Source organism: Streptomyces sp. NPDC047853 (genome assembly GCF_043204535.1).
In the GTDB taxonomy this organism is placed as follows: Bacteria; Actinomycetota; Actinomycetes; order Streptomycetales; family Streptomycetaceae; genus Streptomyces.
The window spans coordinates 497,828-553,377 of sequence record NZ_JBIDCI010000002.1; the positions used below are offsets into that span (position 1 = coordinate 497,828).

Genomic DNA, 55,550 nt, shown 5'->3' on the forward strand with positions numbered 1-55,550 from the left:
TGCCCCAAGCCGCCCAAAATACTGGCGAGGCCGTTGGCGGAGGAGAGGGTGTCGGGATGGTCCTCGCCTAGTATTCGGCGGCGGCGGGCGAGGGTATCTTCCTGTATCTGGCGTGCCTCTGCATGCCGCCCCAAGCCGCTTAGGGTGCTGGCGAGATTTCCAGTGGAGGTGAGGGTGTCGGGATGGTCTTCGCCTAGGACGCGGCGATGACGGGCGAGGGTATCTTCCTGCATCTGGCGTGCCTCTGCATGTTGCCCCAAGCTGCTCAAGATGCTGGCGAGATTTCCGGTGGAGGTGAGGGTGTCGGGATGGTCTTCACCTAGGACACGGCGGCGACGGGCGAGAACATCCTCTTGCATCTGGCGCGCCTCTGCGTACTTCCCCAAGCCGCTCAGGGTATTAGCAAGGTTGCCAGCGGATTGGAGGGTGTCGGGATGGTCTTCGCCCAGGACGCGGCGGCGACGGGCGAGAGCATCCTCTTGCATCTGGCGCGCCTCTGCGTACTTCCCCAAGTCGCCCAGAGTATTGGCTAGATTGTTGGCGGATTGGAGGGTGTCGGGATGGTCTTCGCCCAGAACGTGGCGACGACGGGCGAAGGTATTCTCAATGAGAGAGTGGGCTTCGGCGTAATCACCGAGACTGGCGCTGGCGTGCCCCAAATGCTGGGCGCAGGTGAGGACGTCGGGATGATCAAGCCCCACATCAATGCTCCATGTCTGATGCAGTGCCGTGCTGAGGGCATGGGCGGCGCGCGGTTGACCGCTACAGAGGAGGAAGTAGATGATCTTTAGGAGTGTAGGGCGTAGTTCGGGTCTGTCGATAACTGCAGTGGAGACGTGGGGGGTAGTGAAGTGGGCGGTGAGGGAAGCCCACGAAGGCCAGGCGGTCGGAGATTGCGGATCGCCTGGTTCGACTGCTGCGAGGACAGCATTAACGTCGCCACGGATTGCTGCGACCAGCGCAGGGCTGGTCTGGGTGCGAAGGATGGCCTGGGTCAGGCGGTGAATCTGGAAGGCGTTGACGTCAATGCGGGCCAATCCGAAGCGGCTAAGAGGCTGGAGGGCATTGCGCAGCCACATCGGGTCGTCCGGGTCGCTGGGAATGGTGGCCAGTCGGGGGCGGGCTATCTCCAGCCAGGCAGTGGGAATGGGTTCAGGGCCGAGGAACGATCCGAGACGGAGCAACGCGGTGGCATCGGGATGGCCGTCGTCCACTAGGCGGGAAACGGCGATGTTGACTGTCGCGGCCAGTGGTGCGGGGTAGTCGCGCACGTCGCTCTCCTGCAGGAGACGTGCGGTGTTGGTGGTCAGAAGTTGACGATAGCGGTCCAGGGTCATGCCGCTGCGCAGGACTCCTGCAGCTTGGGCGAGCGCAAGCGGTAGGTCGCCGAGGTCTTGCGCCAGGAGGTCGGCCTGATCGGTGGTGACTCCGGGGGTCCGAGCCTGAAAGTAGGCTAGGGAGTCGGCGCGGGTGAACACGTCCAGGTCGCTCTGGTGAGCGATCCCGTGCCAGTCCGGGTCGCGCGAGGTGATGAGAACGTGGCCTGGGCCCTCGGGGAGCCATGGCTCGATCTGATCGGGTTGTTCGGCGTTGTCGAGGATGAGAAGCCAGTTGCACTGCGTCCGCAGATGCTGGAGAAGAGCACGTGCGTTGGCCTCGGTGCCGGCGTCGGATTTGGCGATGCCGAGGCGGTCGGCGAGTTCGGTGTAGCGGACGGGCAACTGGTCAGCCTGCTCGGCATCAACCCACCAGACGAGGTCGTACTGGCTGGCGAAGCGGTGGGCATATTCCAAGGCAAGCTGGGTTTTTCCAATGCCGCCCATGCCGTGCAGTGCCTGAACCACTGCCTGGCGTCCGTGGAGCAGCCCGGCACGAAGCTGGACCATTTCAGAGTCGCGGCCGAAGAAGTCTGGGTTACGGCGGCGGACGTTCCACACTTTGGGCAGACCGACACTGCTCGGTAGCCGGGGCCGCTGTGAGTCAGATTCTGCATCCGACTCAGCCAAGGCAGCGCTAGGGAAGGCGACCGGGCCATCAGGGGGGACTGGTCCATGGACGGCTTCGACCAGAGTGGCAGTAGCGGCGGTTTCGTCCAGCCCGTGGAGATCCGTGCGCAACCTGCCGGCCAGGAGAGCCGGAATGTCGTCCTCGGCGAGGGGTTCGATCGTCACTGGAATGAGCCGTCCGCGCATGGCTACGGTCGACGACCATTCCTCCTGAGTCCATCGCCCAGCGGCGAAGTAGCTCTTGGAGAATAGGGCCACCACTCCATCGGCCCTGGTGAGAGCGACGTTCATTTTCTGGACGAAGTCATCTCCGGTGCGCCAGTCCCACCGGTCCAGCTCAACCTGGTGTCCGGCTTGCTTGAGCTGCCAGCCCACCCACTCCGCCCAGACCCGATCCGGGCCCGCGTAGCTGACGAAGAACCGTTGCGCGGTGTCGGTCACCGTTGACCCCCAAGTCCCCTGGTGATTGGCACGTGGACCACAGGTCATGATCTCGCGTCTAGCCCCGGAGTGAGAGGAGAACGCTTACACGATGTATCGATTGGTGGGAGAACGTACGGTCGGGGCTTGAGGATTCTTGTCGTGGTCGAGTCTCTGGATGTTTCCGCCCGGCAGACGGTAGAACCTGACCTGTGACCGTCTTCCACTGCGCCGGATGCGGGGCCGCGCTCACCGGTGAGCTGCTGGCGCTGCCGTTCGTGCCGGAGGTGGATGACCCCGATCGCGGCCGGGACCCGGACACGGGCCGGGCTCGCTCCACCGTTCCCTGTGGGTACTACGCCATCGACCCCGACCCTTGGGGTGCGCCATGGGTTCCTGTCGGTGAGTCCCGCCGTGGCGTCGGCGGCGCGGGGCGCGAGTTGCTGCGCACCGACACCGGCATCACGGAGTCCGTCGGCCGGCGGAACAGCGTCGTCGTCCACCCGGACGATGTCCTGCCACGCCTCGAACCCTTCACGCTCGGGGCCAACTGGCAGGGGTGCTGCGGCCCCACCGGCGCGCACGGCCCCAACTTGGCCTGTGTCTGCGGTTCTCGCCTGGCGACCTGGGCCGCCGACTGCATGGGACCGAATGAACTCCACCTCGACCCGGTCCGCGTCCATGCCTGGGATCGAGGGGGTCGGGCGGGCGGGCGGTGACGGACGGGCACGTAGCGGGCACGACGATGCCGATGAACCGGGCCCCTGGAGGTGCCCGTGCCCGCTGTGACCCGGTGCTCCTACTCGGTGGAAACTGAGTACGTCGGCTCTGGTCGGTCCCGGGCGGGTGGCGGAGCGTCGGGGGCATGGAACAACGACCGGTGAAGACCGTCCACCAGCTGCTGTCGGCCCTCGTGGTGGTCGCGGCGACCTCGGCTCTGTGGGCCGTATGGCTGGGGTGGGACCAGGAGCGGGACGTGCACGCCGACGGCACGACGACCGGGCCGTACGAGGCGTGGCAGGTGATCGGGCTCGTGCTGACCCTGCTGGGGCCGGTGTGCTGGGCGGTATGGCGGGGGTACGCCGTCGGTGCGGTGCTCGGTGTCACCGTCGGGCTGACGGCCTGCGCCTACCGCGACTGGTCGGACGACGGCAGTGGGCTCTTCGTCATCGGGGTGGGGATGGTCATGGTGGGCGGCTTCGTGGTCAGCGCCGGGCTCGCCGCCGTGATCGTCTCCCTGAGGCGAGGGAGCGGGACTGTGACAGGGCTGTGACCGGAAGTGTGGCTTCCGCCACGGTCGTCGAGAGGCGGGGCTGGTGGGCTGGGGCGATGCGGACCCCCCAGCTCCGAGTGCCGGTCGCGGCCTGCGGTGCTCTCCTCGCCAGTCTCCTGATCGGTGCCTGCGGTACCCAGACCGCCACGTCCGGCGACGGAGGCGCGGGCGGCGCGGGCAGGGAGGGCGGATCGGAGAGCCGGTGCGGGGCGCAGGCGTCCGGTGCGGCCGGGCCGGAGGACGACGGGGTGCGGATCCTCGGCGCGGTCGAGCGGGGCGACGGCGCGCAGGGGGAGGCCGGTGCCCCGCCCGACGGCGGGGAGAGCCGGCGACCCGGGGTGTCCGTGACGGCGGACAGCCTTCCGGGGCTGCCGGAGGCGAGCGCGTCCCCGTGCGTGGTCGCGTACTCGGTGACCAACCGGGGGGCCGAAGCCTTCACCTACACGATCACCTTCTCCCTGGTGGACGACCAGGGCAGGGCGATGTCCGACGCCACGGAGACGGTGGCGTCCGTGGCCGCGGGGCGGACCGTGCGGCGCACGCTCGAGAACGTCGGAAGCCTGGGTGATCAGCGCCTCGACGCCGCACACGTGCGCGTCCTCGACGTGAAGCGGGTGCCCGCCGACGAGGCGCCGGCGGCCGCCGGGTCCTGCCCGCCGTCCGGGCTGCGGCTCACGGCGGACGAGGGCGACGCCGCCATGGGGCTGCGGGTGGTGGGGCTGCACCTGGAGAACTGCGGCGCCCGCCCGTACTCCGTCGAGGGGTATCCGGTGCTCCAGCTGCTCGACGAGGAGCTGGCACCGGTCGAGGGGATCGAGATCCTGCGCGGCACCGGGGGCATCCCCATGGCGGGCGGGGATGAGCCGGTCCGGCCGGTGACGCTGCGGCCGGGCGAGTCGGCCGCGGCGAGCATGGCGTGGCGCAACACCACCCAGGCCGGCGAGGCGGTGACCGTGCCGTACGTCAGGGTGCGGGCCGCGTCCGGGTCGGACCCCGTCGTGGTCGCGCCGGGGCTCGACCTCGGCACCACGGGCGAACTCGGCGTCGGTCCGTGGCGGAAGGACGAGACCGCCGCCGTGCCGGACCGGCCTCGCAGTTCGCAGTCCGTGCCGGACCGGCCTCAGAGTTCGTAGTCACGGGCCAGGCCGGCCCAGTCGACCTCCCGCAGGGCGGGCTCCGTGTCCCGCGCCGACGGGACGCGTGAGGTGGGCTGGAACCAGACGACGGTCAGCGCGGAGCGGTGCAGGAACGGGTCGTTGGCCGGATCGAGGGCCGCGGAGGAGAAGCGTCCCACGCAGGCCACGCGCGGCAGCACCTCCACCGGGCCGAGGGCACCCGCGTACTGGTCCGGGTACTCGCGCGGGGGCGGCACCAGATGCACCGGAGTGGTCGGGGACATCCGCTCGGCGGTGTGCACCAGTTCCCTGATGCGCAGGTCGTTGACGGGGCCGCACGGGTAGCCCTCCAGCAGGCCGCCGTACGTCGACGTGAGGTGCAGCTCGGCCAGGTCGACGCTGCGGCCGGAGGACAGGACGACCCGGGTCAGTGACAGGGCCGGCACTCGGGGACGGTCGTGCATCAAGGGCTTTCGGGTTCGTGCCGAGAGGGCTGGGGGGAAGGGGAGGGGGCGTCGGACGTCCCTGGGTGGGGGCTCCGTGCGTCGGGTCAGGGGTGGTGGCCCGTCATGCGGGCGGCGGACGCGATCGTCGCGCGGGCCTCGCGTTCGGTGAGGCCGGTGTCGAGGGCCGCCTCGACCAGCGGAGCGACGAGCGCCGGGCCGATGCCGTCCTCGTAGGCGCGGCAGGCGGCCCAGAAGAGGCGGGTGTTGCGCTGGCCCTCGTGGGCGGCGAGGACGAACTGGACGAGGCCCTGGCCGTGCTCCTCGGTCCGGGCCGGGGACGGCCGGGGCGTACGGGGCGGTGGCAGCAGGAGGCGCAGGAGGGCGGGCGGGCAGGCCGCGGGGGCGAGGTGGGCCGTGCCGGGCGCGGCGGTGTACGTACCGTGCCGGGTGCGGGAGCCGGGGCCGACCAGGTAGCCGCCGGCGCCGCGGATGTCGATGCCGGTGGCCAGGCGCCCGGCCGAGTTGGGCACGACGGCGTCGGGCGGGCCGCTCAGCCACAGGTGGCGGCCTCCGCTGGGGGTCAGGACGACGACCGTCGGCGGGATCGTGAACAGGTGGCGCAGGGCGAGTTCGCGCAGGGCGGCCGAGGAGTCCGTCTGCGACTTGGTGTCCAGGTCGACGCCGATGAGGTGGTACGGGGGCAGGCCGCAGGCGATGCCGTAGCCCGTGGCCCAGGGGGCGGTGGCGAAGAGTTCGCGGATGCGGGCCGGGTCGGTGGTGGCGTCGTGCACTCCGTGACCGGGGCGGCCGCACTCGCCGTGGCAGGGGGCCGGGGCCGGGTCGTCGCGGTGGGGCGAGCGCAGGGCCGGGAGCTTCGTCCGGGACAGGGGGATGACGGCCAGCCCGCGTTCGGCGGCTGACAGGGCGTGGGCGAGGGCCAGGGTCGTGGCCTGCCGGTCTGGGGTGGCCATGGCTCTATGTTCGTACGTACGTTCGAAAAAGGGAAGGGCGGCCGCGCGCGACGCGCCGGGGAGGTGCCGGGGGCGGAGAAAGTGGCGGAACGCTTCACCTCTTGTGGCGCTTGGGGTGGACCTGTCCGTGCTGCCCCGGGCTGGTACGGAAGGGACGCAAAGGGGTTTATCGACTTGTCATCACGCTTGAGGGCGAATCGGGGCTTCGGGGGTGGTTCGCCGGGGGACGGTGGGCAACTCTGATCACGCGACGTCGTGCACAGCGTCGAGGCGGTCGGCCAACTGCCTCGGCTCAAGCTCCGGTTGGAATCCGCTTCACGCAACTTCACGCAGGTCCAGGCAGCTTCACGTACTTCTCGCGTGCTCGGCCTCAGCCGACACGCACTTGTTCTGGAGGAACAACATGGCAAGCATCCGTACCGCTCGCGTCGTCGCCGCCGTCGCCGCCCTCCCGCTCGCCGCCGCGCTCTTCGGCGGGGTGGCGACGGCGGACAACGGCGCACTCGCGAACGACGGATCGAACGCGACCGCCGCGGAGGCCTTCGCGGGCATCCTCGGCAGCGGTGTCGGCGGGGACAACAACGGCAACTCGTCCACCACGCAGCAGCAGGCGGTCGGCTCGGGGGCCTCGAACCAGAGCAACACCGCCCAGGTCGACGGCTCCGCCTTCACCGCGATCAACCAGGGCAACGAGAACGTGGCCGTCAGCTTCACCCCGCTGTGGTGGTGATCTGAGGGGTCGGCGCGGGTGCGCTCCCGCGCCGGCCCCTCGCTCTTCGGACGGGTGTGCTTCATGGGGTCGCAAGACGCCTGGGCGGCGGTACTCCGGTATCGCCGCCCAGGCGTTTTCGCGCGCGTCCGGCGAGCCCCCAGGGGTGAACCCGCAGTACGTCTCCTCCTCTCGTCCACCTACAGGAGGTGCAGCCGGCACCACCCCTACAACCTGAGGCGGACTCTGCTTCGGGACCTGCGGCCGATCCGCCGGGCATCCCTCGCTCATAGCGTTGAGTCATGACCACACTCGTCTGCACCAGCGCTTCCGACGCCGCCACGGCCCAGGCTCCGGCCAAGGCCCCGGCCAGGGGCTCGGCCAAGGGCTCGGCCATGGCCACAGCCCTGGCGGCAGCGAGGACGCAGACCTTCGCGTACCCGTCGTTCTCCTCGTACGTGAAGGCCCGCCAGCCGGTGCTGCTGCGTACCGCCCGGTCGCTGACCGCGAACCCGAGCGATGCGGAGGACCTGCTGCAGACCGCGCTCACCAAGACGTACGTGGCCTGGGACCGCATCGAGGACCACCGCGCCCTGGACGGCTACGTGCGCAGGGCGCTGCTGAACACCCGGACCTCGCAGTGGCGCAAGCGCAAGGTCGACGAGTTCGCCTGCGACGAGCTGCCCGAGCCGGAGCCCGCCCCCGGGAGCGACGACCCGGCGGAGCGGCAGGCCCTGCGCGACGCGATGTGGCGGGCGATCATGAAGCTGCCGGCCCGGCAGCGGGCGATGGTCGTCCTCAGGTACTACGAGGACCTCAGCGAGGTCCAGACGGCCGAAGTGCTCGGAGTTTCCGTGGGCACGGTGAAGTCGGCGGTGTCCCGGGCGCTCGGCAAGCTCCGCGACGACCCTGAGCTGGGGATTGTCCGGTCCTAGGAGGGTCCGGGGAGGGTCCGGGGAGGGCCCTGGGAGGGTCCTGGGAGGTCCGCCCGGCCGCTCCGTCGGGCTGCGCCCGTTGATCGATCACCCGGGAGTAGTGACATACCGCGCGGTATGTGCGCAGAATCAGCGCAACCCTTGCCGCCGCACAGGCAATGTCGCCCCGGGAGGACACCGTGCTGAGCACGATGCAGGACGTACCGCTGCTGATTTCGAGAATCCTCACCCACGGGTCGACGATCCACGGCAGCTCACAGGTGACCACCTGGACAGGTGAGGGCGAGCCGCACCGCCGCTCCTTCGCCGAGATCGGAACCCGGGCCGCCCGGCTGGCCCACGCGCTGCGCGAGGACCTGGCCGTCCAGGACGACGAACGGGTGGCGACGCTCGCCTGGAACAACGCGGAGCACGTCGAGGCGTATTTCGCGATCCCCTCCATGGGCGCGGTCCTCCACACCCTCAACCTCCGCCTCCCGCCGGAGCAGCTGGCCTGGATCGTGAACCACGCCGCCGACCGCGTGGTGATCGCCAACGGTTCGCTGCTGCCCCTGCTCGCCCCGCTGCTGCCGCACCTGAAGACGGTCGAGCACGTCGTCGTCACCGGCCCCGGCGACCGCTCCCTGCTGGAGGGGGCGTCCGTGCGGGTGCACGAGTACGAGGACCTGCTCGCCGGGAAGCCGGACAGCTACGACTGGCCCGAGCTGGACGAGCGTGCCGCGGCCGCCATGTGCTACACCTCCGGCACCACCGGCGACCCCAAGGGCGTGGTCTACAGCCACCGTTCCATCTACCTGCACTCGATGCAGGTCAACATGGCGCAGTCGATGGGGCTGACCGACGAGGACACCTCGCTGGTGGTCGTCCCGCAGTTCCACGTCAACGCCTGGGGACTGCCGCACGCCACCTTCATGACCGGCGTGAACATGCTGATGCCGGACCGTTTCCTCCAGCCCGCGCCGCTCGCCGAGATGATCGAGAGCGAGAAGCCGACGCACGCCGCCGCCGTCCCCACCATCTGGCAGGGACTGCTCGCCGAGCTGACCGCGAAGCCCCGGGACGTCTCCTCCCTCACGCAGGTCACCATCGGCGGCTCCGCCTGTCCGCCGTCGCTCATGGAGGCCTTCGACGCGCTCGGCATGCGGGTCTGCCACGCCTGGGGGATGACGGAGACCTCGCCGCTGGGCACGGTCGCCCGGCCGCCGGCCCACGCGGTCGGCACGTCGGAGGAGTTCGCCTACCGCCTCACCCAGGGCCGCTTCCCGGCCGGTGTCGAGGCCCGCCTCACCGGCCCCGGCGGCGAGCGCCTGCCCTGGGACGGCGAGTCCGCCGGTGAGCTGGAGGTCCGCGGCAACTGGATCGCGGGCGCCTACTACAACGGCCCCGGCGCCGAGCCGCTGCGCCCCGCCGACAAGTTCAGCGAGGACGGCTGGCTGAAGACGGGCGACGTCGGCACCATCTCCGCCGACGGCTACCTCACCCTCACCGACCGCGCCAAGGACGTCATCAAGTCCGGCGGCGAGTGGATCTCCTCGGTGGAGCTGGAGAACGCCCTGATGTCCCACCCGGACGTCGCCGAGGCCGCCGTGGTCGCCGTCCCCGACGACAAGTGGGGCGAGCGTCCGCTGGCCACGGTCGTCCTCAAGGAGGGCGCGAGCGTCGGCTTCGAGGAGCTGCGCACCTTCCTCGCCGAGGACGGCAAGATCGCCAAGTGGCAGCTGCCCGAGCGCTGGACGGTCATCGAGGCGGTGCCGAAGACGAGCGTCGGCAAGTTCGACAAGAAGGTGCTGCGCCGGCAGTACGCCGACGGGGGTCTGGACGTCACCCGGCTCTGACCGGTCCCGACGCGTGCCGGGCGGGTCGCCCCGCCCGGCACGCGCGGACGCTCACCGCCTCGGTACGGCGGACGCCGCCCACCCCAGCACCAGCCAGGCCCCCGCCACCGCGCAGACCCCCGGCCAGCCCCAGTGGCCGAACGCGGGTCCCGCGAGCGCCGAGGCCAGGGCGCCGCCCGCGAAGCCGGCGACGACGTACGCCGTGTTCGCGGTGGCCGGGGTGGAGGTGGTGGTCAGGGCGAGGGTCTGGTTGGCGACGTGGGAGGCGACCAGGGCGGCGTGCACCAGGACCGCCGCCGCGCACAGGGCCGCCATCACCTGCCCGCCCAGCCAGAACAGCGGCACCGACAGGGCGGCGAGCAGATACGCGGACCGTACGACCTTGGCGGCACCGAACCGGTCGACGAAGCCGCCCGCGAGAGGCGCGACGACACTGGCCGCGAGCCCGAACAGGCCGAACAGCCCGGCCGCCGCGGTGGTCATGCCGTACCCGTCGTCCCCGGCCAGGAGCAGCGCGAGCGAGGTCCACAGGGCGCTCCAGGCGCCGTACATCCCGGCCTGGCGCACGCACGCCCGCCACAGGTCCGGCGAATGGCGCAGCACCCCGGGCAACGCGGTGAGCCCCGAGAGCAGCGGGCCCCGGCGGCGCCGCCGCTCCGCGGGCAGTGCGTACGCCGTCGCCAGGCCCAGCACCACGGTGAGCGCGGCCGCGCCCACGAACACCACGCGCCAGCCGAAGGCCTGCCCGACCAGCCCGCCCAGCACCCGGGCGGCCACCACGCCGGTGAACAGGCCCGCGATGACGGCCGCGACGTGCCGGGCCCGGCGGTCGGCGGGGGCGCGCTCGGCGACCAGCGGGACCAGGAGCTGCGGCACGACGGTCGCGGCGGAGGCGACCAGGACGGCACCGGCGAGCACGCCGGTGGAGCCCGAGGCGGCGCCGGCGACCAGCGCGGCCGCGGCGAGCAGCGAGAGGACGGCGACCAGCCGCCGCCGGTTCACGCTGTCCCCGAGCGGGGCGAAGAGGAGCAGCCCGGCCGCGTACCCGAACTGCGCGACCGACGCGAGCCAGGCCACCGCCGACGGAGTGGAACGGAAGTCCTCGGCGATGAGCGGCAGCAGGGGCGCCGCGAGGTAGATGTTGGCCGCCGTGACGGCGGTGCACAGGGCGATCAGGGGGAGGAGGAGGCGGGAGGCGGCGGCGGGCCCTCCCCGGAGGGCGCCGTGGGCGTCGGTCTCCGACGTGGTCCGGGTGGCTGCTGACGGTGACGACATGGGCGGAGCGACTCCTTCGAGCGCACGCTAACAACTAACTGGTTGGTTGGAATCAACCACGAGAGTCTCGTCTTCCTTCCCGGTCCTGTCAACCAAACGGTTGGTTACCTCCACCGCCCCGCTACCCTGACTCCATGGGAGCAAGAGACCCCGAGGCGACCAAGGCCCGGATCTTCGAAGCCGCGGTCGCCGAGTTCGCCCGCCATGGCATCGCCGGCGCCCGCATCGACCGCATCGCCGCCGAGGCCAGGGCCAACAAGCAGCTCATCTACGCCTACTACGGCAACAAGAACGAGCTGTTCGCGTCCGTCCTGGAGAAGAAGATGCTCGACCTCGCGATCTCCGTCCCGGTCGACCCGGACGACGTCGAGGGCTGGGTGGACCGCCTCATGGACTACCACGCCGCCCACCCGGAGCTGCTCCGCCTCCTCTTCTGGGAGGGCATGGAGTACGGCACCGCCGAGCTGCCCCACGAGGCCGAACGCCAGGAGCACTACGCCCGCAAGGTCGCCGCCGTACGGGACGGCCAGGCGCGCGGCGTGGTCACCGACGCCATCCCGGCTCCCGACCTGCTCTTCCTGCTGGTCGCGATGGCCAACTGGGCCTCGGTCGTGCCGCAGATGAAACGGGTCCTGGTCGGCGGCGAGGACACGGACGCCGACCGCCTGCGCGCCTCGATCAAGAAGGCGGCCCGCAGGATCGTCGAGGGATAGCGGGGGAGCCCGGTCAGCCCGGTCAGCCCGGTCAGCCGGGGGAACCGGGGGAACCGGGGACGCACGTTCCCCGGGCTCACCCGGCTCCCGACGTCAGTTGGTGCCGATCCGCGAGAGCAGTTCGACGATCCGGGACTGCACCTCGCCACTGGTGGAACGCTCCGCCAGGAACAGCACCGTCTCGCCCGAGGCCAGCCGCGGCAGGTCGGCCGGGTCGACGGCGGCCGTGTAGACGACGAGCGGGGTGCGGTTGAGCTGCCCGTTGGCGCGCAGCCAGTCGATGATCCCGGCGTGGCCCCCCTGGTGCCGCTCGACCTGCATCAGGTCCATCACGACCAGGTTCGGCCGGAACTGCCCCGCCAACGCCACCGCGTCGGCGTCGCTCGCCGCCCGCGCCACCTGCATCCCGCGCCGCTCCAGCGTCGCGGTCAGCGCCAGCGCGATCTCCGCGTGCTCCTCGATCAGCAGGACGCGCGGCGGGTGCTGCTCGCTGTCCCGCGGCGCGAGCGCCTTGAGCAGGACGGCCGGATCGGCGCCGTAGGCGGCGTCGCGCGAGGCCTGGCCGAGGCCGGCCGTGACCAGCACCGGCACCTCGGCCGCCACCGCCGCCTGCCGCAGCGACTGGAGCGCGGTGCGGGTGATCGGCCCGGTCAGCGGGTCCACGAACAGCGCGGCGGGGAACGCCGCGATCTGCGCGTCGACCTCCTCGCGCGAGTGCACGATGACCGGCCGGTAGCCGCGGTCGCTGAGCGCCTGCTGGGTGGAGACGTCCGGCGCGGGCCACACGAGCAGCCGGCGCGGGTTGTCCAGCGGCTCCGGCGGCAGCTCGTCGTCCATCGGCTGCGGACGTGGCGGGTCGGCCACCTCCACGGCACCGCCGGGCCCGTCCAGCGGCTCGGGTCCCTCGGCGGCGTTCTTGTCCGGCGCCCCTATGGCGTACGACCGTCCGACGCCCTCCGTGCCCGGGGCGCGCCGGGGCTGGCCCCCGGCCAGGGGCGGCTGTTCCGCCCCCGGCGTCGCGGGCTGGGGCTGGGGCTGCTGCGGTGCCGCGGGCTGCGCGGCGGTGGGCGGCTGTTCGGGCGACGGGTGCGGGCGGACCGTGGCCGGGTCGGGCGGCGTACCCAGCTTGCGGCGCCGGCCCGACCCGCTCGGCTGCTGCGGGGCGGGGGTGGCCGTCGGCTGCTGCACCTGGACCGCCTGCCGGTTGAACGGCACGCCCTGGCCCAGCGTCCGCACGCTGATCGACCGTCCCTGGGTCGAGTTCGGGTCGACGGGCGCGGACGCCTCCGCGGGCAGCGGTTGCGCCGCGCGGGGAGCGGGGGCGTTCTCGGGCGGCAGCGGGGTGCCCCGGCTCGGCGTGGTGACGGGGGCGGTCCGCGGGGGCGCCGGGACCTGCGGTGCGGCAGGGGCCGCTCCGGTCGTGCCGGGGGTGGCCGCGGGTGCGGGGCCGGGGGCACCGTCGGGCGGGACGGGGACGCCGGCGGGCTGCGCGGGGGCCCCGGTGGGCGGTAGCGGGGCGCCGTGGGGCGGTACGGGGGCTCCGGCTCCCGAGGCGTCCGCCGCACCGGGCCACGGCTGCGCGCCGGCGGGGTGCGGAGCGGCGGCGGCCCCGGTCGGCCGCGGCGCCTCGTCGTGGGCGGCGGCCGGCGAGGACACCGGCCCGGGTGCGGCCTGCCCGGGTACGCCCTGGGCCGGTACCTGGGCCGGTACCTGGCCCGATACCTGTGCCGGGACCTCGGCCGGCACCTGTGCCGGTACGCCGTGACCGGCGGCGGTGTTCCGCGGCGGCACCGGGGCCCCGGGCACGGGCGCGCCCGGCGCCGGCCCGGACTCCGCGTCCTGCGGGGCGCCGGCCCCGGCCCGGCGGCGGCGTCCCGTGGGTGCCTCGGTCGGGTGCGGCTGCGGCGGGGTGTGGTCGTCGGCCTGGTGGTGCGGCACGGCGTCGTGCCGGCCCTCGTCGAGCGGGACGTCGGCGGGAACGGCCGGACCGGTCACCGGGGCCGGACCGGGCTCGGAAACCTGACCCGGCGTCACCGCGGCGGGCGCCCCGGCCGACCCGGCCGGCTCGTCGGACGGCCGGTCCGCGTCGGCGGGCGGCAGGGCGAAGACCTGACGCGGCGCCGCCTCCTGTGCGGCGGCCCGCTCGTTGGCGGAGGCCAGGGCACGGCGCCGACGTCCGGTCGGCCGTTCCCCGTCGGCCGCGTCGGCGGGGTCGGCCGCCCCGGCCTGCGCGGGCAGGGCCGGAGGCAGCGCGTGCTGCTCACCGCCGTCCCGCCGGGCGCGCCGGCCGCCGGGCGCGGGGACGCCCTGCGGCGGTACGGTCCCGCCGAGTCCGGTGTTGGAGGCCGCGGCCCCACCGCCGTGCTCGCCGGCCATGACGACGGCGCCCTCGGACACTCCGGCGAGCGCCGCCGGGTGCGGGCCCTCGCCGGCCGCGTCCGCGTTCTCCGCGGGACGCCCGCGCCGGCGCCCGGTCCCGCCGGACCCCTCGCCCGGCGCCGCCTGCGCGGGGACCGGCAGCGGGGCCGGTGTCCGGATCTGCTCCCCGGCGGCCTGCTCCTGATCCTGCGCGGCACGCCTCCTGCGCCGTCCGGTCGGTACGGAGTCCCCGTCGGGGCCGGTCGGACCGGCGTCGGCACCCTCGCCCGCCGCACCGTCGGTGCCGCTCTCCAGGAACGCGTCGACCGAAGCCCGCCGGGCGCGCCGCCGTCCGGCGCCGGACGCCTGCTCCTGGACGGCCAGGGCGCTGCCCGCCTCGGCGGCACCGGCGGCTGCCGCCTCCGCGTGGACCGGTGCCGCCGCGTCGGCGACGACGGCCCCCGCCCCACCGCCGATCGGCACCTCCAGCACGTAGGCGCTGCCGCTCATGCCCGGCACCTGGTGCGTCTGCAGCACGCCGCCGTGCGCCCGCACGATCCCGCGCACGATCGGCTCGTGCACCGGGTCTCCCCCGGCGTACGGTCCGCGCACCTCGATGCGTACGCCCTCGCCGCGCTGCGCCGCCGCGACCACGACGGTGTTGTCGAGGTAGCCGCCGGTCGCCGACACGGGCGAGTTGCCGGTGGCGTCGACGCCCGCGACGTCCGCGACGAGATGGGCCAGCGCGACGGCCAGCAGCCGCGGATCGACCTCCGCCTCGATGGGCGGCGCGTGCACGGCGAACTGCACGCGTCCCGGCCCGATCAGCTCGACGGCTCCGTCGACACCGGCGGCGACGACGGCGTCGAGCATCACCTTGGTGCGGGCGACGTTCTCGTTGCCGACGTCGAGACGCTGGTAGCCGAGGACGTTGTCGATGAGGGTGGTGATGCGCGAGTAGCCGGCCGACAGGTGGTGCAGCACCTGGTTGGCCTCGGGCCACAACTGCCCGGCGTCGTCCGCGGCCAGCGCGGCCAGCTCCTGGCGCAGTTCGTCCAGGGGTCCGCGCAGCGAGCCCCCGAGGAGGGTCAGCAGCTGTTCGTGCCGGGCGGCGAGCGCCTCGTAGCGGTCCTTCTCCCGCTCGCCGAGCGCGGCGTAGCGGTCGGCGTCCGCGGCGGTCTCCTCCGCGTGCTTCTCCCGCAGCTCCGCCAGCTCGCGCGCGTGGCTCTGACGCAGGGCGGTCAGCTCGGCGGCGTGCTCCTCGGCGAGCCGCTCCCGCTCCTCGGCGTGCCGCCGCTCGGCGTCCTCGTGCTCCTTGACCAGCGCGTCGTACGGGCGCCGGTCGGTGAAGGTCATGACGGCGCCGACGAGCTGGTCGCCGTCGCGGACGGGCGCGGTCGTCAGGTCGACCGGCAAGGGGTCGCCGCTCTTGGCGAACACCACCTGCCCGCGCACCCGGTGCTTGCGCCCGGAGCGCAGGGTGTCGGCGAGCGGGGACTCGTCGTACGGGAAGGGGGAGCCGTCGGCGCGCGAGTGCAGGACGAGCGTGTGCAGTTCGCGGCCGCCGAGGTCGCTGGCCCGGTACCCCAGTATCTGGGCGGCGGCCGGGTTGACGAGGACGATGCGTCCGTCGGTGTCGGTGCCGACGACGCCCTCGGAGGCGGCCCGCAGGATCATCTCGGTCTGCCGCTGCGAACGCGCCAGCTCGGCCTCGGTGTCGACGGTGCCGGAGAGGTCGCGGACGACCAGCATCAGCAGTTCGTCGCCGGTGTAGCCGTAGGTGTCGTAGGCCTGCTGACCGGTCTCCAGGTTGGCGCTGGTGACCTCGACCGGGAACTCGGAGCCGTCGGTGCGCCGGGCGACCATCCGCGTGGGCTTGGTGCGCGCCCGCGGGTCGATGTGGTCCGGCCGTCGCATGGACCCGGGGATGAGCCGCGAGTCGAACTGCGGCAGCAGATCCAGCAGCCCGCGCCCCACCAGCGCGGTGCCCGGGGTCTCGAAGGCCTCCAGGGCGATGGTGTTGGCGTTGACCACGGTGCCGTTGGCGTTGACCAGGACCAACGCGTCAGGCAGCGCGTCCAGTATGGCTGCGAGGCGAGCAGTGCCTCGGGATGGCCTGCTGCTCACGAGACGCTTCCCTCCTGTTACCGCACTTGCCGACCGCTCGGGCCATCTTGCCAATCGGCCCGCAGCGTGTCACGCGAGGGAGTCTAAGGGTTGGGGCCCGCCGGGCGGGGTGGGACGGGACGGAGGTCGCACGCGGAAGTGACGTAGAACGTGTGACCGGGCGCCCGCGCGCCACCCCTCCCGCGCCCCGGGAGGCGACCGGTCAGGACCGTCCCGGCGTCCCCACCTCGGGCAGCAGCGGCACCATGCGGTCCCAGCGGGAGATCTCGCAGCCGTCCCGCCGGTCGTACGTCACGTCGACGGGGCGCCCCGCCCAGACGCCCGTGACGTGCGCGGTGGCCGGTCCGCCGTACTGCATGGTGCAGAAGCTGCCCTCGGGGACCGGGGCGAAGGCGTCCTGGCCCCAGCGCGTGTCGCGCTCGACGACGTCGCAGGCGCCGGCCGGGTCGGGGTGGCTGCCGCCGGCCGGGCCGCAGTGCAGCTCGTACGTCCCGTCCGCGCCCGGCCCCGCGTCCCGGACGGTGACGGTGAGGTGATCGCCGTCCGGTGCGCCGGGGCCGTGGGCCGCGGCCGGGTGCGCGGCGGACAGGGAGGCGAGGGAGGCGAGGGACAGCGCGGCGGCGCCGAGAAGGCGGGCGGCGGGGGTGCGGATGACCTGGAGCATGCCCTGACTAACGCGCCGGCCCGCCGTACGTTGCGCGGCCGTCCGTGGACCGGGCCGCAACGGCTTTGCCCTGCGGCCCGCCCGCCTAGTACCGTGGGGGTCGATTGGTGACAGCGCGCTCAACTGTGTCATCATCGGCACGCGCCACTCGCGCTCGCACGCGAGAGGTGATGTTGTCTGGAGGCGTCGCCTAGTCCGGTCTATGGCGCCGCACTGCTAATGCGGTTTGGGTCTTAAAGCCCATCGAGGGTTCAAATCCCTCCGCCTCCGCACGATCACCGAAGCCCCGGCCCACACGGCCGGGGCTTCGGTGCTGTCCGGGGTCCCCGCTTGACGTCCTGAAGGCTGTTTTCGCAGCTCACAAGGGGTGGGGCTAACGGATTTCACATGACGGCGGCAGTCATGTAATGTTCTTCCTGTCGCCGCGAACGGGCCGGAAGGAACGGGAGCGGCGGTAAAACTGAACAAGACAAGCACTCGTAGCTTAACGGATAGAGCATCTGACTACGGATCAGAAGGTTGCAGGTTCGAATCCTGCCGAGTGCACATCTTCCAGAGGCCCCGTCGAGCAGTCGACGGGGCCTCTGGCTTTTCGCCACCCGGATGAACGGCCTCCGTGACTGTGTCTAGGGTGTGCCCATGTTGCGAGGACGCGTCTTCATATCCGTCCGGCCGAGTCTTGACGGGGGAAACCGGTGAACAAGCCACTGAGGGCTGTGGCGATCTTCTGCGGGCTGCTGGTGCTCGGACTGCTGATCCGCGCGAACTGGCTGCAGTACGTCCGGGCGCCGGAGCTGGCCTCCGACACCAAGAACCGGCGGGTGCAGATCGAGCAGTTCGCCACCCCGCGCGGGGACATCGTCGTCGGGGGCCGGGCCATCACCGGCTCCACCGAGGTGAACGGCACCGACCTCAAGTTCAAGCGCACCTACGCCAACGGGCCGATGTACGCGCCGGTGACGGGATACGCGTCGCAGGCCCAGGGCATGACGCTGCTGGAGAAGACCTACGACGGCATCCTGACCGGCAAGGACGACCGGCTGGCCTTCCAGCGGTTCGCCGACGTCGTCAGCGGTGAGGGCCGGCGCGCCGGTTCGGTGGTCACCACCATCGACCCCAAGGCGCAGAAGGCCGCCTGGGACGGGCTGACCGACCTGAAGGGCGCGCGGGGCGCCGTCGTCGCCCTCGACCCGGCGACCGGCAAGGTGCTGGCCCTGGTCTCCGCGCCGTCCGCCGACCCGTCGGTCTTCGCGGGCTCCACCTTCAAGGAGTCCGACCGCTTCGTGGCGCTCGACAAGGACAAGCGCAAGCCGCTGGCCAACCGCGCGCTGCGGGAGACCTACCCGCCGGGCTCCACCTTCAAGATCCTCACCGCGGCCGCCGCGCTGGAGCATGAGGTCGTCACCGACATCGACGCCCGTACGGACGCCGTGTCGCCCTACCCCCTGCCGCAGTCCCGCAACAAGATCGGCAGTGAGGCCGGCGACGGGGTCTGCAACAAGGCCTCGATGAAGACCGCCATGCAGTACTCGTGCAACAACGTCTTCCTCGACGCCGCCGCAAAGCTGGGACAGGACAAGCTGCGGGAGACGGCCGAGAAGTTCGGCTTCAACGAGAACGTCTACTCCGACGACTTCGGGGACCTGCTCGCCACGAAGAGCCTCTACCCCGAGGGCCTCGACGCGCCGGGCACCGCGCTCACCGGCATGGGCCAGGGCAGCCTCACCAGCACACCGATGCAGATGGCCCTGGTCACCGCCGGACTGGCCAACGACGGAAAGGTGATGCAGCCCTACATCGTCGACGAGGTCAAGGGCCCCGACCTCGGCACGCTGGAGAAGACCGAGCCCGCGGTGATGAGCGAGGCGGTCTCCGCCGAGACCGCGCAGAAGGTCCAGCAGATGATGGAGTTCACCGCCAAGGAGGGCAGCGCCCGCCGCGCCCAGATCGACGGCATCACGGTCGGCGGCAAGACCGGCACCGCGCAGCGCGGTGTCGACGTCAACGACGAGGTGCCCTACGGCTGGTTCGTCTCCTACGGCAAGAAGGACGACGGGTCCTCCGTCGCCGTGGCCGTCTTCATCGACCCGACCGACATGGACATCTCCCGTGAGGACATCTCCGGTGGCGGTCTCGGCGCGCCCATCGCCAAGAGCGTCATGAAGGCGGTCCTCCAGCAGTGACGCGGCCGCGGGTGGCGGAGCGCCGGGTACGCCCGGCCCACCGGGCGCCTCAGGCCTTCGCCGCGTCGTACGCCGCGCGGGCCCGCTCGACGGCCGCCATCCGCCGCTCCGTCCACAGCGCGAGGTCCCGTACCTGCTCGGCGGCCTCCCGGCCCAGCTCCGTGAGGGAGTAGTCCACGCGGGGCGGGATCACGGGTCTGGCGTCCCGGTGGACCAGGCCGTCGCGCTCCAGCGTCCGCAGGGTCTGCGCCAGCATCTTCTCGCTCACCCCGCCGATCTCCCGGCGCAGTTCGCTGAAGCGGTACGGGCGGTCCAGCAGTGCGATCAGGACCAGGGTGCCCCAGCGGCTGGTGACGTGCTCCATGACCAGACGCTCGGGGCACATCGTCGTACTGTCGGCGGCGCGTACGCGGTTCACGAGGGTCGTCCTGCTGTCGGCCATGTTCGTACCCTACTCAGGGTTGGGTACTTTCGGCAGGAAAGTGCGTTTTCTGGCCAGTCGAGAGGGCTCTTTTCGATCTACTGTTCGGCTGTGGCCGCCTTGTACGGTGATCGCTGTCGATCAGGGGGAGGACACGACATGCGTGGATTCGTGCGTGCGACAGCCATCGCCGGAGCGCTGGGAACGGCGGCTCTGCTCGCGGTGCCGACGGCCTCGGCCGCCTCGGGGCCGGCGCAGGCGGCACCCGAGTGTGTCACCGACAGCCAGACCCACAAGTACGGCAAGGGCGAGATCCAGATCTGCGTGGAGAACGGGCAGGCCCGGGTGACCGGCTGGCTCGAGGATCTGCTGCCGGGCGGTGGCTGGGGAGCCCCGGACGGTGGCTGCGTCATCTGGTGGGTCACCTTCCGGACCGCCTCGGGCACCGAGCTGGAGGGCTCGACCATGGCCTGCCCGCACTTCGGGGGCGCCGCCTACAAGGAGTTCGACTACGACAGCGACGTCCAGAACGTCACCGGGGTGGAGAAGCTGACCCTGGGGACCGCCTGGGCCTGACGCCCTCGCTGTCCGGTACGACGCCCCCCGGTTCGCCGGGGGGCGTTGTCAGTGGTGGCCCGTAGTCTCGACGGCGATGGCACAGGCGTGGAGGTGCGCGGGGCTGCGATGGGCGGCGGACGGTCCCGTGCTGCGGTGGGTCGGCGGGCGGGGCAGTGCGCTGACCCGGGGGAAGAGGGTGGCCTTCGCGGTCGCCGAAGGGGGCGTGCGGACGTGCGTGGGTGCGCGGGGGCACGCGTGTCCGGCCCAGGCCGCCGTGCCGGGGCGGAGCACGGGGGCGCGGTGCGAGGAGTGCGCGCGGTTGGACCGGGCGCACTCCGTGGCCGCCGACACGATCGCGGACGACCCGCGGCCGTACCGCGTGTACCTGGCGTGGTTCGGGCCGGGCCTGGTCAAGGTGGGGATCACCGCGTACGCACGGGGGGACGCCCGGCTCCTGGAGCAGGGTGCCGTGTGCTTCAGCTGGCTGGGCCACGGGCCGCTGATGGCCGCGCGGCGCACCGAGGAGCTGCTGCGGGCCGCGCTGCGGGTGCCCGACCGCATCCCGTACGCCCGCAAGCGCGCGGTGCGGGCGGGGCTGCCCGAGTCCGAGGCGGAGCGGCTGTCCGAGATCGCTGAGCTGCACGCGCGCGCGGTGGGGCTCGGCGGCTGGCCGGAGTCGCTGACGCCGGAGCCGTTCCGGGGCGTGGACCACGCGGGCGTGTTCGGGGTCGCGGGGACGGGACCCGGGCCGGCCGCGGTGGCGGAGGTGGCCGAGCTGGTGGCGGGCGGGGCGGTCGGAGGTGAGCTGGTGGCGGCCGCGGGCCCGGATCTGCATCTGGCGACGGAGCGCGGGGTCGTCGTGCTGGACACGCGGCTGATGACCGGGTGGGAGCTGGTGCCGGCCGGTGGCGCTCCGTGTGCCGTGCCGGTGCGTGATCTCAAGGGAGCGGCCGGAGTACAGGACGGGCTGTTCTGACCTCGCGGCGGCGTCCTGGCTTTCCCTTCGCCCCCCCCGCTCCTCCGCCCCCGCTCCTCCGCCCCCCTCTCGGCCCCCCGCCCCCCGGCCCTCTTGTCCCCGGGCGCGGCGGGGGCGATCGTGGCCGCATGAGTGATCACGAGGCCGGACGGGTCCGTCGGTTCTGGGAAGGGCTCGGGCTGCCCGGACTGGTCGACGTGCACACGCACTTCATGCCCGAACGCGTGCTGCGCAAGGTCTGGGGCTACTTCGACGCCCTGGGACCGCTGACCGGCGGCGTCGAGTGGCCGATCACCTACCGGCAGGAGGAGGACGAACGCACGGCGCTGCTGCGGCGGTTCGGGGTGCGGGCCTTCACGGCCATGCTCTATCCGCACAAGCCGGGCATGGCCCGCTGGCTGAACGGCTGGGCGGTGGACTTCGCCCGCCGGACGCCCGACTGCCTGCACACCTCCACGCTGTTCCCCGAGCCGGGAGCCGGGACGTACGTTCGGGAGGCCGTCGAGGCGGGCGCGCGGGTCTTCAAGGCCCACGTGCAGGTGGGGGCGTACGACCCGGCCGACGAACTGCTCGACGAGGCGTGGGGGGTGCTCGCCGAGGCGGGGGTCCCGGTCGTGATCCACTGCGGGTCCGGGCCCGCCCCCGGCAAGCACACCGGGCCCGAGCCGATCGCACGGGTGCTGGCGCGGCACCCCCGGTTGCGGCTGGTCGTCGCGCACCTGGGGATGCCCGAGTACGAGGACTTCCTGGACCTCGCCGAGCGGTACGGCGAGGTGCGGCTGGACACGACCATGGCGTTCACCGACTTCAGCGAGCGGCTGGCGCCCTTCCCGCGCCGGGCGCTGCCCCGGCTGGCGGAGGTCGGCGACCGCGTGCTGCTCGGGTCGGACTTCCCCAACATCCCCTATCCCTACCTGCACCAGCTGCACGCGCTGGAGCGGCTGGAGCTGGGGGACGACTGGCTGCGGGGCGTGTGCCACGACAACGCGGCACGGCTCTTCGGGCTGCCGGGGCCCGACGGGGCGGGAGCCTGAGGTCCGGCAGCGGTCCCTGAGAGCCCCCTGTGGGTTTCTCAGGGAAATCACAGCCAGGGAAAAGGGTGCTCTCAGAGCGCCCCCACATCGTGTCCGGTATGACCACGACCTCGCCCCAGGGGCGCACCGAACTGCTGAGGCCGGACGGGAGCCCCGTCCGGGTGCTCGTGGTGGACGACGAGCTGTCCATCACCGAGCTGCTGTCCATGGCCCTGCGCTACGAGGGCTGGCAGATCCGCAGCGCCGGGGACGGGCACGGTGCCGTCCAGGCCGCGCGGGAGTTCCGGCCCGACGCCGTCGTGCTGGACATGATGCTGCCCGACATGGACGGGCTGAGCGTGTTGGGGCGGCTGCGCCGCGACCTGCCGGACGTGCCGGTGCTGTTCCTCACCGCCAAGGACGCGGTCGAGGACCGGATCGCCGGGCTGACGGCCGGCGGGGACGACTACGTCACCAAGCCGTTCAGCCTGGAGGAGGTCGTCGCCCGGCTGCGCGGACTGATCCGGCGCTCCGGCGCCGCCGACCGGCGCTCCGACTCCGTGCTCGTCGTCGGCGACCTCACCCTCGACGAGGACAGCCACGAGGTCACCCGGGGCGGCGACGGCATCCACCTCACCGCCACCGAGTTCGAGCTGCTGCGCTTCCTGATGCGCAACCCGCGGCGGGTGCTGAGCAAGGCACAGATCCTGGACCGCGTGTGGTCCTACGACTTCGGCGGTCAGGCCAACGTGGTCGAGCTGTACATCTCCTACCTGCGGCGGAAGATCGACGCCGGGCGCGAGCCGATGATCCACACCCGGCGCGGTGCCGGCTACCTGATCAAGCCCGCCGTCTCATGAGCCGACGGCGACGACCGCGGCCGCGGACCCTGCGGACGCGGCTCGTCGTCGCGTCCGTGGCGCTGATCGCGGTGGTGTGCGCGGTGATCGGCACGGTGACGACGGTGGCGCTGCGCTCGCACCTGTACGAGCAGTTGGACGGGCAGGTGCACGAGGTCGCGATGCGGGTGTCCGGGTTCAAGCCGCCCGGTGACCCCGAGCCCGGCGGCGACGGCCGGCAGCGGATCGACCTCGACGAGTTCGTCACCCGCGGGCCGCAGCCGCGCGGCACGATCGTCGCCGAGGTGCGCGACGGCACCGTGGTCGACGCCGCGTACGGCAGGGAGGACGACGACAGCACCGACTTCAGCGGGATGACCGCGGTCTCCCTCACCGAGGCCGAGCGGGCCGAGCTGGCCGCCGTGGAGCGGGACGGCCGGACGCACACCGTCGGCATCGGCGGCCTCGGCGACCACCGCGTGCAGTACAAGGACGGCTACTACGCGGCCGTCCCCACCTCCGAGGTCACCAACACCCTCAACACCCTGATCCTCGTGGAGGCCAGCGTCACCGCGGCCGGCCTGGTCGCCGCCTCCCTCGCCGGGACCGTCATCGTCGGCGTCGCCACCCGCCCCCTGCGCAGGGTCGCCACCACCGCCACCCGGGTCTCCGAAATGCCGCTGCACGCCGGCGAGGTGAACCTCGACGAACGCGTCCCGGACGCCGAGTGCGACCCGCACACCGAGGTCGGCCGGGTGGGCGCCGCGCTCAACCGGATGCTGGACCACGTGCACGGAGCGCTGCACGCACGGCAGGAGAGCGAGACGCGGGTACGGCAGTTCGTCGCCGACGCCAGCCACGAGCTGCGCACCCCCCTCGCCTCCATCCGCGGGTACGCCGAACTCACCCGCAGAGGACGGGAACAGGTCGGCCCCGACACCCGGCACGCGCTGGGCCGGATCGAGTCCGAGGCCGGGCGGATGACCCTGCTGGTCGAGGACCTGCTGCTGCTGGCCCGCCTGGACGCCGGGCGGCCGCTGCGGTTCGAGCGGACCGATCTCGTACCGCTGGTCGTGGACACCGTGAGCGACGCCCGTGCGGCCGGGCTCGACCACGACTGGCGGCTCGACCTGCCCGAGGAACCCGCGCTGGTCTCGGCCGACGCCGCCCGGCTCCAGCAGGTGCTGGTCAACCTGCTGGGCAACGCCCGTACCCACACCCCGCCCGGCACGACCGTCACCGCACGCGTGCGGCGCAGCGGCGCGTGGCTGTGCGTGGACGTGGAGGACGACGGGCAGGGCATCCCGGCCGCGTTGCTGCCGCGCGTCTTCGAACGGTTCGCGCGCGGCGACTCGGCACGGTCCCGGGCGACCGGCTCCACGGGCCTCGGGCTCGCCATCGTGCAGGCGGTGGCGAGTGCGCACGGCGGTGCCGTGACAGTCGGCAGCGTGCCCGGACGGACGGTCTTCACCCTGCACCTGCCCGCGCTCGCACCGGACGGTCCGGCCGGCGAGGGCGGCGGCCGGGACCACTCACAGGCACGGCACAGCGTCACCACACGGGTGCGACAGGGGACTTGAGAAGAGTCGGTCCCATGCGAACCGACTCTTCTCCCGGCTTCCTGCCGGCGCGGGAGCACCTCCCGGCCGCAGGAGCCGGTACGCCTGTCCTGGACGTCGTGGTCCCCGTCTACAACGAGGAGAGGGACCTCCGGCCGTGCGTCCTGCGGCTGCACGCCCACCTCACCCGGACGTTCCCCTACGGCTTCCGCATCACGGTCGCGGACAACGCCTCCACGGACGCCACCCCGCACGTCGCCGCCCGGCTCGCGGCCGAGCTGGCGGAGGTCGTGTCCGTACGGCTGGAGCAGAAGGGGCGGGGCCGGGCGCTGCGCACCGTCTGGTCGGCCTCGGACGCGCCCGTCCTCGCCTACATGGACGTCGACCTGTCCACCGACCTGAACGCGCTGCTGCCGCTGGTCGCCCCGCTGATATCCGGGCACTCGGACCTCGCCATCGGCTCCCGGCTCGCCCGCAGCTCGCGGGTGGTGCGCGGCGCCAAGCGGGAGTTCATCTCCCGGTCCTACAACCTCATCCTGCGCGGCTCCCTCCAGGCCCGCTTCTCCGACGCCCAGTGCGGCTTCAAGGCGATCCGCCGGGACGTGGCCCAGGTGCTGCTGCCGCTGGTGGAGGACACCGGCTGGTTCTTCGACACCGAGATGCTGGTGCTCGCCGAACGGGCCGGCTGCCGTATCCACGAGGTGCCGGTCGACTGGGTCGACGATCCCGACTCGACCGTGCACATCGTGCGGACCGCGACCGAGGACCTCAAGGGCGTGTGGCGGGTCGGCAGGGCCCTGGCGACCGGTTCGCTGCCGCTGGACCGGCTGGCCCGGCCGTTCGGTGACGACCCGAGGGACCGGGAACTGACGGACGTACCGCAGGGCCTGGCCCGGCAACTCGTCGGCTTCTGCGTCGTCGGCGTCCTGTCCACCCTCTTCTACCTGCTGCTCTACAGCGGCTTCCGGCCCTTCTGCGGCTCCCAGACCGCCAACGCGCTGGCCCTGCTGGTCTCGGCGGTCGTCAACACCGCCGCCAACCGGAGGCTGACCTTCGGGGTGCGGGGCCGGGCCGGCGCCGCACGGCACCAGGCGCAGGGGCTGGTCGTCTTCGGCATCGGTCTCGTCCTGACCGCCGGTTCGCTCGCCGCGCTGAACGCGGCGACCGCCGACCCGGACCACTCCACCGAGCTGGCGGTGCTGATCGCCGCCAACCTCGCGGCCACCGTGCTGCGGTTCCTGCTCTTCCGCGCCTGGGTGTTCCCGGACGCGCCGCCCACCGTGGCCGCGGTGTCCCCGGAGGCGCCCCGCACCGCGCCCGCGCCGCCGGTCCCGGACCCGCCCGCCGCCCGCTACCCGGACGCGGGCCGCCCCTGGAGCGAGGCCGCCGCGAGCCTCCGGCCGGCCCACCCCGCCGACACCCACCCGAGGGACGGACGATGACGACGCACCTCGACCGGACGACGGACGCGGGGGCCGCGCGTCCCCCGGGCGCCGCGCCCGGGACACCTCGGCGGCTGCGGCGGCTGTGGCGGGGCCGCCCCGAGGACGCCCGCTGGGTGCGCCCGGCCCTCCTCGGGCTGCTGCTCGCGACCGCCCTGCTGTACCTGTACGACCTGAGCGCCTCCGGCTACGCCAACTCCTTCTACTCGGCGGCCGTGCAGGCGGGCGGCGAGTCCTGGAAGGCGTTCTTCTTCGGTTCGCTCGACGCCGGGAACGCCATCACCGTCGACAAGCCCCCGGCCGCGCTGTGGCCCATGGCCCTGGCGGTGCGGGTCTTCGGGCTCGGCTCGTGGTCGATCCTGGTCCCCGAGGTGCTGATGGGCGTCGCGACGGTCGCCGTCGTGTACGCGGCGGTGCGCCGCCGGTTCACTCCCGCGGCCGGGCTGATCGCCGGTGCCGTGCTGGCGCTGACGCCCGTCGCGGCGCTGATGTTCCGGTTCAACAACCCGGACGCGCTGCTGGCGCTGCTGATGTCCGTCGCCTGCTGGCTGGTCGTCCGCGCGCTGGAGGACGGCCGGACCAGGTGGCTGGTGTGGGCGGGCGTCGCGATCGGCTTCGCGTTCCTGGCGAAGACGCTCCAGGCCTTCCTGATCCTGCCGCCGCTCGCCGTCGTGTACGGCGTCTGCGCGCCGGTGCGGCTGCGGAAGCGGCTGGGACAGCTGGCGGTGGCGACCGCCGCGATCGTCGTCTCCGGCGGCTGGTGGGTCGCGGTCGTGGAGCTGTGGCCCGCGTCGTCGCGGCCGTACATCGGCGGCTCGCAGAACAACAGCTTCCTGGAACTGACCTTCGGCTACAACGGCCTCGGCCGGCTCAACGGCGAGGAGACCGGCAGCGTCGGCGGCGGTGGCGGCACGGGCGGCGGGGGCCAGTGGGGCGAGACCGGCTGGGACCGGATGTTCAACTCCGAGATCGGGGGCCAGATCTCCTGGCTGCTGCCGGCCGCCCTGATCCTCCTCGTCGCGGGGCTGGTCGCCACGCGGCGCGGCGGCCGTACCGACCCCGCCCGCGCGGCCTTCCTGGTCTGGGGCGGGTCGCTGCTGACGACCACGGCCGTCTTCAGCTACATGGCGGGCATCTTCCACCAGTACTACACGGTGGCCCTCGCGCCCTACCTGGCGGCCGTCGTCGGCATGGGCGCCGCGGTGCTGTGGGAGCGGCGCGGGCGGATCTGGGCGTCCCTCGTCCTCGCCGCCGCCGTCACGGCGACCGCGGCCTGGGGGTACGTCCTCCTCGGCCGCACACCCGCCTACCTGCCCTGGCTGAAGTGGCTGGTCCTCGTGGGGGGCCTGGTCGCCGCTCTCGGGTGCGTCTTCGTCGGGCGGCTGGGGCGGCGGACCGCGCTCACGGTGGCGGGGCTGGGCGTGGTGGCGTCGCTGGCCGCGCCCACCGCGTACACGCTGAGCACCGTGCGAGAGGGGCACAGCGGCTCCATCGTGACCGCCGGTCCGGCCGGCGCGAGCATGATGGGGGGCCCGGGCGGTGGCGGCGGCCGGGGGGCCTTCCCCGGCGGCGGGACCACGCCCGGCCGGGGTCAGGGTCAGGGCCAGGGCGGTCCCGGCGACGGCGGCCTTCCCGGAGGCGCACCGGGCCGGAACGGCCAGGCGGCTCCGAACGGCCAGGCGGCTCCGAACGGTCAGGCGGCTCCGAACGGCCAGACGCCCCCGACCGGTCGGGCCGGTGAAGGCAGCGGCCCCATGGGCGGGGGCGGCGGTGGCATGGGCGGCCTGCTCAACGGCACCCAGGTCGACTCCGAGGCCAGGGAACTGCTGGAGGCGGACGCCGACCGCTACACCTGGGTCGCCGCCGCGATCGGTGCCCAGAACGCCGCGAGCTACCAGCTCAGCACCGGTGACCCGGTGATGGCGATCGGCGGCTTCAACGGCACGGACCCCTCGCCGACGCTCGCCGAGTTCAAGAAGTACGTGGCCGACGGAGAGATCCACTACTTCGTCGGGGGCGGAGGCGGAGGCGGAGGCGGCGGCGCCATGGGCGGCACGGACGACGACTCCGGCACCTCGGCGCAGATCACCTCATGGGTAGAGGCCAACTTCCAGGAGGTCACGGTCGGTTCGGCCACCTTCTACGACCTCACCCGACCTAACACCTGAGCCTGACCCTGACCCTGACCGGTGCCTTGACCCGAACCCCGCTCGGGGCCGCGAGCCCTTCTGCTGTACAGCGTATGGGAGTCCCTATACGCTGTACAGCATGACGACGTCCTCCCCGGAACAGGAAGAAGGGCGGGCCCAGACCCCGCCCCCCGTCCAGGGCCACCCGCAGCGCTGGCTGATCCTGGGGGTCATCAGCCTCGCCCAGCTGACCGTGGTGCTGGACAACACGGTGCTGAACGTGGCCATCCCCTCCCTCACCGACGAACTCGGTGCGGCCAACTCCGACATCCAATGGATGATCAACGCCTACTCACTGGTGCAGTCGGGCCTGCTGCTCACCGCGGGCAGCGCGGCCGACCGCTACGGCCGCAAGAAGATGCTGGCGGCGGGCCTCGCCCTGTTCGGCCTGGGCTCGCTGGCCGCGGGTCTCGCGGACACCACGGGCCAGCTGATCGCCGCGCGGGCCGGCATGGGCGTCGGCGGCGCGCTGCTGCTGACCACCACGCTCGCCGTGGTCATGCAGATCTTCGCGCCCGAGGAACACGCCAAGGCGATCGGCATCTGGAGTGCCGTCAGCGCGCTCGGCTTCGCCTCCGGGCCGCTGATCGGCGGTTTCATGCTGGACCACTTCTGGTGGGGCGCGATCTTCCTGATCAACCTGCCGGTCGTGGCCCTCGGCCTGGTCGCCGTCGTGGCCCTCGTCCCCGAGTCGCACAACCGGCAGGGCGACCGCCCCGACCTCCTGGGCGCCGTACTCTCCACGATCGGCATGGCCGCGCTGGTCTACGCGATCATCTCCGGCCCCGAGCACGGCTGGACGTCCGGCCGGGTCCTGGCCACGGCGGCCGTGGCGGTGGGCGTGCTGGCGCTCTTCGCGTACTGGGAGAGCCGTATCCCGTACCCGATGCTCGACCTGGCCTTCTTCCGCAACCGGCAGTTCACGGGCGCGGTGGCCGGGCTGGTGCTGATCACCTTCGGCATGGGCGGCGCACTGTTCCTGCTCACCCAGCACCTCCAGTTCGTGCTCGGGTACGGCCCGCTGGAGGCGGGGCTGCGGACCGCGCCGCTGGCCCTGACGGTGGTGCTGCTGAACTTCTCCGGGGTGGCGGCGAAGTGGCTGGCCAGGCTGGGCACGCCGGTGGCGGTGCTGCTGAGCATGGTGCTGATGTCGGCGGGCCTGGTGGCCATCGCCACGCTCACCGGCGAGGGTTACGCCGGCACGCTGCTCGGCCTGCTGCTGATCGGCGTCGGCTGCGCGCTCGGCAACCCGGCCATGGCCCACGCCATCATGAGCGCGATCCCGCCGGCCAAGGCCGGGGTCGGCGCGGGCATCAACGGTACGTTGGCCGAGTTCGGCAACGGGCTGGGCGTGGCCGTGCTGGGAGCGGTGCTGAACTCGCGGTTCGCGGCGCTGGTACCGGTGACGGCGGCGTCGTTGCCCGCGGCGCTGGCCTCGGCACAGGGGGAGGCGGAGCGGGAGCGGGTGATCGACGCGTTCTCCGCGGGGCTGGAGAGCAGCCAGTTGGTGGGGGCGGTGGCCGTGCTGCTCGGCGGGGTGGTGGCGGCCGTGCTGCTGCGGCGGGCGGAGAAGGACGGTGCCGGTGCCGGTGCCTAAGAGCCCGAGTGGTGGGGTAAGGGTGCGGCAGCGGGCTCGTTGTGGCTGGTCACGCCGTTGTCGGTGCCCCTGACGGTGCACCTGGCGGGTCCGGCGGGCGAGGGGTCGAGGAGAAGAGCGCAGATGGCTGAGGCAGGACGGCAGGGGCCGCGGGCCAGTGTCTGGCTGGCGGGCGAGGACCGTCGCGGCGGGCGGCGCGGTGGGCAGCCGTCCGGACTGGACCGGGAGCGGATCACCGCGGTCACCGTCCGGCTGCTGGACGCCGAGGGCCTGGCCAGGTTCTCCATGCGCCGCCTGGCCGCCGAGCTGAACGTCACCGCGATGTCCGTCTACTGGTACGTCGACACCAAGGACGAACTGCTCGAACTCGCCCTGGACGCCGTCTTCGGCGAGCTGCGCGACCCCGACCCGGCAACCGGCGCGGACTGGCGCGCCCGGCTGCGCGCGCTGGCCCGGGAGAACCGCCGGCTGCTGGTGCGCCACCCCTGGCTGTCCCAGCTGACCGGCACCTACCTGAACATCGGGCCGCACTCGATGGCCTTCTCCCAAGCGGTGCAGGAGGTGATGCGCCTGAGCGGCCTCCCTCCGCACCGTCTGACCGGCGCCATCTCCGCCGTCTTCCAGTTCGTCTACGGCTACGGCACGATCGAGGGACACCTCCTCGCCCGCGCGGCGGCCACGGGGAGGAGCCCGGACGACTACTTCCGGGACTCCATGGCGGCGGCGGCCGCCCTGCCGCACAGGGCGGACGTCATCGAGGAGTCCCGGGCCATCATGGCGGCCCGCGGCGGCGACACCGTGGAGGAGATGCTGGACCGGGACTTCGAGTTCGCGCTGGACCTGCTCGTGGCGGGCATCGAGGCGATGGTCGAACGCGGGTGACCGGGCCCCGGCCGACGGGTCGCCCCGTAGCCGACCGGCGCGTCAGCCGTCGGACGCCGACCGCGCCGGGAAACCGCCCGTGGCCACCGGGCCCCACCGCTCCGGCGTCACCCGGATGATCGACTTGCCCTGCTCCACCATGGCCCGCCGGTACTCGTCCCAGTCGGGGTGCTCACCGGCGATGTTGCGGTAGTACTCCACGAGCGGCTCCACGGAGTCCGGGGCGTCGATGATCTCGGCGGTGCCGTCGATCTGGACCCAGGGGCCGTTCCACTCGTCGCTGAGCACGATGAGGCTGACCCGGGCGTCCCGCTTCGCGTTGCGCGTCTTGGCCCGCTCCGGGTACGTGGAGACGACGATCCGGCCGGAGTCGTCGACCCCGCAGGTCAGCGGCGACCCCTGGGGGCCTCCGTCGGCCCGCCGGGTCAGCAGGACCGCCCGGTGCCGGGGGCGTACGAAGTCCAGCAACTCGTCGAGGGACACACGGGTGTTCGTCGCGATGTTCGGTGCCATGCGGCCAGCCTAGGCCGCCGCCCCGCTGCCCGCCCGGCCGTCGGGTCCCCGCGCCGCACCGCTGTGCGGACGCAGTGCCTCCGCGAGGTTGTCGTGCACCGGCACGTCCCGGCGCAGGCCGGACAGCTCCAGGACGCGGCTCGGCACACCCTCCCGGGCGGCCACCACCCGCAGTTCGGCGCGGCCGTGCAGCCGGGCGCGCACCTCGGAGAGGAGGCGGACGCCCTGGGAGTCCATGAAGCGGGTCGCGGTCAGGTCCAGTACGAGGGTGTGCAGGGCGCCGGAGTGGTGGTCCACCGCCGCCATGATCATGGGCAGCAGTCCCTCGGCATTGCAGTAGTCGATTTCCGGGGGCAGGTCCAGTACGGCGTAACCGGGCGGATCGCACGGCTCGCAGGGGCGGGGGAGGAGGGGCACGGCACTCACCTGGCAGACGGTCGTCTTGCTTCCGGCTAGGCCTCTTCCTGACCCGTTCCCTCCATTCCACCATGCCGCCGACGGCACGCGTAGGGCGCCCGCTCGGTCCGTCGACCGGGCGTCACCGGAGCGCAACCAAGCAGCTAGAGTGCTGTCCGTCCTGTGCTCGCAGTCAGGAATGTGCTGCGGAGCTCTCCTGCGCACGGTCGCCAGACCGTGCACGCCGAAGAGGTTCGTGGTGGCTACGTCCGAATTTACTGATTTGCCGCGTTTTCCGGTGGGCTTCGAGCTGGCCGAAGCGCTGACGGCGGCGGCTCGGCAACTGCACGCGACGGGCACCCCCGACAAAACCCTGAGCGCCGCGGTCGCACTGACGGTGCGCCTGCTGCCCGGCGCGGACCACGCGGGCATCTCGGAGGTCCAGCGCGGCAACCGCTTCCGCGCCCTCGCCTGGACCGACGAGGCCGTACGGTTCGCCGCCGAGTCCCAGCCCGGCGGCCGCGAGCCGCACCCCGACTGGGACCGCCTGTGGACCACGCCGGTGGTGCGCACCGACGACAGCGATGCGGACGGCGGCGGCAACGTCCTCTCCCGCCTGGGCCTGCGCTCGGCGCTCTCGCTGCGGCTGCGCGCCGACCGGCGCCGCCTGACCGTGCTCACGGCGTACGCCCGCAAGCCGCACGCCTTCGACGAGGACGCGACCCGCCTCGGCCGGCTGTTCGCCGCGCACGTCAGTCTCGCCCTGGACGCGGCGACCGTGCGCGAGCAGCTCACCGAGGCCATGCGCACCCGTGACCTGATCGGCCAGGCCACCGGCATCCTCATGGAGCGGCTGGACATCGACGCGGCCGGCGCCTTCGACTCCCTGGTCAAGGCCTCGCAGCGGGAGAACGTGAAGCTGCGCGACCTCGCCCGGCGCATCGTCGACGCGAACACGGGTTCGGGTGGGCGAGGCGTCAACGAGCGATGAGGGGATATCCGTACGGGCATGACCGCCTCGGAGATCCCCGACACGCTGGACCAGGCGATGGCGCGCAGCCAGGGTCTCGACCCCCTGCTGCGCGACCTGACCGACCGCGCGGTCGCGCACGTCCCCGGTGCCGACGCGTGCTCGATCACGGTGCGCCGCGCCGACCGGCTGATGACCCTCGCGGGCAGCGCGGGCCTGCCCGCCGGACTGGACCTGCGGCAGTACGAGAACGGCTCGGGCCCCTGCGTCGACGCCGCAGAGACGGGACACACGCAGTACTCCCCCGACCTGGCCGCGGAGACCCGCTGGCCCACGTACACGGAGTACGCGCTGGCCACCGGTGTGCGCTGCGTACTGGCCCTGCCGCTGCCCGTCCGGGGCGAGACGGGAGCCGCGCTCAACCTCTACGGCACCAAGCCCCACTCACTGGCCGAGGGACGCGAAGCGGCCCGCACCTTCGCGGTGCGGGCCGCGGACGCCGTGAACGAGGCCCTGCGTCTGGAGCGGCAGCAGGCGTCGGCGGCCGACGTGCGCACCGCCCTGCTCTCCCGCAGCGTCATCGACCAGGCGGTCGGCATCCTGATGGCCCGGGAGCGGATCGACGCGCACCACGCCCTGGAGCGGCTGCGGCAGGCCTCGCAGCACACCAACGTCAAGCTCCGGGACCTCTGCGACGAGCTGGTGGCCCGGGCGTCCGGCGGCGCCTCACGCCGTCGGCAGTGACTCCCCCTGGACCGCCTGGATGTCCAGCTCCACCCTGAGGGTCGTGCCGATGGCGGCGATGCCGGCCTGGAGGACCTGGTTGTAGTTCATGGCGAAGTCCTCCCGCCGCAGCTCCGTGACCGCGCGGAACGCCGCCCGGGTGCCGCCCCACGGGTCGGCGCCGGTGCCGAGGTAGGACAGGTCCAGATCGACCGGGCGGACCACGCCGTGCAGGCCCAGCTCACCGTGGACGGTCCAGCGGTCCCGGCCGGCCTGCGTCACGCCCGTGGAGCGGAACGTGATGTCCGGGAACCGCTCGACGTCCAGGAAGTCCCCGGAGCGCAGGTGGGTGTCGCGCATGCCGTTGCCGGTGTCGATCGAGGCGGCCCGGATCACCGCCTCCACCCGGGACTTGGTGACGTCGTCCGGCGCGATCTCCACCACGCCCGAGAAGTCCGTGAACCGGCCGTGCACGCTGGAGATGCCCAGGTGCTGGGCCACCGCGGCCACGCTGGAGTGCGCCGGGTCGATGGTCCACGGCCCGGGCGGCGGCAGTTCGGTGCCGCCCTGGCGGGCCAGGGTCACGGTGCCGACCTCGGCCCGGCCGCTCGCGGTGACGATCGCGCTGGACGCGGCGGGCGCGTAGCCGACGGCCGTGACGATGACGGTGTACGCCCCCGGCGTGAGCGGGGTGGTGTCCCGCACGGCGCCCTCGGTGTCCGCCTCCGCGCGCAGCACCTGCGCGCCGGTCATGTCGGTCACCGTGACGACCGCGTGCGACACGGCCCATCCGTCCCGCGTTCGGATCCTCGCGGTCAGTCCCATCCCGTTTTCTCCCTGCAAAGGCTCAGAAAGTGGTCGTGAAGAAACCGGCCCGTGGTGGGCGGGCGCACCTCCGCTCAGAGCGCGCACGCCACCACGGGCCGGGGACTCGCTACTCGCCGGGGTGGGCGAGCTCGATGTCGTGGCCGTCGGCACCCGGGCCGGCGACCGTCAGGGCCGTCGCCACCGGCGGGTAGCCGGTCGCGATGACGGTGTACTCACCGGCGTCCAGGTCGGTGAAGGCGTACGCCCCGTCCGCGCCGGTGGTGGCCGTGCCGACCACGTTGCCCGCCGCGTCGACCAGGGTGACGCGGGCGTCGGCCAGCGGACCGTGCGGAGCCCGCACGACGCCCTGGACCTGGGCGCCGGCCTGGAGGTCGACCTCGACCCGGGTGACGCCGGTGCCGCCCACCTCGACGGGCAGGGCGCGCGGCCGGTAGCCGGCGGCGTTCACCGCGACGGTCACCGTGCCCGGCACCAGCTCGGCGAAGGAGAACTCGCCGGCCTCACCGGTGGCGGCGGTGGCCAGCAGGTCCCCGCGCACATCGGTCACGATCACCATCGCGTCCTTGACCGGCAGCCCGTTCTCCACGGCCCGGACCAGGCCGTTCAGCCCGCTGGTGCCGCTGAGCAGGATGTCGTACGCGACCGGCTCGTCGTTCACGACGATCGTCGAGGCCTGCGGCTGGAAGCCGTCGGCGGAGGCGATCAGGACGTACGAACCCGCGCTCGGCGCGTCGATCCCGTAGGAGCCGTCGGCCTGGGCGACCGAGCGGCCCAGCTGCCGGCCCGCCAGCGAGATCAACGTGACGGCGGCCTGCGGGACGGGGGCGGACTCGGCGCCGCGGACGAAGCCGCGGACCGCGATGCCGCCGGAGACGGGCGCCTGCGGCGCGCCGGAGCCGGTCGCCGTGGCGACGGCGGCGAGGCGCTGCGTGGCCGTGTCCCGGGCACCGGTGTCGGTGGAGGAGACGGCGGCCGCCACACCGGCCGGGACCGGCGCGTCGGTGACCCGGGCGGCCTCGGACGGAGCCGGGGCCGCCGGGGAGGCGGTGCCGGCGGAGGCCTCGGCGGCCTGGGCGAGTGCGCCGGAGGTGCGCAACGGGACCTCCTTGATGAAGAGGGTGACGAGGAACGCCAGCAGGGCGATCGGGGCGACGATCAGGAAGATGTCGGCGATGCCGTGCCCGTAGGCGCTCTCCAGCCACTCGCGGATGCCGTGGGGCAGCAGGTCCATGTCGGGGATCGCGCCGCTGCCCGAGGCCTTGGCGGCCGCCGCCTGCTCCTGCGGGCTGAGCGAGCCGATGGTGTCCGAGGCGTAGTGGCTGATCCGGGTCGACATCACGGAGCCGAGCACCGAGACGCCCACCGCGCCGCCGAGGGACCGGAAGAAGGTCACGACCGAGGAGGCCGCGCCCAGGTCGCTCGGGGCCACCTGGTTCTGCGTGCACAGGACCAGGTTCTGCATCATCATGCCGACGCCGAGGCCCATCAGCGCCATGAAGATCGCGATGTGCCAGTAGGGGGTGTCGTAGCGCATGGTGCCGAGCAGACCGAGGCCCGCCGTCAGCAGGACGCCGCCGGCCAGCAGCCAGCCCTTCCACTTGCCGGTCTTGGTGATGATCTGACCGGAGACCGTCGACGAGACGAACAGGCCGCCGATCATCGGGATGGTCATGACGCCCGACATGGTCGGGGACTTGTCCCGGGCCAGCTGGAAGTACTGGCTGAAGTAGACGGTGCCCGCGAACATCGCGATACCGACGAACAGCGAGGCCAGCGAGGCCAGGGTGATGGTGCGGTTGCGGAACAGGCGCAGCGGGATGATCGGCTCGCTGGCCTTCGACTCGACGAGCAGGAAGAGCAGCGTCAGCACGATCGCGCCGCCGACCATGGCGCCGGTCTGCCACGACATCCAGTCGTACTTGTCGTCCGCGAAGGTGACCCAGACGAGCAGCAGGCTCACGGCCGCGGTGACGAAGAAGGCGCCGGCCCAGTCGACCTTGACCTTCCGCTTGACCACGGGCAGGTGCAGCGTCTTCTGCAGCACGATCAGCGCGAGGATCGCGAAGGGCACGCCGACGTAGAGGCACCAGCGCCAGCCGAGCCAGCTGGTGTCGGTGATGACACCGCCGAGCAGCGGACCGCCGACGGTCGCGACGGCGAAGGTCGCGCCCAGGTAGCCGGAGTAGCGCCCGCGCTCACGCGGGGAGATCATCGCGGCCATGATGATCTGCGCCAGCGCGGCCAGACCGCCGGCGCCCAGGCCCTGGATGGCCCGCGCGGTGATCAGCATCGCCGGGTTCTGCGCCAGGCCGGCCACGACGGAGCCGATGACGAAGACGGACAGGGCTATCTGGACCAGGGCCTTCTTGCTGAACAGGTCCGCGAGCTTGCCCCACAGGGGGGTGGAGGCGGTCATCGTCAGCAGCGAGGCGGTGACGACCCAGGTGTAGGCACTCTGGCCGCCACCGAGGTCACCGATGATCTCGGGCAGTGCGTTCGTGACGATGGTCGAGGACAGAATGGCGCAGAACATGCCGAGCAGCAGCCCGGACAGCGCTTCCATGATCTGCCGGTGCGTCATCGGAGCGTCTCCGGTGGAGCCTCCCCCGTGCTTGGCATGAGCCCGCACACCGGCTGGTGTGGTCGTTGCCATGGACTTCCTTTGCTTACGTGGTGATCGCGGGTGTACGGGTGGTCTCGTCGACCTCGGATGGTGCGGCGGCCCGCGCCTGGGGCGTCCGGCAGTCGTCGAAGCTCGCCCTGAGCCTGGTCATGAGCCGGGTGAGCTGGCCGACCTCGTCGTCGGTCCAGTCGCCGAGGCGGTGGGCCAGCAGCTGCGTCGTCCGCTCGGACAGCTCGTCCAGCTGGGCCTGGCCCTCGGGCGTCAGGCGCAGGATGCGCGAGCGTCTGTCCGCCGGATCGGGGGACCGTTCGATCCAGCCCCGGTCGGCGATGTGCGCGACGTGGCGGCTGGTCACCGACATGTCCACGGCGAGCAGCTCCGCGAGCTTGCTCATGCGCATGTCGCCATGGCGGCCGAGCAGCGTCAGTACGGCGGCGGAGCCGCCGGGGCACTCGGCCGGCAGGATGCGGCTCATCTCCCGTTTCACGGCGCCGAAGGCGCTGAACTGTCGGATCAGCTCCTCGTACTGCGCCCTCTCGGCCATGCGCACCTCCCGCTTTGTTGCTTAGGGCAACGATAGGAGCGGTTGGTTGCTACAGGCAAATAAAAACGGGCGCCTCGGCATAAAAAGTTGGCAAAGGCAAGTATTGCGAACGTAAACGCCCAGGTGGCAGAGGGTGAGGGGTCGGAAGGAGGTGCGGCGGCCCCGCGCTTGGGCCCGATCCGCGGATTCGCTAGTGTCTCGGCCCATGGCTAACAACCAGGGCCCCCAGGGCAATTACGACCCCGCAGGCAGCACCCAGATGTTCCGCGCGTTCGTCGACGACGCCCCCCAGACCCGGCAGGCGGCCCCGGCAGCCTCCTCCGGACCCCGCATCGGCCTGATCGCCGGCATCGTGGCCGCCGTGGTCGTCGTCGCGGCGGTGGCCTGGCTGGCGCTCTCGTAGCACCGGCGCGGACCCGCGCGCACGGACGGCACACGCACGACGACGGCGACCGCCGCGGCACCCCCGAGGTGCCGCGGCGGTCGCCGCTGTGCCGTGCGCCGGACCCGGTCCGGCTCGTGCGCGGGACTCAGTCCGAGATGAGGCCCTCGCGCAGCTGCGCCAGGGTGCGGGTCAGCAGCCGGGAGACGTGCATCTGCGAGATGCCGACCTCCTCGCCGATCTGCGACTGGGTCATGTTGGCGAAGAAGCGCAGCATGATGATCCGCCGCTCCCGGGGCGGCAGCTTGGCCAGCAGCGGCTTGAGCGACTCGCGGTACTCCACGCCCTCCAGCGCCGTGTCCTCGTAACCGAGGCGGTCCGCCAGCGAGCCCTCGCCGCCGTCGTCCTCCGGGGCCGGCGAGTCCAGCGAGGAGGCGGTGTACGCGTTGCCCACCGCGAGGCCGTCGACGACGTCCTCCTCGGACACGCCCAGCACGGCGGCCAGTTCGCCGACCGTCGGGGAGCGGTCCAGCTTCTGGGAGAGTTCGTCGCTGGCCTTCGTCAGGGCCAGGCGCAGCTCCTGGAGGCGGCGCGGGACGCGCACCGACCACGAGGTGTCGCGGAAGAACCGCTTGATCTCGCCGACCACCGTCGGCATCGCGAACGTCGGGAACTCCACGCCCCGTTCGCAGTCGAAGCGGTCGATCGCCTTGATCAGGCCGATGGTGCCGACCTGGACGATGTCCTCCATCGGCTCGTTGCGGGAGCGGAAGCGCGCGGCGGCGTAACGCACCAGCGGGAGGTTCAGCTCGATGAGGGTGTCCCGGACGTAGGCGCGTTCGGGGCTGTTCTCGTCGAGGGCGGCGAGCCGCAGGAACAGGGAGCGGGACAGGGTGCGGGTGTCGATGGCCCCCGAGGCCGGAAGGGCCTGTGCCGGCACGGCGTCGAGGGTCGGTACGGCTTCGACGGCCTGCACGTCATCGACGGAGCCGATGGGGCCGACGGGGCCGAGTGCCTCGATCGTGTCGGGCGCGGTCTCGCTCTCCGCGAGCGCGAGCACCTTCGAGCTGCCCTGGTCTGCGGACATGCCACCCCCTTTGGGTCGCGGGACGGTCGCGGCACACGCTCCCACGCCGGGAACGCAGCCTTCACCTGAATACCGGAGCCGAGGCTCCGGCAAACGCGTCTCCGGCAGAATGTCACATGTCGGCAACGCGCTGTAGTGACATGTCGACATCCGAGACGCGAAAACCCCCTGGAAACAGGGGGTCTGACGGCCTTTCGGCTCGATTCCGCCCACAACGTCCCTGGTGAGCGATTCGCTCGTCCCGGTGACCCGTAGCTCGCGCCTTCGATTGTGTGTCGAGGCGCTTTCGAGACTACGCCTCGATCCGGTTCGCCGACCTCAATCGCTGGAAACTGCGCGCGAGGAGCCGGGAGACGTGCATCTGGGAGACGCCGAGTTCCGCGCTGATCTGCGACTGGGTGAGGTTGCTGTAGTAGCGCAGCAGCAGGATGCGCTGTTCCCGTTCGGGGAGCTGGACGAGCAGGTGCCGGACCAGGTCGCGGTGCTCGACGCCGTCGAGGGCGGGGTCCTCGTAGCCGAGCCGGTCGAGCAGTCCGGGCAGCCCGTCGCCCTCCTGGGCGGCCTCCAGCGAGGTGGCGTGGTAGGACCGTCCCGCCTCGATGCAGGACAGCACCTCCTCCTCGCTGATGCGCAGCCGTTCGGCGATCTCGGAGGTCGTCGGGGAGCGCCCGAAGGCGGTGGTGAGGTCCTCGGTGGCGCTGTTGACCTGCACCCACAGCTCGTGCAGCCGGCGCGGTACGTGCACGGTGCGGACGTTGTCGCGGAAGTACCGCTTGATCTCGCCGACGACGGTCGGCATCGCGAACGTCGGGAACTGCACGCCCCGTTCCGGGTCGAAGCGGTCGATGGCGTTGATGAGCCCGATGGTGCCGACCTGGACGACGTCCTCCATCGGCTCGTTGCGGGAGCGGAAGCGGGCGGCGGCGTAGCGCACCAGCGGGAGGTTGGCCTCGATGAGCGCCGCCCGTACCCGGTCGTGTTCCGCGGTGCCCGGTACCAGGTTCTTCAGCTGCCCGAAGAGCACCTGGGTCAGGGCCCGGGTGTCGGCCCCCCGGCTGCGCTGCGGCGAGGACTCCCGCGCGGGGGGTTCCGGGGCCTGGGCGGGTGGTACGGGGGGTTCCGGGGCCTGGGCGGGTGGTACCGGGGGTTCCTGGGCCCGGGCGGGCGGTGCGAGCGGCTCCGGGGCCTGGGCAGGCGGTGCGGGCGGTGCTTGAGGCGCAGTACTGGCCGGCACGGTCAACTCCACCTCGTGATCTGTCAACTCTTCCGTCACTCATCCGTCAAAAGCGGTCATAGCATCACAAGACATGTGCACTGTGTGCAAGCACCGCATAACGTCGTGTTGAGTGAATACGGAGGGGCGCGCGGGGTGCGGGCCGCGGTGAACGAGCAGCGGCCCCGCACCTGTCAGGTGCGGGGCCGCTGCGCACGGCGGTGCCGGTGGTCGCTAGAACTCGTAGTCGGCGATCACCCAGGTGGCGAACTCCCGCCACAGGGCGACGCCCGCCTGGTGCGCGGGGTGGTCGAGGTAGCGCTGGAGGGCGCCGGCGTCGTCCACGGCGGAGTTGATGGCGAAGTCGTAGGCGATGGGCCGGTCGCTGATGTTCCAGGCGCACTCCCAGAAGCGCAGCTCCTCGATCCGGCCGCCGAGCGACCGGAAGGCCTCGACGCCCTCCTCGACGCGCGGGTCGTCGCGCTCCACGCCGTCGTCGAGCTTGAACAGCACCAGGTGGCGGATCATCACTTTCCTCCGTTGGCGGCCCAGGTCATGAAGTCGCCGACGGCGCCCGCCGCGTCGGAGATGCCCTGGAAACCTATCTGGACGTAGTCGGCGGCCTTCGCCGGATCCGTGATGATCACATACAGCACGAAGACCACGAGTGCGTAGACGGCGATCCTCTTCGCGTTCACCGCCACCGCGGCCTCCCCTGTCCCTTTGCTGACGCCTTTCGGTCGCTCATGATCGCACGAAGGGCCCCGTCTTTCGACGGGGCCCTTCAAGAGCGGTAGCGGAGGGATTTGAACCCTCGGTGACTTGCGCCACACTCGCTTTCGAGGCGAGCTCCTTCGGCCGCTCGGACACGCTACCGAGGGAGACCTTACAGCACGGTGCGGCGTGCTCAGAAATCGGAATCCGGGGGCGTCAGCGCTCGCGGAAGAAGTCCGTGAGCCGCCGGGCGCACTCGTCGGCCAGCACGCCCTCGATCACCTCGGGACGGTGGTTCAGCCGGCGGTCGCGCACTACGTCCCACAGGGAGCCGGCCGCGCCCGCCTTGTCGTCGCGGGCGCCGTAGACGACGCGGTCCACGCGGGACTGCACCAGCGCGCCCGCGCACATCGTGCACGGCTCCAGGGTGACGACGAGCGTGCAGCCGGACAGCCGCCACTCGCCCGCCTCCGCCGCGGCCCGCCGGAGGGCGAGGACCTCGGCGTGGGCGGTCGGGTCGCCGGTGGCCTCGCGTTCGTTGTGCCCGCTCGCCAGCACCGTCCGGCCGTCCGGCGCCAGCACCACGGCGCCCACCGGGACGTCCCCGCCCCGCGCCGCCCGTCCGGCCTCGGCCAGGGCGAGCCGCATCGCGGCCCGCCACCGGTCACGTACGGGATCGGGCGGTACGGAGTGGTCGGGCGGTGCCGTTCCCGGTGCCGGGCTTCCCGGGCCCTCCCCGGCCGGCGCGGTCAGCGGACGGTCTCCAGGACCTCGGAGGCGCCCAGGGCCTCGGCGATCTCGCCGACCGCGTCCCCGGACATCGCGCGCAGTTCCTTCTCGCTCAGGCCGAGGTCGTCGAGGACCTCGGCGTCACCGACCGGTCCGTGCGGCACGGCCTCCGCGCTGCCGGCGGCCGCGTCACCGCCGTCGGCAGCGTCCTCGTCCTCGTCATCGGACTCGCCGTCCTCCGTACCGTCGAGGTCGAGGGCGTCGAGGTCGTCGCCCTCGTCACCGGGGTCCCGGCCGAGCAGCTCGTCGGTGAGCAGGATCTCGCCGTAGCTGCTGCGGGCGGCCGCGGCCGCGTCCGAGACGTAGATACGGGGGTCCTCCTCGCCGTCCACCCGGACGACTCCGAACCACGCGTCCTCCTGCTCGATCAGCACGAGCACCGTGTCCTCGTCGGGAGAGGTTTCCCGGGCCAGGTCGGCCAGATCCGACAGGGTCTCCACATCGTCGAGCTCAGTGTCGCTCGCTACCCATCCGTCTTCGGTGCGCGCGAGCAGTGCGGCGAAGTACACCGTGACTCTCCCACTGGTCCTAGGCGTGCCGGTTGGGGGTCCCCCCGGCGGAGGCTGCGGGTGGGGAGCGGTGCTCCGAGCCCACCCACTCGGAATCGTGGCAGAAACAAGGCCCTCAGGGGACGTCTTCGGCGCCCTGTGTCCGGCAGTTTCGACCCGTCTCCCGGAAGTACATACCCGGGTGGCCGCCCATCAGCGCTCTCGTCACCGCCACGTGCGGATCGTACGCGGATTCCCGCCGCGCCCGCGTACGCCGCCGCCGTGACGTCGGCGCGGCGTGCTCCGCCCGGCCGGACGGGGCCACCGCGTGCTCCGCCCGGCCGGACGGGGCCACCGCGTGCTCCGCCCGGCCGGGCGGGGGCTACCAGCGGAAGGTGCGCATGCGCATCGCGTGGCGCAGCCGTGCGGTCTTGGCGCGGCGTGGCTGCACGCGGTCGCGCAGCTCCCGGGCCTCCGCGAGGTCGCGCAGGAACTGGGCCCGCCGCCGACGGCGTTCGGCCTCCCGTTCCGGCTCCGTACTCCGCTCCGGCTCCGTACTCCGCTCCGTGCTTCGCTCCGTCCCGCGCGTCGTCCCCGGCCCCTCGCCGGGGGACGGCGTGTTGTGGAAGTCCCGGTCAGGCACAGTCTCACCACCCAGCGTCCGTCCCTCCCACCTTCCCCCGGCCGGGGGGTTTGACGCCCGCGGGAGAGCGCGGTCGTGGCGCGGGCCGGTCCGCGGCCGCGGGGACGCCGGCCCCACGGGGCCCGGTTACTGTGGGGGACATGCGTCTCCACGTCGTCGACCACCCCCTGGTCGCTCACAAGCTCACCACGCTGCGCGACCAGCGCACCGACTCCGCGACCTTCCGTCGTCTCGCCGACGAGCTGGTCACCCTGCTCGCCTACGAGGCCACGCGCGACGTGCGCACCGAACAGGTCGACATCCACACGCCGGTCTCGCGGACCACCGGCGTCAAGCTCTCCCACCCGCGCCCGCTGGTGGTGCCGATCCTGCGCGCCGGTCTCGGCATGCTCGACGGCATGGTCCGGCTGCTGCCGACCGCGGAGGTGGGCTTCCTCGGCATGGTGCGCAACGAGGAGACGCTGGAGGCCTCCACCTACGCCACGCGCATGCCGGAGGACCTCTCCGGCCGGCAGGTGTACGTCCTGGACCCGATGCTGGCCACGGGCGGCACCCTGGTCGCCTCGATCCGGGAGCTCATCAAGCGCGGCGCCGACGACGTGACGGCCGTGGTGCTGCTCGCCGCCCCCGAGGGCGTCGACGTCATGGAGCGCGAGCTGGCCGGCACCCCGGTGACGGTCGTGACGGCCTCGGTCGACGAGCGGCTCAACGAGCACGGCTACATCGTGCCGGGCCTCGGCGACGCGGGTGACCGGATGTACGGGTCGGCCGAGTAGGCCCCTCCCGCCCCCGGCCCCGCCTCAGCAGCTCCTCTTCTCAGCAGCTCTTCTTCTCTGCGGCGGTCGTCGTGCGCGGCGCGCTCAGCCTCGCCAGCGCCGCGTCGGCGTCCGGCCGCTTCGCCAGTTCCCTGAAGCCGTCACCGATGATCAGGTCGACGGCGGTGCCCTTGCGGGCCGCCTCGCCACGGCGTTCGGCGCCGGGGAGCTGGGTGCCGAGCACGGGCAGCGCGCCCTTCAGGGACGCGGCCGGACCCAGCAGGACACCGGCGCCCTTGACCTTCTTGTCGTACTCCTTGGGCGCGTTGCCCACCTCGCCGACGCGGAAGCCGCGCTTCTTCAGCTCGTCGGCCGTCTTCTGGGCCAGGCCGCCGCGGGTGGTGGCGTTGAGCACGTTGACGGTGACCTGGGCCGGCTTGGGCACGGCCACGGCGGCGGGTGAGGGGCTCGCCTTCGCGGCGACCGTCCGGCAGTCCGCCCCGGCGCCGATCGCGGAGGCCTTGTCGCCGCCGGTGAAGACGTCGATGAGCTGCAGCGTGCCCCAGCCGAGCAGTCCCAGCACGGTGACGCAGGCGACGGCGGCGACCGCGAACCGGCCGCGCCGTCGGGCCGGTCGCATCCGCGGGTACTTGTCCCCCGTGATCTTGTACTGGCCGCCCATGCCAGGGGGAGTGAGCATGCTCATGAGCGCAGCGTAGTGCGCCCGGGCGGCGATGCCTATTAGATGATCAGTCGGCGTTCCGAGGTTCACCGCAATGCAACCCGAAAGGGTCAAGCGGCGGCGTCAGAGGGCCTTCGAGGGCGCCGGTCAGTCGAGTTCGAGCACGCGCGCGTGCAGCACCTGACGCTGCTGGAGCGCCGCGCGCACCGCGCGGTGCAGGCCGTCCTCCAGGTACAGGTCGCCCTGCCACTTCACGACGTGCGCGAAGAGGTCGCCGTAGAAGGTGGAGTCCTCGGCGAGGAGGGTCTCCAGGTCGAGCTGGCCCTTGGTCGTCACGAGCTGATCGAGGCGGACCGGGCGCGGCGCGACGTCCGCCCACTGCCGGGTGCTCTCCCGGCCGTGGTCGGGGTACGGCCGGCCGTTTCCGATGCGCTTGAAGATCACACGGAAAGCCTACCGGCCGGGACGCGGCGGGCGCAGCCATGGCGGGGCAGTACGGCGCCGGAAATGACGCCGCAAACGGGGCAAACGGGGATGGTGGCCGGCGAGGGGCCAAGCCGTCGGCGCGTCGTCGATACGCTCCGGGCCCGCTGTCGGCGAGCGGTCGGTGTGCGTGCGGTGTGCGTGCGGTGCGCGGTCGGCGGGCCGGCGGGGGCGGGACCGGTCGCGGCCCCGCCCCGCCGCGCGGGCGTCGCGTCAGCCGCGTCCCCTCTCTCGGTCGCGCCCCCCTTCTCGCGCGGGCGGCCGGGGTTCGCTCGGGGCCTGCGGGCCGCCGGTACCGGGCTCGGGGGTGCGGCGGGCGCCCTCGGCGCGCATCAGGGCGCGCAGGACGGCGTAGGGGTCGTTGAGCATGGGTGGGCTCCTCGTTCCTGGTTCCGTGTTCCCGTGGCGGGGCGCTCCGCGGGCGCGCGGAGGGCCGGTGGACCGGCGCGGGAGGCCGGCCCGGTCCCGTCAGCAGCGCAGGACCACGGAGCGCGGTGCGCGCGAGGCGGGTGACGGGCCGCTCGGAACGGGGGGCGGGGGTACGCGGTCGGCACGGACGCGGGGGCGGGCCGCCGGGGCCGACCGGGTGACGACGGCGCGACGGCCGCCGCGGGCCGGTGCGCGCAGGGCGGTGTCGAGGTGGTCGTACTCGCCGGCCGCGCCGCCGCCGGTGGCTCCCCCGTTCGCACCGGCCGCCGCGGCCACCGGCGTGGCCTGGGCCGACGCGTGCGTGCAGGGCACGAGCAGGACGAGCAGCAGGACCAGGGCCCGCAGCCAGGCTGCGCGGCGGCGCGACGAGGGCGCGGGCCTGTGCGCGCGGGCCCACGACGAGGGCACGGGCCTGTGCGCGCGGGCCGGTCGTATCGCGCGTACCGCGGGGGTCGGCCGTATCGTGCGGGCCGCGGGGGCCGGTCGTATCGCGCGTACCGCGCGGGTCGGCCGTAGCGTGCGGGCCGCCCTTCCGGCGCGTGCCGTGCGTCCGGCGCGGGCGGTGGTGACGGTGGTGGCGGTCGGAGTGGCGTGGGCGGTGGTGACGGTGCGGGTGGTGTGTGCGTTCGTGGCGCTTCGGGTGGCGCGCGCGTTCGTGGCGGCATGCGGTGCGGGACTCACGTCAGGTCGTGTCCCTCCGGCGGCTCACCGGCCGTAGGGCCGGCCCGGGAACCCCTCGCACGGCGCGCGGCCACCTGGCGCGGGCGGCGTTCACAGGGCGTGCGGGACCTGGTGGGCGCGCCCGCGCAGACGCACCGACGTGACGATCTCGACCACGCCGACGGCGACCAGCCACCAGCCGCCGACCAGCATGAGGACGGCGGCCGATTCGACCGGCGAGTCGATCAGGACGACGCCGGCGGCCACCGTGACCACGCCGAGGAACAGGTGCCACCCGCGCGCGGGCATCGCCGGGTCGTGCACCGCGGCCACGATCTGCGTGACGCCCCGGAAGAGCCAGCCGATGCCGATCCACAGGGCGAGGAGCAGCACCGACTGCAGCGGGCCGCGGAAGCAGAACAGGCCGAGCAGGATCGACACGGCGCCGCTGACGAAGGCGAGCACCCGCAGGGCGGTCGTCCGGTGGGTGCCGAAGGCGGCGGCCAGTTGGAGGATGCCGCTGACGACGAGGTAGAGACCGAAGAGCACTCCGGCGGCGCGCAGCGAGGCACCCGGCCAGACCAGGACCAGCACGCCGAGGACGAGCGAGGCGGCCCCGGTGAGCAGCACGGTCCGCCAGGCGGTGCGGGACAGCAGGTGCAGGGGCCCTTCCAGGGCCGGTTCGGGCTCGTGCGGCCCGGCGGCCGGCGTGCGCGTGCCGTGCCGGGCGTGCACCCCGCGATCGTCGTACGGCTGTCCCCCGGGGGATCCGCTGTGTGGCTCGGTCATGCTCCATGCTGGGAGCGCCCCCACGGGCCCTGCCACTCGAGACGGTCCAGCGGACTGACGGCGCGGGCGCGGCCGACGCCGGGGACCGAGCCGTCGGCGCCGTGACCGCCCGGGGTGCCCCGGGCGACCCGGCTGCTCGTCGGCGGCCCGGCTACTCGTCGGCGGCCTTCGCCGCCTTCGCCGCCTTGGCCGCCGCCTTCATCTCCTGTTTGTGGGCGCGCACCTTGGTCAGGGACTCCGGCCCGGTGATGTCGGCGACCGACCGGAAGGAGCCGGAGTCGCCGTAGGCCCCCGCCGCCTCCCGCCAGCCCTCGGGACGGACGCCCAGCTGTTTGCCGAGCAGGGCGAGGAAGATCTGGGCCTTCTGCTTGCCGAAGCCCGGCAGGTCCTGGAGCCGCTTCAGCAGCTCCCTGCCGTTGTCGACGCCCCGCCAGACCGCCTCGGCGTCACCGTCGTAGGTGTCGACGAGGTACCGGCACAGCTGCTGGACCCGGCCCGCCATGGACCCCGGGTAGCGGTGCACGGCCGGCTTCTCGGAGAGGAGCGCGGCGAAGGCCTCCGGGTCGTGGGCCGCGATGTCGTGCGCGTCCAGGTCCTCCGCCCCCATCCGCCGGGCGATGGTCGACGGGCCCTTGAACGCCCACTCCATGGGGACTTGCTGGTCGAGCAGCATGCCGACCAGCGCGGCGAGCGGACTGCGGCCGAGCAGCTCGTCGGCCTCCGGGTCCTGGGCGAGGTGAAGTGTGACGTCCATGCCCCGATGATCGCGCGTGCGGGTCGGGGGCGCGCGCCGGTCCCCGGGGTGAGCGTGGCCCCGGGGTGAGCGTGGCCCCCCGGGGCCGCCGTGCGTCCCGCGCTGCCCCCCCGGGCGACCGCGCCCGCGGGTTCAGGTCGCGCGCCAGTACCCCAGCGCGTTCACCCGCTGCTTGGGCACGCCCAGCTCCTTGCGGGCGTACGCGCCCAGCGCCCGCGTCGTAGCCGTGTCGCAGGCGATCCACACGTACGGCTCGGGGGTGGCCCGCAGCAGCTCCGGGAGGTCCTCCTTCACCCGGGCGACCAGGTGGGCGCCCGCGTCGCGGCGCGGGACGGTGCGGACCTCGTGCCGGGCGGGGTCGGTGCGGAAGGGCAGGCCGTCGTCCGCGCCGCCGCCCTCGAACCAGATCGTCGCCGGGACCGGCCCCAGCGCGTCGAGGAGCGAGTTGAGGGCGGGCAGCGACGCCGGGTCCGCGACCGCGAAGAGGCGCGAGGGCGGCGGCTGCGGCACCTCGAAGCCGGTGCCCTGGACCGTCGCCTCGATGGTGTCGCCCGGCTTCGCCGCCCGGGCCCAGTCGCTGGCGCACCCCTCGTGCAGCGCGAACTCCATGCCGAAGGTGCCGGTCGCCGGGTCGGGGTCGACCAGCGTGTAGGCCCGCTGGTGCGGCTTGCCCGCGTCGTCGAACCACAGCCGCACCCACATCGTGGGGTGGACGCCGGTCGCCGCCAGCATGCCGCCGTCGGCCAGGCGCAGCCGCCGGAAGTCCGGAGTCACGTCCTCCGCTTCCGTCACCGTGAATGCGAAGTCCTTGCCCCGCATCAGCTTGAGGACCGCGCCCTCCCAACCCCGCCCCTGCCTCATCGTTTCTTCACCCTTCACGTACTATTCGGCCACGACTGAAGACTTAGGTGAGCCTAACCTAAAGGAAAGTAGAGGCACAGGGGTGAGCGCCGAGACCTACCGCGACGCCTGGGGAATCCCGCACCTGCGCGCGGACAGCGCGGACGAACTCGCCCGCGCCCAGGGCCGGGTGACGGCCCGCGACCGGGCCTGGCAACTGGAGGTCGAGCGGCACCGCGCCCAGGGCACCTCCGCGTCCTTCCTCGGGGCCGAGGCCCTGTCCTGGGACCGGTTCGCCCGGCGGGCCCGGCTCGCCGACACCGCCCGCCGCTGCTACACCGCCCTGGCGGAGCACGACCCGGAGACGGCCGCCTGGGTACGGGCGTACGTGGACGGCGTCAACGAAGGGCTGGCCGAAAAGGAACCCTCCCCCGAGTTCGCGCGCACCGGCCTCGCCCCCGGCCGCTGGGAGCCCTGGACGCCGCTCGGCGTCTGGCTCGCCACACACATCCTCTTCGCCGGCTTCCCCGCCAAGCTCTGGCGCGAGCACATCACCGCGCACCTCGGCCCGGAGGCCGTCGCGCTCTTCGCCACCGACGGCCCCGGCACCGCCGGCAGCAACGGCTGGCTGGTGAGCGGCGAGCGGACCGTCACCGGGCACGCGGTCATCGCCGGCGACCCGCACCGCTGGATCGAGGACCCCGGCGTCTACCAGCAGATCCACCTGTCCTGCCCGGAGTTCGACGTCGTCGGCCTCGCCGTGCCCGGCGTCCCCGGCATCGCCCACTTCGGCCACACCGGCACGGTCGCCTGGGCCATCACCAACGCCATGGCCGACTACCAGGACCTGTACCACGAGCGGCTGCGCCGCACCGGCGCCGGCGTCGAGGCGCTCGGCCCCGACGGCACCTGGCACCGCGCCGCCCGGCACACCGAGACCATCGCCGTCGCGGGGGAGGGGACCGTCGAGGTCGAGGTCGTCGAGACGGACCGGGGCCCGGTGATCGCCGGCGGCCCCGAGGGCCTGGACGACGGCACCCCGGCCGCCCTCAGCCTGCGCTACCCGCCCCGCGTCACCGGCGACCTCGGCTTCGGCGCGCTGCTGCCGCTGCTGCGGGCCCGCCGGGTCGCCGACGTGGACCGCGCCCTGGACGCGTGGACGGAACCGGTGAACGTCGTGCAGGCCGCCGACACCGAGGGCGGACTGCTGCACCGGGTCGCGGGGCGCGTGCCGGTCCGGTCCGAGGCCAACCGCCTGCGTCCCGTGCCCGCCTGGGTGCCGGGCCACGACTGGGAGGGCTGGCACACCCCGCCCCGCGCCGGACTCACCGACGGCGTCGCCGTCATGGCCAACCAGCGCGGCCCGGCCGGCCCGCTCGGCGTCGAGTTCGCCCCACCGCACCGCGCCGACCGCATCGCCGCCCTGCTCGCGGGGAAGGAGCGCTGGTCGGCGGCCGACATGCCCGCCCTCCACACCGACACCCACCTCGGCTCGGCCGGCCCCCTCCTCGACCGCCTCGCCGCCCTGGAGGACCTGAGTCCCGAGGCCGGCGCCCTGCGCGACCGCCTCCTCGCCTGGGACCGGCACATGGACGCCGGCAGCACCGACGCCGCGCTCTACGCGGCCCTGCGCGGAGCGGTCGTACGCCGACTGACCGCGCACCCGTCCCTCACCCGGGCCGCCGTGCCGCCCGCCCACCCCGAGGTGCTCCAGCCGTGGCTGGCGCTGCTGCCGCGCGTCGGGTACGCCCTCGAACACCTGCTGCGCGCCGAGGACCTGTACGGCATCGACCGCGCCGCCGAGGTCCGTGCCGCACTGGAGGAGGTGGCCGTGCGGCCGCCCGCCGGCACCTGGGGCGACACCCACCGCCTCGCCCCCTGGCGGGCGCTGCCGACCGGCTCGTCCGGGGAGGAACCCGGCCTGTCCGGGGACCACGACTGCGTGCTGTGCACCTCCGCCGTGCCCGGCCTCACCGACCGGGCCGCGCGCGGCCCCGCCGCCCGCTACGTATGGGACCTGGCCGACCGGCAGGACAGCCGCTGGGTGGTGCCCCACGGCGCCTGCGGCGTCCCCGGTTCACCCCACCACCGCGACCAGCAGCCCCTGTGGCTCGCCGGCGCGCTCGCCCCGGTGGTCACCGACTTCGACCGGCTCACGAAGGAGACCGATGTCTGATCCGTACGCCTCCCGCACCGCCGTCCACGAGCAGCACCTCGACGGCTTCGGCACCGTCCGCGTCCTCCCCCTGGACGCCGCCGCGGACGCCGCCGTGCTGCACCACTGGGTGAGCGAGGAGCGAGCCGCCTTCTGGGGCATGAGCGGCCTGACGCGCGACCAGGTCGCGGACGTCTACGCCCACATGGACACGCTCGACACGCACCACGCCTTCCTCGTGGTCAAGGACGGCGAACCGGTCGCGCTGCTCCAGACCTACGACCCCGAGGCCGACCGGGTGAGCGAGTGCTACGACGTCGAGCCCGGCGACATCGGCGTCCACCTGCTGCTCGCCCCCGCCGGGGCCGAGGGCGCCCGGCCCGGCTGGACCGCCGCGCTGGCGGCGTCCCTCATGGCGTACGTCCTGCTGGGCCTGGACCGGCAGCGGATCGTGGTCGACCCGGACGTGGCCAACGACAAGGCGATCGCCCGCTTCCTCAAGCAGGGCTTCACCGCGGGGCCGGCGGTCGTCCTGCCCGAGATAGACCTGCCGGACGTCCACCTGCCGGAGAAGAAGGCGCAACTCGCCTTCCTCCGCCGGGAGGTAGCCTTCCCCGCGTGACGCCGCCCCCGCCGACCGCCGAGGACCTGATCGCGCACTACGGGCTGGAGCCCCTCCCCCGGGAGGGCGGCCTGTACCGGCAGACCTGGGCCGGGCCCGAACGCCCGGACGGGCGCCCCACGGGCTCGGCCATCGTCGCCCTGCTGACCGCCCGCCCGGACGACTACTCCGCCCTGCACCGCCTGCCCACCGACGAGGTCTGGCACTTCTACCTCGGCGATCCGCTGGAGCTGCTGCTCCTCGACCCGGGCGGCGGCGCGCGTACGGCCGTGCTCGGAGCGGATGTCCTCGGCGGACAGCACGTGCAGTTCACCGTCCCCGCCGGGACCTGGATGGGCGGCCGGGTCGCGGCGGGCGGCGCGTGGTCGCTCTTCGGCTGCACGATGGCCCCCGGCTTCACCTTCGGCGACTACGAACACGGCGACGCGTCCGCCCTCACGGCCCGCTACCCGGCCGAGGCCGCGCGCATCGCGGACCTGTCCCGCCCCTGACCCCGCCCGGCGGACCGTGACGCACGCGGGCCGCTGCGGGTGAAACCGTCGCGCCCGGCGGTGAGCACGGCGGCCGCCGCGTCCGTACACATCGCCGAGGCAGTAGGCCCCGACGACGGAGACGCGACGTGCGGTGTGGTGGCGGTGCAGAAGCCGGAGCTGGAGCTGGAGCCCGGTGGCGACCGGTCCGGCGGCGGGCGGGGGTGGCGGCGCTGCTGGGTGCCGTGCTGGTGCTGCTCGTCCTCGCCGGCGCGGGACCGGCGTCCGCCCACGCCGCCCTGCGCTCCACCGACCCCGGGGACGGCACCGTCCTCCCGCGGGCCCCGCGCCACGTCACCCTGACCTTCACCGAGTCCGTCGGCCTGCGCGACGACTCCTTCCGCGTCCTCGACCCCGGCGGCCACCGGGTGCGCACGGCGCGGGCGGAACGTGCGGACGGCCGCGCCGACACGGCCCGCGTCCCGCTCTCGGGAGAACTGGGCGAGGGCACCTACACCGTGGCCTGGCGCGTGGTGTCGGCGGACAGCCACCCCGTCTCCGGCGCCTTCACCTTCTCGGTCGGTAAGCCCTCCGCGACGACGGCGCCGCTGGACGCCGGCCCCGCCGAGGACCCGCTGACCGCCGCCCTCCACCAGATCGCCCGCTTCCTCTCCTACCTGGCCGCCACCCTGCTCATCGGCACCGCCGCCTTCGTCGTCCTGTGCCGCCCGCCGGACCGCGCCCCGCTGCGCCGGCCGCTGCTGGCGGGCTGGTGGACGCTGCTGGGGGCCACCGTCGCCCTGCTGGTACTGCGGGCGCCGTACGAGGCGGGGCGGGGCCCCTCGGCCGCCCTCGACGCCGGTGCCCTCGGCGCCACCCTCACCTCCCGGCCCGGAGCGCTGCTGCTGGTCAGGCTGGCGCTGCTGGTGCCGGTCGCGCTGCTCCTGCTGCGCGCGTCCCGGACGGAGGGCCACCCCGAACGCGCCCCGCTGCCCGCCGCGCTCGGCGCCGTGACCGCCGTCGGCCTCGCGCTGACCTGGGCCGGCGCGGAGCACGCGTCCGCCGGGATCCAGGTACCGCTGGCGATGACGTCGTCCGTGCTGCACCTGCTGGCGACCGCGGTGTGGCTCGGCGGTCTGGTCTCCCTGCTCATGACCCTGCGCGGCAGCCCGGACGGCGCCACGGTCGCCCGCTTCTCCCGGGTCGCCCTCACGTCCGTGACCGTCCTGGTCGTCACCGGCGTCTACCAGTCCTGGCGCGGTCTCGGTTCCTGGACGGCGCTCACCGGGACGCCGTACGGCAGGCTGCTGCTCGCCAAACTGACCCTGGTGGCCGTACTGCTCACCGCGGCGGCGCTCTCCCGGCGGTGGACCGCGGCCCTGGCGGCGGGTCAGCGCCTTCCCGAGCGGGCCGTGTCCGCGAAGGTACGGGTAGGGGTACGGGTTCCGGTCCCGGCGGGCGGACCGCCGCCGCGGGCGCCGGAGCCGTCGCGTCTCTCGGAGCCGTCGCATCTTTCGGAGCCGCCGGATCTCTCGGATCTCTCGGAGCCGATCCTGCCGGAGGACGGGCTGCCCGACCCCGATCCGCTCCCCGCCCGGGACACCGCCCACTACCGGGGGCTGCGCAGGTCCGTCCTGACGGAGGCCGTCGTCGCGGGCGTCGTCCTGGTGGTCACCACCGTGCTCACCGCCACCCAGCCGGGCCGGGCGGCGGACGAGGCCGCGCGGTCCGTACCGGCGGGCGGCGTGCTGCCCGCGTCCGTCACCACGATCCCCTTCGACATCGGCCCCTCCGGCCGGGGCACCGTCCAGATCACCCTGGACCCCGGCCGCACCGGCGACAACGCCGTGCAGGCCGTCGTCTTCGGCCCCGACGGCAGCCTGGCCGCCGTACCCGAACTGCGCCTGTCCTTCACCCTGCCCGACCCCGGGGTCGGCCCGCTCCACGCGGAGCTCGTCGACCGGGGCGGCTACTGGAGCGCCAACCGCCTCACCCTCCCCCTCCCCGGCACCTGGACGATGAGGACGACGATCCGGGTCTCGGAGATCGACCAGGTGACCGAGACGAGACGGATACGCATCGAGCGCTAGCGGTACGGCAACGCCGAGGGACCGAGACACGTCGAAGGGCCCGCTGCAAGCAGCGGGCCCTTCGACATCGTGCCCGGTGAGGCACTGGCGGAGGATACGAGATTCGAACTCGTGAGGGGTTGCCCCCAACACGCTTTCCAAGCGTGCGCCCTAGGCCTCTAGGCGAATCCTCCGCGGCAAACATTACATGACGTCGGAGAGTGCTTGCGAACTCGTTCTGGGCCCCCCGCATCGGGTAACGTGTGCCCCAGCCCCTCACGCGGCGCTATCTGACTGAACTCCCCCAGGGCCGGAAGGCAGCAAGGGTAGGTCGGCTCTGGCGGGTGCGTGGGGGGCGCCTTGCGTCACGGGGTGGCCGGGTTCACAGGGCGCTCCGGTTGTCAGTGGGCGCCTATAACCTCGTATGCGTGTCGTCTCTCGCGCTCTACCGCCGTTACCGCCCGGAGTCCTTCGCCGAGGTCATCGGTCAGGGGCATGTCACTGACCCGCTGCAGCAGGCGCTGCGGAACAACCGGGTCAATCACGCGTACCTGTTCAGCGGGCCGCGCGGCTGCGGCAAGACGACCAGCGCCCGCATCCTGGCGCGCTGTCTGAACTGCGAGCAGGGCCCCACCCCGACGCCCTGCGGCGCGTGCCAGTCCTGCCGGGACCTCGCGCGCAACGGCCCGGGGTCCATCGACGTCATCGAGATCGACGCCGCCTCGCACGGAGGCGTGGACGACGCCCGTGACCTGCGCGAGAAGGCCTTCTTCGGGCCCGCCTCCAGCCGGTACAAGATCTACATCATCGACGAGGCCCACATGGTCTCGCCGCAGGGTTTCAACGCACTGCTGAAGGTCGTCGAGGAGCCCCCGGAGCACCTCAAGTTCATCTTCGCGACCACCGAGCCCGAGAAGGTCATCGGGACCATCCGCTCGCGTACCCATCACTACCCCTTCCGGCTCGTGCCGCCGGGCACCCTGCGCGAGTACCTCGCCGAGGTGTGCGGCAAGGAGCAGATCCCCGTCGACGACGGCGTGCTGCCGCTCGTCGTCCGGGCCGGCGGGGGCTCCGTCCGTGACTCCATGTCCGTCATGGACCAGCTCCTCGCGGGCGCCGGTGCCGACGGTGTGACGTACGACATGACGACCGCCCTGCTCGGCTACACGGACGGCTCGCTGCTCGACTCGGTCGTCGAGGCGTTCGTCACAGGGGACGGCTCGGCCGCCTTCGGGGTCGTGGACCGGGTCATCGAGGGCGGCAACGACCCGCGGCGCTTCGTCACCGACCTGCTGGAGCGCCTGCGCGACCTGGTGATCCTCGCCGCCGTGCCCGACGCGGGGGAGAAGGGGCTGATCGACGCCCCGGCCGACGTCGTCGAGCGGATGCAGGCCCAGGCGCGGTCCTTCGGCGCCGCCGAGCTGAGCCGAGCCGCCGACATCGTGAACGAGGGGCTCACCGAGATGCGCGGTGCCCACTCGCCCCGCCTCCAGCTGGAGCTGATCTGCGCGCGCGTGCTGCTGCCCGCCGCGTACGGCGACGAGCGTTCGGTGATGGCCCGCCTCGACCGGATCGAGCGCGGTGTGCAGTTCTCCGCGGGCGCGGGGGCGCCCGCCATGGGGTACGCGCCCGGGCCCGAGGCCCACGGCGCGATGGGGAACGTCCCGGCCGGGCACGCCCCGGCCGCCGCGGCTCCGGTCGCGCCGGGCGGCGGGCCCGCCGCCGCCCGGGCGGCGGTCCGGGCTCCCGGCCCCGGCGCAGGCGCACCGGGAGCACCGGGAGCACCGGGACAGGGCGAACCGCCGTCGGGACCCGACGCTGGTGCTGGTGCTGGTGCTGGTGCTGGTGCTGGTGCTGGTGCTGGTTCCGGTTCCGGTTCCGGTTCGTACGAAGGTGGCGGTGCCGGCGGAGGTGCACAGCCGCCCACCGCCCCGACGCCTTCCCCGGCCGCCGCTGCCCCCCGCCCGGCTTCGGCCCCGGCTCCGGCTGCGGCGCCTGCCCAGGCCGCCGCGCCCGGTGCCTGGCCGACCGCGGCTCCCGCGGGGGGCGGGCGCCGCCCGGGTGGATGGCCCACGGCGACGCCCACCGGCGGGGGTCGGCCCGCGACACCGGCCGACCCCCCTCCCGCCGCACCGTCGGCCCCCGCCCCGTCCACGCCCCCGGCACCCGCCCCGGCCGCCGCCGCGCCCCTCGCCTCCCCGCCGCCGGGCTCCGGAGTCGACCCGCGCACGATCTGGCCCAACATCCTGGAGGCGGTCAAGAACCGCCGCCGGTTCACCTGGATCCTGCTCAGCCAGAACGCCCAGGTCACCGGCTTCGACGGCACGTCCCTCCAGATCGGCTTCGTCAACGCCGGTGCTCGCGACAACTTCCTGAGCAGCGGCAGCGAGGACGTGCTGCGCCAGGCCCTGTCCGAGCAGTTC

General features: G+C 73.2%; 52 protein-coding genes, 4 tRNA genes and 1 other RNA gene (1 of these 57 cut by a window edge). 29 read left to right on the forward strand and 28 right to left on the reverse strand.

The window, feature by feature from the left end:
• Positions 1-2,447 (reverse strand): FxSxx-COOH system tetratricopeptide repeat protein (gene fxsT / locus ACGF5T_RS06255; protein WP_392887052.1); only part of this gene is annotated, 2,447 nt, incomplete at its 3' end.
• Positions 2,448-2,638: 191 nt separating this feature from the next.
• On the opposite strand from fxsT, the gene ACGF5T_RS06260 reads away from it, so the two are divergent.
• The 3 genes from ACGF5T_RS06260 to ACGF5T_RS06270 all read left to right on the forward strand — a co-directional run bounded on the left by ACGF5T_RS06260 (position 2,639) and on the right by ACGF5T_RS06270 (position 4,832).
• Positions 2,639-3,145: a hypothetical protein gene (locus ACGF5T_RS06260; protein WP_366767667.1), complete on the forward strand. Its 507-nt coding sequence runs from the start codon at positions 2,639-2,641 to the stop codon at positions 3,143-3,145.
• Between the two features lie 146 nt (positions 3,146-3,291).
• Positions 3,292-3,699 (forward strand): hypothetical protein, encoded by a 408-nt coding sequence (locus ACGF5T_RS06265; RefSeq protein WP_356602774.1) that lies wholly within the window; start codon positions 3,292-3,294, stop codon positions 3,697-3,699.
• A 56-nt stretch (positions 3,700-3,755) separates the two neighbouring features.
• On the forward strand, positions 3,756-4,832 hold the full coding sequence (locus ACGF5T_RS06270) for a DUF4232 domain-containing protein (RefSeq protein WP_366767666.1): 1,077 nt from the start codon (positions 3,756-3,758) through the stop codon (positions 4,830-4,832).
• Here ACGF5T_RS06270 and ACGF5T_RS06275 read toward each other — a convergent pair.
• Together ACGF5T_RS06275 and ACGF5T_RS06280 are read right to left on the reverse strand one after the other, a co-directional pair.
• Positions 4,820-5,278 (reverse strand): hypothetical protein, encoded by a 459-nt coding sequence (locus ACGF5T_RS06275; RefSeq protein WP_356602778.1) that lies wholly within the window; start codon positions 5,276-5,278, stop codon positions 4,820-4,822. The two genes, ACGF5T_RS06270 and ACGF5T_RS06275, sit on opposite strands and share 13 nt — an antisense overlap.
• Positions 5,279-5,364: 86 nt before the next feature.
• A complete protein-coding gene (locus ACGF5T_RS06280; RefSeq protein WP_366767665.1) occupies positions 5,365-6,231 on the reverse strand; it encodes a bifunctional DNA primase/polymerase in 867 nt (288 codons plus the stop codon).
• A 403-nt stretch (positions 6,232-6,634) separates the two neighbouring features.
• Here ACGF5T_RS06280 and ACGF5T_RS06285 point away from each other — a divergent pair, with 403 nt between their 5' ends.
• The 3 genes from ACGF5T_RS06285 to ACGF5T_RS06295 all read left to right on the forward strand — a co-directional run bounded on the left by ACGF5T_RS06285 (position 6,635) and on the right by ACGF5T_RS06295 (position 9,710).
• Positions 6,635-6,961 (forward strand): hypothetical protein, encoded by a 327-nt coding sequence (locus ACGF5T_RS06285; protein ID WP_356602782.1) that lies wholly within the window; start codon positions 6,635-6,637, stop codon positions 6,959-6,961.
• A gap of 281 nt (positions 6,962-7,242) precedes the next feature.
• Complete coding sequence (locus tag ACGF5T_RS06290) at positions 7,243-7,875, forward strand: SigE family RNA polymerase sigma factor (RefSeq protein ID WP_356602784.1); 633 nt, start codon at positions 7,243-7,245, stop codon at positions 7,873-7,875.
• Positions 7,876-8,033: 158 nt separating this feature from the next.
• Entirely contained in the window at positions 8,034-9,710 is a 1,677-nt protein-coding gene (locus tag ACGF5T_RS06295) for a long-chain fatty acid--CoA ligase (RefSeq protein WP_356602786.1), read from the forward strand.
• Positions 9,711-9,761: 51 nt separating this feature from the next.
• Here ACGF5T_RS06295 and ACGF5T_RS06300 read toward each other — a convergent pair whose 3' ends face one another.
• Positions 9,762-10,985: an MFS transporter gene (locus ACGF5T_RS06300; protein ID WP_366767664.1), complete on the reverse strand. Its 1,224-nt coding sequence runs from the start codon at positions 10,983-10,985 to the stop codon at positions 9,762-9,764.
• Positions 10,986-11,119: 134 nt separating this feature from the next.
• Here ACGF5T_RS06300 and ACGF5T_RS06305 point away from each other — a divergent pair, with 134 nt between their 5' ends.
• Positions 11,120-11,698, forward strand: a complete 579-nt coding sequence (locus tag ACGF5T_RS06305) for a TetR family transcriptional regulator (RefSeq protein WP_356602790.1) — start codon at positions 11,120-11,122, stop codon at positions 11,696-11,698.
• Between the two features lie 93 nt (positions 11,699-11,791).
• Here ACGF5T_RS06305 and ACGF5T_RS06310 read toward each other — a convergent pair whose 3' ends face one another.
• Both ACGF5T_RS06310 and ACGF5T_RS06315 read right to left on the reverse strand, forming a co-directional pair.
• Positions 11,792-16,183 carry a PAS domain-containing protein gene (locus tag ACGF5T_RS06310; protein ID WP_366767663.1) on the reverse strand — a complete coding sequence of 1,464 codons (4,392 nt, stop codon included), beginning with the start codon at positions 16,181-16,183 and terminating at the stop codon, positions 11,792-11,794.
• A 202-nt stretch (positions 16,184-16,385) separates the two neighbouring features.
• On the reverse strand, positions 16,386-16,847 hold the full coding sequence (locus ACGF5T_RS06315) for an SSI family serine proteinase inhibitor (protein WP_361018032.1): 462 nt from the start codon (positions 16,845-16,847) through the stop codon (positions 16,386-16,388).
• Between the two features lie 179 nt (positions 16,848-17,026).
• On the opposite strand from ACGF5T_RS06315, the gene ACGF5T_RS06320 reads away from it, so the two are divergent.
• The 3 genes from ACGF5T_RS06320 (at position 17,027) to ACGF5T_RS06330 (ending at position 19,030) form a co-directional block, all read left to right on the forward strand.
• Positions 17,027-17,117: transfer RNA gene (locus ACGF5T_RS06320), tRNA-Ser, on the forward strand.
• A 203-nt stretch (positions 17,118-17,320) separates the two neighbouring features.
• A tRNA-Arg gene (locus tag ACGF5T_RS06325) sits at positions 17,321-17,393 on the forward strand.
• A gap of 149 nt (positions 17,394-17,542) precedes the next feature.
• Positions 17,543-19,030, forward strand: coding sequence for a penicillin-binding protein 2 (locus tag ACGF5T_RS06330; protein ID WP_366767662.1), 1,488 nt, complete (start codon positions 17,543-17,545; stop codon positions 19,028-19,030).
• 49 nt (positions 19,031-19,079) lie between these two features.
• Here ACGF5T_RS06330 and ACGF5T_RS06335 read toward each other — a convergent pair whose 3' ends face one another.
• Positions 19,080-19,472, reverse strand: a complete 393-nt coding sequence (locus tag ACGF5T_RS06335) for a helix-turn-helix domain-containing protein (protein ID WP_356602798.1) — start codon at positions 19,470-19,472, stop codon at positions 19,080-19,082.
• A 138-nt stretch (positions 19,473-19,610) separates the two neighbouring features.
• Here ACGF5T_RS06335 and ACGF5T_RS06340 point away from each other — a divergent pair, with 138 nt between their 5' ends.
• The 9 genes from ACGF5T_RS06340 (at position 19,611) to ACGF5T_RS06380 (ending at position 30,506) form a co-directional block, all read left to right on the forward strand.
• Complete coding sequence (locus ACGF5T_RS06340) at positions 19,611-20,027, forward strand: hypothetical protein (protein ID WP_361017999.1); 417 nt, start codon at positions 19,611-19,613, stop codon at positions 20,025-20,027.
• Between the two features lie 76 nt (positions 20,028-20,103).
• A complete protein-coding gene (locus ACGF5T_RS06345) occupies positions 20,104-20,985 on the forward strand; it encodes a DUF2797 domain-containing protein (RefSeq protein ID WP_366767660.1) in 882 nt (293 codons plus the stop codon).
• Between the two features lie 128 nt (positions 20,986-21,113).
• Positions 21,114-22,019 carry an amidohydrolase family protein gene (locus tag ACGF5T_RS06350; RefSeq protein ID WP_366767659.1) on the forward strand — a complete coding sequence of 302 codons (906 nt, stop codon included), beginning with the start codon at positions 21,114-21,116 and terminating at the stop codon, positions 22,017-22,019.
• Positions 22,020-22,117: 98 nt separating this feature from the next.
• Positions 22,118-22,858, forward strand: coding sequence for a response regulator transcription factor (locus ACGF5T_RS06355; RefSeq protein ID WP_030188895.1), 741 nt, complete (start codon positions 22,118-22,120; stop codon positions 22,856-22,858).
• Complete coding sequence (locus ACGF5T_RS06360; protein WP_366767658.1) at positions 22,855-24,417, forward strand: HAMP domain-containing sensor histidine kinase; 1,563 nt, start codon at positions 22,855-22,857, stop codon at positions 24,415-24,417. The genes ACGF5T_RS06355 and ACGF5T_RS06360 overlap by 4 nt, the downstream gene beginning before the upstream one ends.
• Before the next feature lie 14 nt (positions 24,418-24,431).
• Positions 24,432-25,838, forward strand: a complete 1,407-nt coding sequence (locus ACGF5T_RS06365; RefSeq protein ID WP_366767657.1) for a bifunctional glycosyltransferase family 2/GtrA family protein — start codon at positions 24,432-24,434, stop codon at positions 25,836-25,838.
• The gene (locus tag ACGF5T_RS06370; protein ID WP_366767656.1) at positions 25,835-28,006 is read left to right on the forward strand and encodes a glycosyltransferase family 39 protein; all 2,172 of its coding nucleotides are present in this window, start codon (positions 25,835-25,837) and stop codon (positions 28,004-28,006) included. Before ACGF5T_RS06365 ends, ACGF5T_RS06370 begins: the two co-directional genes overlap by 4 nt.
• 100 nt (positions 28,007-28,106) lie before the next feature.
• Positions 28,107-29,624 carry an MFS transporter gene (locus ACGF5T_RS06375; protein ID WP_356602811.1) on the forward strand — a complete coding sequence of 506 codons (1,518 nt, stop codon included), beginning with the start codon at positions 28,107-28,109 and terminating at the stop codon, positions 29,622-29,624.
• Between the two features lie 123 nt (positions 29,625-29,747).
• Positions 29,748-30,506, forward strand: coding sequence for a TetR/AcrR family transcriptional regulator (locus ACGF5T_RS06380; protein WP_366767655.1), 759 nt, complete (start codon positions 29,748-29,750; stop codon positions 30,504-30,506).
• 42 nt (positions 30,507-30,548) lie between these two features.
• On the opposite strand, the gene ACGF5T_RS06385 is transcribed toward ACGF5T_RS06380, so the two are convergent.
• Together ACGF5T_RS06385 and ACGF5T_RS06390 are read right to left on the reverse strand one after the other, a co-directional pair.
• On the reverse strand, positions 30,549-31,019 hold the full coding sequence (locus ACGF5T_RS06385) for a PPOX class F420-dependent oxidoreductase (protein WP_356602815.1): 471 nt from the start codon (positions 31,017-31,019) through the stop codon (positions 30,549-30,551).
• A gap of 9 nt (positions 31,020-31,028) precedes the next feature.
• Positions 31,029-31,445, reverse strand: coding sequence for an STAS domain-containing protein (locus ACGF5T_RS06390; protein WP_366767654.1), 417 nt, complete (start codon positions 31,443-31,445; stop codon positions 31,029-31,031).
• A 253-nt stretch (positions 31,446-31,698) separates the two neighbouring features.
• Here ACGF5T_RS06390 and ACGF5T_RS06395 point away from each other — a divergent pair, with 253 nt between their 5' ends.
• Positions 31,699-32,406, forward strand: coding sequence for an ANTAR domain-containing protein (locus ACGF5T_RS06395; protein WP_356602819.1), 708 nt, complete (start codon positions 31,699-31,701; stop codon positions 32,404-32,406).
• Positions 32,407-32,424: 18 nt separating this feature from the next.
• On the forward strand, positions 32,425-33,129 hold the full coding sequence (locus ACGF5T_RS06400; protein WP_356602821.1) for a GAF and ANTAR domain-containing protein: 705 nt from the start codon (positions 32,425-32,427) through the stop codon (positions 33,127-33,129).
• On the opposite strand, the gene ACGF5T_RS06405 is transcribed toward ACGF5T_RS06400, so the two are convergent.
• From ACGF5T_RS06405 to ACGF5T_RS06415, 3 genes are all read right to left on the reverse strand, one after another.
• Positions 33,112-33,933: a YceI family protein gene (locus tag ACGF5T_RS06405; RefSeq protein WP_356602823.1), complete on the reverse strand. Its 822-nt coding sequence runs from the start codon at positions 33,931-33,933 to the stop codon at positions 33,112-33,114. The genes ACGF5T_RS06400 and ACGF5T_RS06405 overlap by 18 nt on opposite strands.
• 109 nt (positions 33,934-34,042) lie before the next feature.
• A complete protein-coding gene (locus tag ACGF5T_RS06410) occupies positions 34,043-36,589 on the reverse strand; it encodes a DHA2 family efflux MFS transporter permease subunit (RefSeq protein WP_366767653.1) in 2,547 nt (848 codons plus the stop codon).
• 13 nt (positions 36,590-36,602) lie between these two features.
• Positions 36,603-37,103 carry a MarR family transcriptional regulator gene (locus tag ACGF5T_RS06415; RefSeq protein WP_361017979.1) on the reverse strand — a complete coding sequence of 167 codons (501 nt, stop codon included), beginning with the start codon at positions 37,101-37,103 and terminating at the stop codon, positions 36,603-36,605.
• Positions 37,104-37,308: 205 nt separating this feature from the next.
• On the opposite strand from ACGF5T_RS06415, the gene ACGF5T_RS06420 reads away from it, so the two are divergent.
• Positions 37,309-37,506: a hypothetical protein gene (locus tag ACGF5T_RS06420; protein ID WP_356602829.1), complete on the forward strand. Its 198-nt coding sequence runs from the start codon at positions 37,309-37,311 to the stop codon at positions 37,504-37,506.
• A gap of 127 nt (positions 37,507-37,633) precedes the next feature.
• On the opposite strand, the gene ACGF5T_RS06425 is transcribed toward ACGF5T_RS06420, so the two are convergent.
• From ACGF5T_RS06425 to ACGF5T_RS06460, 8 genes are all read right to left on the reverse strand, one after another.
• Positions 37,634-38,572, reverse strand: coding sequence for an RNA polymerase sigma factor SigF (locus ACGF5T_RS06425; protein WP_356602831.1), 939 nt, complete (start codon positions 38,570-38,572; stop codon positions 37,634-37,636).
• Between the two features lie 292 nt (positions 38,573-38,864).
• Positions 38,865-39,806: an RNA polymerase sigma factor SigF gene (locus ACGF5T_RS06430; protein WP_366767652.1), complete on the reverse strand. Its 942-nt coding sequence runs from the start codon at positions 39,804-39,806 to the stop codon at positions 38,865-38,867.
• A gap of 213 nt (positions 39,807-40,019) precedes the next feature.
• Positions 40,020-40,313, reverse strand: a complete 294-nt coding sequence (locus ACGF5T_RS06435; RefSeq protein ID WP_356602835.1) for a Dabb family protein — start codon at positions 40,311-40,313, stop codon at positions 40,020-40,022.
• The gene (locus tag ACGF5T_RS06440; RefSeq protein ID WP_356602837.1) at positions 40,313-40,489 is read right to left on the reverse strand and encodes a hypothetical protein; all 177 of its coding nucleotides are present in this window, start codon (positions 40,487-40,489) and stop codon (positions 40,313-40,315) included. The genes ACGF5T_RS06435 and ACGF5T_RS06440 overlap by 1 nt, the downstream gene beginning before the upstream one ends.
• 87 nt (positions 40,490-40,576) lie before the next feature.
• Positions 40,577-40,661 (reverse strand) — tRNA-Ser (locus ACGF5T_RS06445).
• 54 nt (positions 40,662-40,715) lie between these two features.
• Positions 40,716-41,147, reverse strand: a complete 432-nt coding sequence (gene tadA, locus ACGF5T_RS06450) for a tRNA adenosine(34) deaminase TadA (RefSeq protein WP_356602839.1) — start codon at positions 41,145-41,147, stop codon at positions 40,716-40,718.
• A gap of 101 nt (positions 41,148-41,248) precedes the next feature.
• Positions 41,249-41,797: a hypothetical protein gene (locus tag ACGF5T_RS06455; protein WP_366767650.1), complete on the reverse strand. Its 549-nt coding sequence runs from the start codon at positions 41,795-41,797 to the stop codon at positions 41,249-41,251.
• Between the two features lie 361 nt (positions 41,798-42,158).
• Positions 42,159-42,419: a hypothetical protein gene (locus ACGF5T_RS06460; RefSeq protein WP_366767649.1), complete on the reverse strand. Its 261-nt coding sequence runs from the start codon at positions 42,417-42,419 to the stop codon at positions 42,159-42,161.
• Positions 42,420-42,559: 140 nt separating this feature from the next.
• On the opposite strand from ACGF5T_RS06460, the gene upp reads away from it, so the two are divergent.
• On the forward strand, positions 42,560-43,195 hold the full coding sequence (upp, locus tag ACGF5T_RS06465; RefSeq protein ID WP_356602845.1) for a uracil phosphoribosyltransferase: 636 nt from the start codon (positions 42,560-42,562) through the stop codon (positions 43,193-43,195).
• Between the two features lie 40 nt (positions 43,196-43,235).
• On the opposite strand, the gene ACGF5T_RS06470 is transcribed toward upp, so the two are convergent.
• From ACGF5T_RS06470 to ACGF5T_RS06500, 7 genes are all read right to left on the reverse strand, one after another.
• Positions 43,236-43,856, reverse strand: a complete 621-nt coding sequence (locus ACGF5T_RS06470) for a LytR C-terminal domain-containing protein (protein WP_356603009.1) — start codon at positions 43,854-43,856, stop codon at positions 43,236-43,238.
• 147 nt (positions 43,857-44,003) lie between these two features.
• Positions 44,004-44,300: a type II toxin-antitoxin system VapB family antitoxin gene (locus ACGF5T_RS06475; RefSeq protein WP_003999914.1), complete on the reverse strand. Its 297-nt coding sequence runs from the start codon at positions 44,298-44,300 to the stop codon at positions 44,004-44,006.
• A gap of 252 nt (positions 44,301-44,552) precedes the next feature.
• Positions 44,553-44,708, reverse strand: a complete 156-nt coding sequence (locus ACGF5T_RS06480) for a hypothetical protein (protein ID WP_366767648.1) — start codon at positions 44,706-44,708, stop codon at positions 44,553-44,555.
• Between the two features lie 99 nt (positions 44,709-44,807).
• Positions 44,808-45,176, reverse strand: coding sequence for a hypothetical protein (locus tag ACGF5T_RS06485; protein WP_392887067.1), 369 nt, complete (start codon positions 45,174-45,176; stop codon positions 44,808-44,810).
• A 363-nt stretch (positions 45,177-45,539) separates the two neighbouring features.
• Positions 45,540-46,217, reverse strand: a complete 678-nt coding sequence (locus ACGF5T_RS06490) for an HdeD family acid-resistance protein (RefSeq protein WP_356602851.1) — start codon at positions 46,215-46,217, stop codon at positions 45,540-45,542.
• 151 nt (positions 46,218-46,368) lie between these two features.
• Positions 46,369-46,971, reverse strand: coding sequence for an HhH-GPD-type base excision DNA repair protein (locus ACGF5T_RS06495; protein ID WP_356602853.1), 603 nt, complete (start codon positions 46,969-46,971; stop codon positions 46,369-46,371).
• A 132-nt stretch (positions 46,972-47,103) separates the two neighbouring features.
• On the reverse strand, positions 47,104-47,832 hold the full coding sequence (locus tag ACGF5T_RS06500) for a siderophore-interacting protein (RefSeq protein WP_356602855.1): 729 nt from the start codon (positions 47,830-47,832) through the stop codon (positions 47,104-47,106).
• Positions 47,833-47,914: 82 nt separating this feature from the next.
• Here ACGF5T_RS06500 and ACGF5T_RS06505 point away from each other — a divergent pair, with 82 nt between their 5' ends.
• The 4 genes from ACGF5T_RS06505 to ACGF5T_RS06520 all read left to right on the forward strand — a co-directional run bounded on the left by ACGF5T_RS06505 (position 47,915) and on the right by ACGF5T_RS06520 (position 53,148).
• A complete protein-coding gene (locus ACGF5T_RS06505; protein ID WP_366767646.1) occupies positions 47,915-49,987 on the forward strand; it encodes a penicillin acylase family protein in 2,073 nt (690 codons plus the stop codon).
• Positions 49,980-50,588, forward strand: coding sequence for a GNAT family N-acetyltransferase (locus ACGF5T_RS06510; RefSeq protein WP_366767645.1), 609 nt, complete (start codon positions 49,980-49,982; stop codon positions 50,586-50,588). The genes ACGF5T_RS06505 and ACGF5T_RS06510 overlap by 8 nt, the downstream gene beginning before the upstream one ends.
• Positions 50,585-51,079, forward strand: a complete 495-nt coding sequence (locus ACGF5T_RS06515; RefSeq protein ID WP_361018436.1) for a cupin domain-containing protein — start codon at positions 50,585-50,587, stop codon at positions 51,077-51,079. Before ACGF5T_RS06510 ends, ACGF5T_RS06515 begins: the two co-directional genes overlap by 4 nt.
• Positions 51,080-51,282: 203 nt before the next feature.
• Positions 51,283-53,148, forward strand: a complete 1,866-nt coding sequence (locus ACGF5T_RS06520) for a copper resistance protein CopC (protein WP_366767644.1) — start codon at positions 51,283-51,285, stop codon at positions 53,146-53,148.
• Positions 53,149-53,233: 85 nt separating this feature from the next.
• Here the strand turns inward: ACGF5T_RS06520 and ACGF5T_RS06525 are convergent.
• Positions 53,234-53,321, reverse strand: a tRNA-Ser gene (locus ACGF5T_RS06525).
• Positions 53,322-53,395: 74 nt separating this feature from the next.
• Between ACGF5T_RS06525 and ffs the strand changes: the two genes are divergently transcribed.
• Positions 53,396-53,490, forward strand: an RNA gene (ffs, locus tag ACGF5T_RS06530) — signal recognition particle sRNA small type.
• A 65-nt stretch (positions 53,491-53,555) separates the two neighbouring features.
• A protein-coding gene (locus ACGF5T_RS06535) for a DNA polymerase III subunit gamma and tau (RefSeq protein ID WP_366767643.1) crosses the window boundary here: on the forward strand, positions 53,556-55,550 show its 5' portion. Its footprint extends 402 nt past the window's final position; 1,995 of the gene's 2,397 nt are visible here — the first part of the coding sequence; its start codon is at positions 53,556-53,558; the stop codon falls past the right edge of the window.

Bases quoted from the DNA above. Each gene is read 5' to 3' on its own strand.
- ACGF5T_RS06355 (WP_030188895.1), top strand. From the start codon at position 22,118: ATGACCACGACCTCGCCCCAGGGGCGCACCGAACTGCTGAGGCCGGAC.
- ACGF5T_RS06470 (WP_356603009.1), bottom strand. From the start codon at position 43,856: ATGGGCGGCCAGTACAAGATCACGGGGGACAAGTACCCGCGGATGCGA.
- ACGF5T_RS06480 (WP_366767648.1), bottom strand. From the start codon at position 44,708: ATGCTCAACGACCCCTACGCCGTCCTGCGCGCCCTGATGCGCGCCGAG.
- ACGF5T_RS06435 (WP_356602835.1), bottom strand. From the start codon at position 40,313: ATGATCCGCCACCTGGTGCTGTTCAAGCTCGACGACGGCGTGGAGCGC.
- ACGF5T_RS06360 (WP_366767658.1), top strand. From the start codon at position 22,855: ATGAGCCGACGGCGACGACCGCGGCCGCGGACCCTGCGGACGCGGCTC.
- ACGF5T_RS06415 (WP_361017979.1), bottom strand. From the start codon at position 37,103: ATGGCCGAGAGGGCGCAGTACGAGGAGCTGATCCGACAGTTCAGCGCC.
- tadA (WP_356602839.1), bottom strand. From the start codon at position 41,147: ATGCGGCTCGCCCTGGCCGAGGCCGGACGGGCGGCGCGGGGCGGGGAC.
- ACGF5T_RS06495 (WP_356602853.1), bottom strand. From the start codon at position 46,971: ATGGACGTCACACTTCACCTCGCCCAGGACCCGGAGGCCGACGAGCTG.
- ACGF5T_RS06290 (WP_356602784.1), top strand. From the start codon at position 7,243: ATGACCACACTCGTCTGCACCAGCGCTTCCGACGCCGCCACGGCCCAG.
- ACGF5T_RS06300 (WP_366767664.1), bottom strand. From the start codon at position 10,985: ATGTCGTCACCGTCAGCAGCCACCCGGACCACGTCGGAGACCGACGCC.
- ACGF5T_RS06380 (WP_366767655.1), top strand. From the start codon at position 29,748: ATGGCTGAGGCAGGACGGCAGGGGCCGCGGGCCAGTGTCTGGCTGGCG.
- ACGF5T_RS06425 (WP_356602831.1), bottom strand. From the start codon at position 38,572: ATGTCCGCAGACCAGGGCAGCTCGAAGGTGCTCGCGCTCGCGGAGAGC.
- ACGF5T_RS06270 (WP_366767666.1), top strand. From the start codon at position 3,756: ATGCGGACCCCCCAGCTCCGAGTGCCGGTCGCGGCCTGCGGTGCTCTC.
- ACGF5T_RS06370 (WP_366767656.1), top strand. From the start codon at position 25,835: ATGACGACGCACCTCGACCGGACGACGGACGCGGGGGCCGCGCGTCCC.
- ACGF5T_RS06420 (WP_356602829.1), top strand. From the start codon at position 37,309: ATGGCTAACAACCAGGGCCCCCAGGGCAATTACGACCCCGCAGGCAGC.
- ACGF5T_RS06350 (WP_366767659.1), top strand. From the start codon at position 21,114: ATGAGTGATCACGAGGCCGGACGGGTCCGTCGGTTCTGGGAAGGGCTC.
- ACGF5T_RS06400 (WP_356602821.1), top strand. From the start codon at position 32,425: ATGACCGCCTCGGAGATCCCCGACACGCTGGACCAGGCGATGGCGCGC.
- ACGF5T_RS06340 (WP_361017999.1), top strand. From the start codon at position 19,611: ATGCGTGGATTCGTGCGTGCGACAGCCATCGCCGGAGCGCTGGGAACG.
- ACGF5T_RS06315 (WP_361018032.1), bottom strand. From the start codon at position 16,847: ATGCTCCAGGTCATCCGCACCCCCGCCGCCCGCCTTCTCGGCGCCGCC.
- ACGF5T_RS06375 (WP_356602811.1), top strand. From the start codon at position 28,107: ATGACGACGTCCTCCCCGGAACAGGAAGAAGGGCGGGCCCAGACCCCG.
- ACGF5T_RS06405 (WP_356602823.1), bottom strand. From the start codon at position 33,933: ATGGGACTGACCGCGAGGATCCGAACGCGGGACGGATGGGCCGTGTCG.
- ACGF5T_RS06410 (WP_366767653.1), bottom strand. From the start codon at position 36,589: ATGGCAACGACCACACCAGCCGGTGTGCGGGCTCATGCCAAGCACGGG.
- ACGF5T_RS06275 (WP_356602778.1), bottom strand. From the start codon at position 5,278: ATGCACGACCGTCCCCGAGTGCCGGCCCTGTCACTGACCCGGGTCGTC.
- upp (WP_356602845.1), top strand. From the start codon at position 42,560: ATGCGTCTCCACGTCGTCGACCACCCCCTGGTCGCTCACAAGCTCACC.
- ACGF5T_RS06280 (WP_366767665.1), bottom strand. From the start codon at position 6,231: ATGGCCACCCCAGACCGGCAGGCCACGACCCTGGCCCTCGCCCACGCC.
- ACGF5T_RS06365 (WP_366767657.1), top strand. From the start codon at position 24,432: ATGCGAACCGACTCTTCTCCCGGCTTCCTGCCGGCGCGGGAGCACCTC.
- ACGF5T_RS06385 (WP_356602815.1), bottom strand. From the start codon at position 31,019: ATGGCACCGAACATCGCGACGAACACCCGTGTGTCCCTCGACGAGTTG.
- ACGF5T_RS06265 (WP_356602774.1), top strand. From the start codon at position 3,292: ATGGAACAACGACCGGTGAAGACCGTCCACCAGCTGCTGTCGGCCCTC.
- ACGF5T_RS06500 (WP_356602855.1), bottom strand. From the start codon at position 47,832: ATGAGGCAGGGGCGGGGTTGGGAGGGCGCGGTCCTCAAGCTGATGCGG.
- ACGF5T_RS06345 (WP_366767660.1), top strand. From the start codon at position 20,104: ATGGCACAGGCGTGGAGGTGCGCGGGGCTGCGATGGGCGGCGGACGGT.
- ACGF5T_RS06335 (WP_356602798.1), bottom strand. From the start codon at position 19,472: ATGGCCGACAGCAGGACGACCCTCGTGAACCGCGTACGCGCCGCCGAC.
- ACGF5T_RS06510 (WP_366767645.1), top strand. From the start codon at position 49,980: ATGTCTGATCCGTACGCCTCCCGCACCGCCGTCCACGAGCAGCACCTC.
- ACGF5T_RS06305 (WP_356602790.1), top strand. From the start codon at position 11,120: ATGGGAGCAAGAGACCCCGAGGCGACCAAGGCCCGGATCTTCGAAGCC.
- ACGF5T_RS06285 (WP_356602782.1), top strand. From the start codon at position 6,635: ATGGCAAGCATCCGTACCGCTCGCGTCGTCGCCGCCGTCGCCGCCCTC.
- ACGF5T_RS06295 (WP_356602786.1), top strand. From the start codon at position 8,034: ATGTCGCCCCGGGAGGACACCGTGCTGAGCACGATGCAGGACGTACCG.
- ACGF5T_RS06490 (WP_356602851.1), bottom strand. From the start codon at position 46,217: ATGACCGAGCCACACAGCGGATCCCCCGGGGGACAGCCGTACGACGAT.